Source organism: Ulvibacter sp. 2305UL32-6 (genome assembly GCF_058148545.1).
The window spans coordinates 519044-576032 of record NZ_JBYVKA010000001.1 but is presented as its reverse complement, the minus strand read 5'-3'; the positions used below and the strand labels follow the sequence as shown (position 1 = coordinate 576032).

The window sequence follows — 56989 nt, the reverse complement described above, 5'->3', positions numbered from 1 at the left end:
AAAATGATAAACAAAACCGGATTGCCCTTACCACCAAATATCCCTTTGAGCAAAGCACAAATTGCACTTCGGGTTTTTAAGAGATTACGTCGTGGAGCAGAAATAGCAATTAAGTCAAGTTCCATCGGAATATAAATTAATATGCAGATAGACAATCTTATAACAACACTTACAATTATTGGTTTGACCAGTACGGTTTTCTATGCGATGTTTCGTGTAAGCAGATATGCCTTTCTTTTGAATATCATAATGCTTTCATTTTTTGCATTCTATGTAGCTAAAGAAAATGAAGTGGTAACAATATTACTTTATTTAGTTTGTCCGCTAATGCTAATTAATATAGGGCTGTACGTTTTTCTGCATAAAACTGAAAATGCACAAAATGGAAATACGAAATATCTGGTCAATTTTGTTACGAATAAGGGAAACTTTAAATTAGATAATATTAAACGAGGCGTATCCGTCATCGGATCCGCCGGAAGCGGAAAAACCGAAAGTGTAGTTTATGGATTTCTAAAACATTTCCAGAAAGAGAGCTTTTGCGGAATTATTCACGACTACAAGGATTTTGAACTAACCGAAATGGCATATCCACTTTTTAAGGATAGCGATATTCCGTTTAAGGTTATATCCTTCGATAAAATTATCCATCGGGTAAATCCAATTGCACCACGTTATTTAGAAAACGAGGAAAGCGTAAACGAGGTGTCGAGGGTATTAATTGAAAACCTTTTGGAACAAAGGGAAAGTGGAACAACAGGAACAACAAAATTCTTTAACGATGCTGCTGAAGGTTTGATAGGGGGTTTGATATGGAAACTGAAAACAGATTATCCTAAATACTGCACGCTACCACATTTGATAGCGATTTATCAATTATTAGACACAGATAGCCTTATCCAGTTTTTGGAAACCAATACTACATCAAGAGCAATGGCAGATGCTTTTATTAGTGGTAAGGATTCGGATAGGCAGACAGCTGGTGTCAAAAGTACATTGGCAAATGCCCTGAAACGAATTAGCACACAGCGAATTTTTATGGCTTTATCCGCAGACGAAGTGCCTTTAAATATTAATAGCGAAGATAATCCTGCCATAATTTCCGTAGTAAACAATCCAAAATTTGAAACGTCGTATTCACCTGTAATAGCTACCATCATTCACACCATTACCAAGCAAATGAGTATACGGAATTCAAAACCCTCTTTTTTGTTGATGGAAGAAGCGCCAACCATCCGATTATTGAATATGCACCGCATTCCTGCAACTTTGCGTAGTTATGATATTGCGACCATTTACGTTATTCAAGACAAAATTCAGAACGATATGATGTATGGCGACAAGGCAAGCAAAGCCATTTTAAGCAATTTGTCCTACCAGTTTTTTGGTAAGGTAAATGACCCGGACACCGCCAAATATTACGAACGCTTTTTTGAAATTATTAAAGACCCGACCAAGAGTATAAGTCGTGGACATAACTTGGATTTTGATACACGCATCACAACAGGTGAAAAGGAAATTCCAAAAATAAGGGCAGACGTATTTTTTCGATTGAAACAAGGCGAATTTATCACGTATGCAGATGGAAAAGATAAAAAGGTGCAGTTTAAATTGTCTAATATCCAAAGAGCTTTGCCAAAGGAATTGAAACAGTTTTCTAAGGCAGATTTAGAAGAAAATTTTGAGCAAGTTTATAGAGAAGTTAAGTCGATATTCAAATAGCATATAAAGTTCTATTCTTTTTTTGTCGCTTATTTACATCAAAATATATATATTTGTCGTAAATAAACAACAAAATGAATTCTAAGAAAGCCATAGTTCTTCCCAAATATCTCAAGATTTTTGAGCAAATAGGGGAAAATGTAAAGCTTGCTCGTAAGAGAAGGAAGCTTACTGCCGAGCAAGTTTCTGAACGTGCTGGTATTCATAGAGCTACCCTTTATCGTATTGAAAAAGGAGACCCAGCTGTGGCTATTGGATTGTACTTTAATGTATTTAGGGTACTCAATCTTCAAGATGATTTTCTAAAGTTAGCAGTGGATGATGAATTTGGCCGAAAACTTCAAGACCTTGATTTACTATAAATAAGATGGCTGGAGGGAAATTTGACATATACGTATTTGCAGACTGGGACGGTTTAGAATCTTCTACTCTCGTTGGTGTTCTTTCTGCGCATTTTGCCAAGGGTAAAAAGGCGTTCAGTTTTGAATATAACAAAGATTGGTTGAAGACTGATGCACAACGATTGTTAGACCCGGATATAGAATTTTATTCAGGTCCACAATACCCTGCTAACAAAGAGAATTTTGGAATCTTTTTAGATAGTATGCCAGACACTTGGGGTAAGACTTTAATGAAACGTAGAGCTGCCCAAGATGCTAGGGCAAAGAATGAAAAGGCTCGCACACTCTATGAAATAGATTATCTGCTTGGGGTTTTTGATGAAAGTAGAATGGGTGCTTTGCGTTTTAAAACTGAATTGGAAGGTCCTTTTTTAGATAATGATGCGCATAGTCCAACACCGCCGTGGTCTTCGCTAGGCGATTTACAGGAAGCCGCTAAACAACTAGAAAGTGATGACCAAAGTGAAGCCGTAAGAAAATGGATTGCTGTATTGATAGCACCAGGTTCTTCTTTAGGAGGTGCGAGACCCAAGGCAAATATTTTTGACCCAAAGAAGAATCTTTGGATTGCAAAATTTCCATCAAAGACAGATACTATTGATAAAGCTGCTTGGGAATTTTTAGCCTATCAATTAGCTACTGCAGCAGGAATAGATATGGCAGATTCAAAAATAGAAAAGATTAGTGGTGAGTACCATACCTTCCTCACAAGACGATTTGATAGAGATAATGGAAAGCGCATTCACTTTGCCTCGGCTATGACGATGACTGGAAATACAGAAGACATTATAAAGGAATTTGAGCCCAGTTATCTTGAAATTGTAGAATTTATAGAGAATTATGGAGCAGATGTAGAAGCTAATTTACATCAACTTTGGCGACGTATCGTATTTAACATAGCGATTTCTAACACAGATGACCATTTACGAAATCACGGATTTATATTAACAGAAAAAGGTTGGATTTTATCGCCCGCCTATGATTTAAATCCCTCGATAGAAAAAGATGGTTTGTCTCTAAATATAGATATGGATGATAACGCCCTCGATTTTGATTTAGCTAAAAGTGTTGGCGAATATTTTAGGTTAAGCGAAAGTGAAATGGAAACTATACTTTCTGAAGTATTGGCTGTGGTCAAAAATTGGAAACATATAGCAGAAGAAATAGGAATAAAAAGAAGTGAAGCGGAATTGATGTCTAGTGCTTTTAGAACAGAATTAAAAAACAATAAGTATGATTAAAACCGGAAGTGTATTTTCAATGGGAAGTGGAGGAGCTACCTATGAACATAATGTACAAGCAGCTTATTTACTTGCTATGTTATTACAGATTGAGATACCTCTGGTTACTAAAGGCAAAATATCAGAAGTCGCTTTTCAGACAACTAGTAAAGGTTATGCAACAGATGATTTGTTGGTAGAGGTAGATTTAGGTTCTGGGGCAAAGAAGAAAATTTTAGGTCAAATCAAATATAATATAGCTCTTACAGAAGCTAATGAAACCTTTAACGAAGTAATAACAGCCTTTTGGAAAGATTTCAATAACACCAAATTTGATAAAAGTACCGATAGGCTTCTATTGATAAAATCTAATTTGACCAACAACGATAAAAAACACTTTAACGTACTTCTAGATTGGGCATCGACACATAATAATGAAGTTGACTTTTATAAAGAAGTGGAAAGAATCGCTATAAAGAAAAAGCATCTTAACATCTTTGAAAATTTACTCAAAAAGGCTAACGATGATAAGGATGTACCCAAAAAAGACATTTGGATGTTTCTCAGGTGTATGGCTCTTCTTGGATACGACTTTACAACCGAGACCAGTACTGCGTATAGTAATGTTTTAAATATTATTACATTAACTAAAGCTACAGATTGTGAACTAACAGGCAGTCAAATATGGAATAACTTATTGTCTTTAGCTGCTCATTATAATCTTAATGGAGGAACACTATCTTATGACGACTGCATCAAATTAGATATGTACAAATGCTTTAACCCATCTGTATTTGATAGTACTTTTACTTCTGTATCTAAACTTAAAGAAGATAGCAATATCATAATAGAGCCTTTCACTAGCTCTATTGAAGATTTCCACTTGGACCGTTCGGATACGTTAGAAGAGCTTTTGGAGGTATCAAAGAGACATCAATTTACAGTAGTAACAGGAAGTGCTGGTGCTGGTAAGTCTGCATTATTAAAAGACTTTATAGAAATATATCACAACAATACAAATGTTTTTGTTTTCAAGGCTGAACAATTTAATGAAAGTACACTATCACACGTATTTACTAAACTTGGTGTCACACATTCCATTAGTAATATTGTCAATTCCATAGGGTATCTAAAAGAAAAACTGATTGTAATTGATAGTTTGGAGAAATTGCTAGAAGCGAATGCTGAAAACGCCTTTCAACAATTTTTGGCTAAGATAAAATCCTTTAAAGATGTAAAAGTGATTTTTACTTCAAGAGCTTATGCTGTTAACCTAATTCTTCAAAAATATCACTTTACAGATGTAGAAGTTATAGAGGTAAAACTTATGTCGAATGATGAACTAGATTTAGCACAACAACATTTCCCCAGTTTAAAACCATATTTTGAAAACCCCGGAATAAAAGAAATATTACGAAGCCCTAAATATCTTCAGTTTGCCGTAAATACAATTGGAGTAAGCGGATTTCAAGTAGAGGATTTATCTCTAATCGATTTCAAAACAAAACTCTGGAATCATATAATTGAAAAATCAACCATTACTGGCAGTGGTATGGCTAGAAAGCGAGGAAAAGCATTTTCAAATATAGCCATTAAAAGAGCACAGTCTATGCGACTTTTTGTTGAACCAGACGAGGGAGTTGATGAAGCAACTGTAGAAGCTTTACTTGATGACCATATTTTGTACAAAAGTAGAAATGAATATCAATTTTCACCTTCACACGATATTCTTGAAGATTGGGCGCTTGTAAAGCACCTATCAAAACTAAAAGCCGACGCACCGACTGTAGAAAGCTTTTTTAATCAAATAGGCAACCAACCTGCTTTTAGAAGAGCCTTTAGGTTATGGGTAGAAGATTATCTGATTGAAGATACTGATGCTATTGTGCGAATAATCACAAGTACAATTAATAACGATACAATTGAGAAATACTGGATAGACGAGATTTTGATTGCCGTTTTTCGTTCTAAAGATGCGTCACCCTTTTTCGAGAGTTTTAAAGCTGATTTACTAGCTAATAATGCTTCTTTTTTAGCGCGTTGCATTATGTTGACCAGAACTGCTTGTAAAGAATATGGTTTTGGTTCTGAAAAGAATAAATCTATACTATTTCCTATTGGTAGTGTTTGGAGAGATTTACTTGTGTTTATAGCAGAAAATATAACGGCATTGTCAAGTTTACGTGAGTCAATTTTTATGTTATTATTAGATTGGGAGCTAAGATTTTTACTGGATTCTGATAATTCATCCTCTGAGGAAATTGAGGCTTGTAAAAGTATTGTTACCCAGTTTATTCAGCAGATTGAGTCTGAAGATGATTTCTGGTTAAATAAGCTTTCTCGTGAAAAATATACGATACAAGAGTTGGTATACCTATTCTTTGGTCTAGCACCTTTTGCTAAACCTGAACTTAAAGATTTTCTTAATAGAGCAAACTCTAAAGAAGGCGTGGCTTGGAGAGTACAACAATTCTATGAGATAGCTATTAAAATAGCACTTGGTGGTATACGAAACCAAAGCCTTATAAAAGAATTTCCAGAATTGCTTATTTCTTTAACTGATAAAAATTGGAAAGTACAACCAAAGGAAAAAGTCGAAGAAGTGAAAATCGATGGTCACAGAAGCATATCAAGTTTTTTGCCTAAACCAAGACCCGAAAAAGAAGAATCTTGGGGAATAGAAGATTCAAAGTTTGACTATTACCCTTCAGGAATTTATAAAACATTTGTGGCTGGTTTATTTTCAACCCATCCAGTTAAAGCGATTTCGTTTGTAAAGAACTTTGTTAACTATACTGTTGATTTCTTTGTACAGTCGGATTATGGAAAAGAACACCCTCTGGAAAAGTTGACATTGCAATTCCAAGATGGAAAGGAAAGAATCCAATATGGAGATTTAGATTTATGGATTGCTTACAGAGGTTCAGCAACTAGAGTGCACACACTGATTGAATCCTTATTGATGTCTTTAGAGCGTTATTTGCTTCAATTAGCAGCGATAGATAGTGATTCGGCTAAAAAGCTACTAGAAGAACATTGCAAGTATATACTTCAGTTTTCCAATAATGTGGCTTTAACTTCTGTTGTTGCGAGTGTTTTTATGGCAAACCCAAAAGCGTTTACAGAATCCATATTGCCAATTTTTAGTCTAAGACAATTCTATGATTGGGATTTGCAGAGGTCTATAAGTGAGTATCATAGTATGGCGCCAGAAGATAGACAAATATCATATGCACAAAAAGAGAGGATGGAGTCTAATGCTTTACCTCACCGCAGAAAATATCATCAAGGATTAAGAGCTTTTTTGATTCCTTACCAAATTAACTATGGTAAGCTTAACGAAGAACTTTTTAAGATTTTTGATAAATTTTACAATGACTTTACGGATGATCATTTATGGATAAAAACGGTTACAGAAATAGATGTCCGTAAACTAAAACCAGGGAAGGTAAATAAAGAAGCTGGCACAGTAGAATTAGTGCCATCTTATCCAGAAGAAATTTCTGAGACACTTACAGCTATTGAAGAAGATTTTAAGGATAATCACTTTGATGCTTCTTACAGTAATATGCTGCGTAAAGCGATAGAAAATGAAGTAGAAATAACTTTTGAGCAATGGCTAGAAATCTACAATTACTACACAGCAGCAGATTTTCAGCACGGTATATTTGATATGCCAGTATCATTGGCTAAGATTGGGCTTGATTCATTCTCTACTCAATTAAGTGAGCAGCAAACTTTTTGGTGTCTCGATACTATATCTAACGCCGTTGATGCACTGATAACCGACAAATATAAAAATGACTATAATCTAAGTATGAACTATAGTTTGCTGGAGAAAAAGACAATTCTTCACGCTATTCATTTACTACCCAAATATGCTGCTACAGATGAAACGAAAACGGATTATCGAGTGCTACTTGGAAGACTCATCTTATGTCCATTAGACGATTTCGATTTAAGACAATTCCTAATGTATTTTAGAGATGAATTTATTAAGAATTGCCCGGATACTGCCAAGGACTTAACCAAGATGGTTATATCCTTTGCAAAATTTGAGAAAGACAGTCCAAGGCCTTACTATAGAGCGACAAAAGAAGAGTTAGTGGCATATGAAAAGAGCTTTAAATATTTCATTAAAGCATCTATGGATGCCCCAAATGAAATTGACTCGGAAGTTATTGATTACCTCTCGCACGAAAAGCACTTTCTCATTAGAGCTATGTTAATGATATCCACTAAGGAGTGTAATCGAGTTGAAGCTGATTATGTCATTAAAGTTATGCAAGAATTTGTTAGCTTGTACACGGCAGTAGAAGGTGATACTTGGAAAAAAAGTAATCGCGAATTTGATTACACAATTCAAACGGATATGCAGTTATTTCTTGCAGAATTTTGTTTGTACAGTAGTGACATAGAGTTTGGAAAAAAAATATTAAATGCTTTAGTCTTACCATTTTTAGCCAATACTTTCGGTAGAGATACTGGTATTAATGATTTATATGAATTTGTTTCCTCAACGTTGAGTTTTTGCATTACCATAATGTATGATATTGTACGGGACAAAACCGAAGAAGAATTGCAGGTATATGGTACAAGATTCTGGCAGATATGGGACCATTTATTTAATAAGTTAAAGGAGAATGAGAGTTATTACTTTAGCGACAAATTATTGCTAGACAATAGGTTTTTGAAATCATTAGAAGATTGGAAAGGCTTTCTTGGTTACAAGGAATTATACCTAAATATGGTAGATTATTTTGGTACTAAGAAACTATCTTCTGTTATATCTGTTTTTTCAACATTTGGAGAAAAAGTGTTCTTGCCAGAAGGACTTTTGCTCTTAAAAAAAATGATTGATGAGCATCCCGGCAATACATCTGATTTAATGGAAAAAAATGGTAAAGCCTTGATTAAAAAACTATTTTTTAACCATATAAATATCATAAAGAATAGACAGGATTTAGTAAATGCATTTTTACATATTTTAGGTTTAATGATTGATTCAGGCTCTACTGAAGCTTATTTAATTCGCGAAAATGTTTTTGTGTATAAGGCTGAAGTTTAGTTTTTCTGCTACACAATTGTATTTTTTTATCATAAGCATACCTTATTTATTGACAATAAACTGCTGAGATAATTATATATTTATCCTCTGGATTTGCATTAACCAATACCAAAAAATCATTTGGAAAATAACACAGAATTATCAAGGGAAATATTAAACGAATTTCTTGACAGATGGGATATTCAAGCAATCAAGTCAATGAAATTGGAACAATATGTTTCGGTTGGAGACAAAGACACATTCTGTCAATGGTTGGAAACCAAAACAAGAGCTTTAGGAAGTATTAAAGGTATAAATTCTAGCAAGTTTGGAATTTATAAGCGTAGTGACCCAAATGCAAAACCAAAAAATTTAGTCAATGACAATATTTATTCTTGGCAGCGGTATTATGGAGAAAATAGAAAAGAAGCGTTTCAAAATGTAAAAACTGAAATTTTAAAAATTATAGATTATTCAGAAAAAGGAGATTTTGAAAAAATTGATGATTTGCACTTAACCCTTTTTGTAAAGTGGAAGATTGCTTATCTCTATTCAAATGAAAGATTGATTCCAATTTTTAAGAAAGCTGTACTACATAAGATTGCTGAGTATTATGGCTTGACTGTTACCAGAAAAACCAAAACTTCTGAAATTCAGAACTTAATTATTGCTAATAAACCATCTCATTTATCCATTTACCAATTTGCCGATTTATTATATGAGAAATTTGGTAGAGAAAACGGTAAAACGACTAATACTGGAAAAAAGAGAAAAACAAAAAGGAAAGGTACTAAGTCTCGAAATTCATCAAAACAAAACAGAAAAGGAAGCACAAGTTACATTGCTGAGCAAAAGCACAACAAGATACAAGAAGCACTTCAAAATAGGCTTGAAAAACAATATGGTAAAGTCAATGTAGTTCTTGAAGAAAACTATGTAGATATAAAAGTCAAGTTGGAAAAGGAAATTCATTTTTATGAAGTGAAATCCTCAGCTTTTGCCGCTGATTGTATTAGAGAAGGTTTAGGTCAAATTATATCCTATATGCAAAAAGACGATGATGACAGAAAAAAAGTATTATTTATTGCAGGACAGTATGCACCAAACCAAGATGAAGTTGATTATTTGAATTTTGTAAAGAAAAAATTAAAAATTGATTTTGATTATGTTAACGTTGAATTGAAAGATTAACTATCAAAATGACCCTTTTTCCCTCGGTCCTTTATTAGTTACTTTCCACTGATTATTCTCTTTGACCAATTTAAAGATACCCGTCTTTCCATCATAGGACGTTTTGTATCTTACCCAGGCAATTTCACCATCAATGGCTTCATCTAAGATTTCTACCTCGATTTCTTTATCGGAATCTGGAAGCATATTTTGAACCGTAATCAAACTGGCATATCCTTCAGATGTAGTATGCTTCTTTAGAGCTGATTCATCTTTTGAGAAAAAGCTTTTCGCAACAATTTCTGCGGTTTCTGTGTGGGACATATTCTTATTTCCTGAACAAGAAATGAATAAAAGTACGAGTGAGCAAATGACTAAATTTTTCATAATATTATTAATTTGGGTTATTGATATATCTATGTGATATTTTTAGTTCAATATTTCGTTCGCCATCTTTTTCATTCAATTCCAAAATTGCCCTACGGTCATTAGATAATGAGAATTTGGACAACACATAAACGAATCGTATCATCTTTCCCTCTGCAATTTTTGAAGGTAAATGGTGCTTGTAAATCGGTTCTTGATACAAACCCTGTAAAGATTTCTTTTTTCCTTTTTGTCGAGTCTCGATTGAAAGGTTCAAGAAATTCAAATCGTAATCCAAGGTGGAATTATTCCTAATTTGAATAACGAAATAGAGTTCTTCTTTATCAAAAACTATATTTTCAACACTCAAAATAACACCTTGTTTTCTCTTTGTAAAGTAACCAAAGTGTTGTTTTATGTCAAGAAGGTAAGAACAGAATTTTTGGTAATAATAAGTTCTGTTATCTATACTATCTTTAACAGTTACAGTCTGAATAGAATCACTTACTAATGGCTTTTCATTCCCTATACTATTTGATAATGGAATGAAATAATTGAGCTTTGACAGCTGCTTTTTATACCTTACAATATACGAAAAAATTGAACCATTTCTATTGACTACCAGCAGATTACTTTCATTCCCTGGCTTTGCCTGAAGCAATCCAAAATATTGTTCTTTTTCACGATTGTAGGTAAAGACAAAATTATCCGAACCAGTTATGCCTTGCCTTATAGGTTCTGGGAAAAATAGCGCAACATTTTTAGTGTCGTTTGCATAAATAGTGTCGAGGACTGTGTTTGTTTGTGTTGCAGCCTGTGCCCAACATAATCGAGGTGAGATAGCTGACATAATTATAAGAGCTGAAATAATGATATGCTTTTTCATAAGTGTGCGTTTTTAAATGCCCATTATGGGCTCATAATTTTGGTTTTAAAATTAATCTGTAATTATTAAGTACGGTTACTTTTATGTTTCGATTGTTACGCCTAAACACCTTTGTAATTCCACCTACTTGTGGAACAGTAGGAATATTGATGTCGCTGACTATATCGTCTATAACTTCGGTGGTAGCTTCTGCTCGAAAATTGTTTTGTACATAGATGCCCTCACTACCATCAGATAAATCGAAGGCTTTTAGTTTGGTAGGATGATGCTTTATATTTTCAATCTCAATTAAGGCACGATTGGGCTGAAAGCTTATAAATCCAAAAACTGGCGTGTTCTTTGGCATTAATTTATTATTAATTGTTGCAGCTTTAATAAGACGCATTCGTAATCGGGTATTTGCTTTCACAATTTGGTCGCCATCGACAACCACATAAATGGTTTCATCTGTATTACCAATAATCGAAACTTCATTTGGTTTTGGCGAAGCAGCAAAGAACAGTTGATGTTCCAAGCCCAATTCTTTAGCTTCTATTTTTTGTTCTCTTTTGATATCGGCAGAGTCAATTTGCTGTGTAGTATTTTGAGTAATTTTCTTTTGCCCAAAGCTCTGGTATCGCTTTTCGGAATATTGAATTTTGCCAGCCTCATAAATACTATCTACAATGCGTTCTTTTTCCTGTTCTGGTAAATCAGGATTGTAAAGACCTGTTGAATCCAAAAATTTTTCGTCGTAGATGCTAGGCGCATTATTTTCGCGCACTTCTTTTAAATCATTGATAGCATCCAGTTTAGAATCATACTCTTTTTGGTTTTCATCTAAATCTGGCACTAAAGTCTGTTCAAGATTTTTATTTTCACTTTTATCATCGCCCATAACCATCATAGAATAGGAAATTAGGAATATGAAAATCACAGCCAGTACAGCTGCAAAGACAATTTTATTTTTTTCTATTTTCATCTGTAGATATTTATTTGTTTTTATTTGTCAGATGTAATTCGCCATTTAACATTGAAAATAGTTTTCAAAATTGATGTGGCTCATTTCATAATCGTGGTTTTTTTAATTGCCGATTATCGGCTCAATTTTCATCGTTTAATTTTTTTAAGGTGTTCTCGAAATAGTTTGTAATCAATAATCCGTGTGGATTGTTTGGAAAATTTCTATCAACTGATATTAAGTTTCCACTAGAAATAAGTTCGTAGGTGTCTATTATTGAACCACGATTGATTTCAAAAATGGTAACCGTTCTAAAGACATACGTTCCATTTTGTTCTTCGATTTGCGAATCAATGCTCAGGACTTTTTGAACTAGTGAATATTGTAGTAATCGGTTATAGACACCATCGGCTTTTTTCTGACGATATAAATTATCCACAGAGCTGTTACCTAGCCATAGAGCCTTTTCAAGATTCCGCTCATAATTACTGGCATCAATGTTATAGAAATACTTGTGGAACAGCTCTAAATGTGCCAAAGCTTCAACCCTAAAGTTTTCTTTTTGGGTAACGAGTTTCAGCGGAATAATACTGCCATCCGTATTAATGGCAAAGGCACTATTGAGTGCATTTTGATTTGTGTTGAATGCCATCCAAAGTGAAAAGATGCTAGATAGCATTGCAAAAATGACAACTGCCAGTACGATAAATCGGTTCAGTTTTAAGATGGCATAGATATTTTTATAAGGTGTTTTCATTTTCATTGGAATTAGCTAGTAAACAATCTGAGCGTGAAAGATGTAGCGCGTTTATATAATTTGAATTTCAGGAAAACAATGAAACCAACTGACCCAAGCTGCACCACAGGTGCGAAAAAGCCTTGACCAACGTCTGTTCCAAAGAGGTTTGTCCAGAAATTAGTATTGATTTCAGTATAGAGGGCATTCACAAATACATTGACCAAAAAGAAGGCTGGCACCAACATATAGACCGCAGCGTACAATTTGAAAAATGTATAAGCAAGCGAACGGAATTTTTCAAAAACGGCTAGGCTTATGACCAAGGGAAAGAAGGCTTGCATTATGCCCAATAGAAAATAGCGTTCTGCAAGGAATAGCGGGTAGATGAACAAATCTAAAATCCAAAGAAAAATACTAATGATAAATGCAAATATTTTGAATCCGTATAGTGGTGTTACTAAGGCTTCGTATAAGAGCGTCATAGCAGCTTGCGCTACCTCTATGATACTAACATCTTCCTCTATGGGAATGTCCTGCATCTGTAAAGGCAATAACGCAGGTGCTGTACCACGATATTGCGCTTCTATTGAAACCAAGATGCTATCGAAGAAACCTAGTACCTGTGTCGAAAATATGACCAGAAGGACAACTGCAAAATTCTTCGTGAGTTCCCCAGGACTCAATCCCCAAGTGTAACCGTCTTTGTCCGCAATACCTTCGTTGTATTTTTTAAGGATGTTAATTAGAAAAAACAGAACGGCGAGCGTTTTCATTCCTGCAATAGTGTATTGCGAGAAGCTGCTGTTCTGTATCGTTTGAAACACCGCGTCGATGTATTCCAGTCCAATCCCTAAAATAATGGCTGCGGTCATCTTTAATATTCTGTTTCCCGGTTATTTACTTTATCCTGCATTTTTCTGAAGGAAATAATATCCCTGTAGCGTTTAGTTTTTGTGTTGATATTGGAAACCATTTGTTTAGATTCCAGTTCCTTTTGTTTTAGGACTTCAGCACGTTCGGCATCGGACATTTTTAGATTGTCGCTAGATAAGATTTCGCTCATAAAATCTACCGTGTCCAATGAGTTTTGCACAATAGCATCAAATGATTCCGCAACCCGTGTAACTTCCTCTGGTTTGATATAAGGCGAGTTTAAAATATCTTGCAAATCGTTTTGCATTACATTGATTAAGCGTTGATTGTTTTGTGCAATTTCCTGAACCGCTCTGAGTTGTTGTACCACACTTGATACTTTCTCGATACTTTCCTTAGCATCCTTCAAGAATTTTACAGACTTAATCATTTGAGCTGTTTGTTTACCAGATTCTACAAGTTGTTTTACCAAACTGATAAAATTGGTGTTGTCATAAGTGGGCATTCCCTGAGCTTTTATATTCAAGCTGAACAGTAATGCGATTGCGAGTACTAAGATTTTTGTTTTACTCATTGCTAAATATTTGTTTTGGTATTCGTGAATCTTCGATTTCATAATATTATGTTTTAGATGTGAATTGAATTATTGCTTTTTCCATATCGTTATGCTCATCGTAGAGCTTCATTATTTCTTCATTTTCCTGCCCATCGGTTAAGTATGCGGCATACACTTCCTTCGGAACTTCAAGACGAAAAATGTTGCTTTCCTTTCCAATTTTGATAAACATCTCGGTGTACTTGCGTGGTCCAGATAGATTATTTTTAATTGATTTTAATTGGTTCAGGTCGTGGCTGGATAAATTGAGTCGCTTGACCAATTCGTCATAACCCTTTTCATTATTCAAGCTATAAATGACTTGTGTGTTTTCCAATATACTTGCTGATGTTGAATTATTGGGTAACTGATTTATGGATTGCAGAATAATACCAATAGCACCGTTTTGTTTACGAATGGCTTGATAGTAGAATTCCACACTTTCCAGTACGTTGTCAAACTTCAATTGTTTGGCAAACTCATCGAATAGGATGATGCCCTTTTCGGCTCTGTTTTTCCATATGGTTCTTTGGATGGCAGACTTAATCAGTTTCAGCATTACGGATAAGATTTCCTTATTGTCCTTGACTTCATCCAGTTCAAAAACAATCAAGCGTTTATCCTCTATTTTATAAGTTTGGTCTTCGCTAACTTCAAATAAAAAACTGTATAGACCATCGCCGACATATTCGGACATTACGTGCAAGAAGCTGATAACATTGAAGTAGTCGGGATGGATTTTCAAGGTGTCCAGAAGGTCTTTCTGATTCCTTTCTATAAAACTATAAAAACCATCTAACGAGTGATTTTCTGGTATACTATCGTAATAATGCCGTAATATTTTTTTTACCGAAACCGACTGTGCTTTAGTTACTTTTAAATCTGAAGCGAACAATTCAAACAGAAAAACGGATAAATCTTCCAACCGTTCAGGTGTCAAATCTTTTACATCGCTGATGTAAAAAGGATTAATACCTAAGTTCTTACCGCTTTCATAACGAAGCACCGTATATTTCTCAGGATATAGTTTTGCGAATTTAGTGTAAGAACCACCCAAATCGATGATGACCAAGCGAACACCACTTTCAAAATATTGGCGTAGAATATTATTTGCTAAAAACGATTTACCTTCGCCAGTAGGTGCGAAAATGGCAAAGTTTCTTGCCTTGATACGTTTCTTACGTTCGTCCCAAACATCTTTTAAAACGGGAACATTATGTTCTCTATCATTAAAGATGATTCCGGTAGCATCTGAATTGTAATTGGTACTATTAATGAACAGGCATAAAGCGTGTTTTAAATCAGTTACATATAAATCGTTATTTGAGAAGTTTGAAGAAAAACAACAGTAACTGTTTAGTATATAATTTTTTCGTTCTTCGCCTCTAGGATAGTATGGGATGATATCCAATTCCTTAAACTCGGTTTTTATTTTTGAACCAATTCGACTTAAATTTTCTGGGTTTTTGTCCCAATAAACGATGTTTAAATGACCTCGAATAATCCGAGCATTATCATCGGCATTGATTTGGTCGAGAATGTGTTGAATTTTGCCAAGAACTACTTTGTTCTGTGAACCGAAATTTGAACTTTTGTTGAGTTCTTCGACTTTTTTATCAAGTAGTTTTCGCCACTTCTGTTTGTCATCTAAATACAAGATTTGATTAACAATATGATTTTCGTTTAGCGTAAGCCCTAAGCCATCAATAAACCCTTGATAAAACACAAAATCGTCAGAAGTGAATTTCTCATTGGTTTTGCTACTCTGTACACTTTCGCCAAAGCACAATTCGCTATTAATGGCTAGGACATCAAAATGGTTTTCGCCAATATTGACGCTTTTTTTGTCTAATATGATATCTGTGTCAAACCTATCATTGAAACCATTGAAATAACTAGATGTGATTTGCTGAATTTCTTTTGCTTTAAGCGAAACGAATTTCATTTTTCGGCTATTATTTATGAAAGAAACCGAATCACTAACCGAACCGATAAAACTATTTACGTTGTCATCGAGTTTCTGAACAATATCTTTGGAAATCTTTCTGAAGGGATTGACATATTTCGGATTGTTTAATGCTTTATTCTTGGTTAGAATAAAATATAGAAAGCAGCGATGTTCCATATACTCACGACCTTTAAAATGCTCGTGTGTGGCTTTCTCTAAAAATGTATTGTTTGCTAGTTTTTCTGAAGTATATGATTTTTTGAGGTACACATCTTGCTTATGCACTACTGTACCAATAGGCAAGGATTTTAAAGCCTGAAACCAAGCACCGTGTATATCCTCAAAATCCTTTTCGGACAGCGAATAAATTTCTGGTAGTGTCCCTTCATAGCATAAGACCACATTACCATTATTGGCAAAAATGATATTGTCTTGAATATCTGTGATAGGTCTATATTCTGAAAGGTTAATCTTATTCATAATTGAAGCCAGAGTTTCTTTTGTTACTTAATATTCTTGGAAATGCTTTTGCCATTTGGAACAGCTGTGGGTTGTGTGTAATTCTTGTCAAGGCAACATATAGAGCAGCGTTAAAAACCAGTATACCTATAATCATTATAAAGCTGAATGAGAATATAATGACCAATAGTGATGCAAGAATGGAAACCATCATTAGGGCAAACAGGGAAATAGGCAGCCCAAAAATGACCGCCCTTTTTCTTATGTTTTTATAGACCTCGAATTTCTTCATCGTTACACTACGATTCCGATTAAGTATGTGAAGATGCCGACTACTGCGCCAGCTATCAAAACAAATACAAGTACTCTAGTAATCCCTTTTTTAAGGTCTGCATTTTCCCCAAAGAAATGTCCTGCATTAAACAGGAAGCCAACTAGGAAAATGACACCTAATAAAATTGGAAAAATAGTTCTGATAGTGTCGCCAACATCATTAACTGAATCTTCAATACCACCAATTTGAGCAAAAAGAGAAGTGGATAAGAGCGAAAGAAATGATGCTAAATAGAGTGATTTTTTCATAATAAAACTGTTTAGATTTTTATGTTGTTTTCGTTAGTAGAAATTTACATATATTTGAATATAAAATACTGTAAATCAGTAATTTGTGAATAAAATATTATTTGAAATCAATTGAATTTAATTGCCATTATTTAGCATCAAATTCTATGAATTTTTGAAGGGAAGTTGTTGATAACCTGAAAATTGAAAATGAAAAAAGTGTTCAAAAACGTCAGTTTTGTCTTTCTACTTCTAAAAATGTGCGTCATTTTTGGACAAGAAATAAGTGCTCAAAAAAGAATAATTATAGACGTTGGACACGGTGGAAAAGATGCTGGCGCAATTGGTATAAATAAAATCCAAGAAAAGGACATCGTATTGGAAATTACGAATGCCATTTTAGACCTAAATAATGAATTAGAAAAACCTTTAGATATTTATTTAACCAGGTATAAGGACACACTTATTTCATTATCGGATAGAACGAAGCTGGCCAAAGTCTTAAAAGCTGATTTGTTTTTGTCCTTGCATTGCAATCATTCGGATAATCCGAATGCAAGAGGAATTGAAGTTTATGCTTCAAAAAAGCAAGCGGAATATTCTAAAGAATCTGTTTTTGTTGCCTATCAAATTGAAAGAACGCTTTGCAAAGAGATAGGATACGAGGGTAGAGGTGTAAAGTTTGCCAACTTTCAAGTACTTCGGGAAACAGTCGATTATTGTACTTCTGTGCTTTTGGAATTGGGGTTTTTGAGTAATAAAGATGAAGGAAGTTATATTTCAGATGCTGTAAATATCCAATTCATTGCCAGCACTATCTTATTATCCATACAAAATTGATATTATTATGAAAGACCTATTTATAGAATTAACAAAGAGTTTAAAAATGATTGTAGTACAATTTATTTCAGAAGTGGTTATACTATATAAGTCATTTCGAAGAAATTGAATTATATCCCATTATTGGACTGATAAATTCAGTCTAGATAATGTGGTAAGCGTTATTAAGTTTTGGCAAAAAACCAAATATTTGCCAAAGTTTAATACTGCTATTCACTTCCGCTTATCCCCAGCTTTCGTATCAAAAGCAATTAAATTAAACAGTTCTCGCATTCGGCTACGAACCCGATTGCCGTAGCGTTCTTCCAGTTCTTCAGCATTGAGATTTGTGGTAGCGTGTGTCTTGATTTTATGTTTGGTCTGAAGATAAAGTTCATATCGGGAAAGCAATACTTCGCCCATTACGTTCAAGTCTTTGCCATAGAATCTTCCCGCAGGTTCAATGCCTAAATCATCAAAGCAATAAAATCTGGTATTGCCATAGTCTTCAATAGTTTTAAAACCAAGGTGGTTAAAACTGAAGGCTACATTCCTGCACGGAATCATTTCATAAGGTCTTTGCATTGGTACGATATGACGCAGTAGTTTCATCAAGGTTGTTTTTCCGCATCCTACTGGGCCAGAAAGTAAAATACCTTTGTCGATATCAATTCCGTTCTTTTTACAATTTTCTTTGTCCTTGATGAAATAATGGCAGAGATTACGAATGATAACGGTGTCTTCATCATAGATTCTAAATTGCTGACCAAAGAGTTTCATTCCCTTTGCATTTAGATAAATCAAGATTTTGTCAAAATCGTAAAGAACGCTTTTGCCATCAAATTTTCCGAGCGAATATTCCACGCCACCTTCGGAAATTTTAGAGGGGTTGTCCATAATCTTTGTTTTTAGTGGTTCGCAAGTTGTCCTTGATTTGAGACGCTTGTTTTTTGTTTGTTTTGTTTTCTTCGTCAAATAATTCGGTTCTGTCCATCCAATTTTTGGCTATGGCTCGCCAATCTCGAATGTCTTTTCCATCGCTTGTTTGCCAATTACAAGTTTCATAATGCTCGTAGAATTTTTTTGCTTCATCAGCATCAAAACCTTTTTCTTCAAAAAAAATCAAAACGACCTGCCAGCCCTTTGGTTGTTTTATATTGTTTTCTTGTTTGTTATTGTTTATAGTAGATACCAATGCTTGTCCACCTATGGGACGGTGTTGGTACACTACTTGTCCGTTTGTGGGATGGTGCTGTCCCATAACTGGTTCACGTATGGGATGGTACTGTTCCGCAAGTTGTTCTAATATGGGATTGTACCGTCCCACAACTGGTTCATCACTTGTACCAATAATGGACATCTTGATTTTGCTGCCTTTATACGGATTGTTTGAAGGAAAATAACAGAGATAAAGCCACGAGTCTAAATCTGTGATGCATCTGTGGTACGTAGATTTTGAGCCTATTTTGGCACAACGCATTAAATCTCTACGGTTTACATAAAACTCATCTGCAAAGCGGCTGCTGTTCCATTCTTGGAACAAGGCCATATACAAACTAATATGGGTAGGATTTAGGCGGTCATCAAAATAGAACTTTTCAAAAGCTGCATTAAGTAGCTTAATATAGTTCATCATCTAAGATTTTAAACCGTGCTCTACACGGTTGGCGGTCATTATACTTTGTATTTCTTCGGCATCATAGTAGATGATACCACCTACTTTAGTATAGGGCAAAGTGCCATTAATGCGAAGATTTTGCAAAGTGCCTGGACTTACTTGTAGCAAGTTCATAACCTCTGAAGATTTGAGATATTTTTTAAGCTTTCCTTTGGATTGATTGGTAAGCAGTTTCTTGATGTCATCGAGCAATTCCATTTTGAAGTCTCGAAGGTCGTCTGTGGTAATAATACTTGCTGGCATAATAAAACGGTTTTTAAAGAATAGGACTATCAATATTTATTCTTTTTAATTTGATAGCCCTTAACCTGATTTGACTTTCGTTCTACAAATTTGAATAGCTTTATTGAATTTTATTCCCTATTACGACCGTACTATGGTCAAAATTTAACATTTTAAAACTTAGTGGGTTTTGAAGTGTTCTAAGTACGATTTCGTAAAAATGAAACACTAAAAAAGCATAAATTCTATGGAAAGTAGCTGCGAAATTAAATTACCGTAGGTCAATCGTACTACGGTCTTTTTTTAACATCTAAAAAAGGAAGATTGAATTAAAGAATTTAGGGTTTATTCCTCGCTTTTGTCCATTTCTATGAGTAGTGATGTAGAGAGTTCGTCAAGAAATAGCGTTCTACTATTTTTCCTGTTTTTAATGTCGTGATAGGTTTTATAGATGTCCTTTGGCGTGAAGTCAAATATTTGTTGAAGTTTTCTAGAAAGTTCTATTATGCTTTGGTTGTCTTGACTTCCTAAACCTTTTGCACAGAGTGCATATAGCATTTCTACATAATCCGTATTTGAAAATGGCCAATGAATCTTTTCAATTGGTTTAATGGTTTTCAAATTGAAATTTAAATCGTTACAGATTTTATACTTTTTCTCATCTAGATAAACTGCCAATGAATTATAAGCCCTGTATTTACCAAGAAGCATATCTCTAGGTGTACAAAATTCGGGGTCTTGAAAGTAAAATTTTGAAGTTGTAATGTGAAATGTTTCCAGATAATCTCTTGTGTAATATTCTTTATCAAAATGAGTAGCCCCAGAATTAACATATTGACCAAAATCCATATTGTACAGGAAAAACCTATTTAACTTACTGATTTTCTTTTTTATGGATTTCAACTGAGAATCTTTGTCGCCTTTTGGAAATTGAATTTCAAAAGAATGGATTTCTGAAAAGTAAATGAGTTTGATTAATGGAATCTGTTTAGTCTCTTTGAAGAATACTATTTCTTCTTTTATAGTATCGAATTTTTTAGTTAGAATTTCTTTTTTATAGATTGTTAGTAATTCACGACAAGCTCTTATTGAGCTGGCAGCCCAATTTAAAATATTTTCATTTTGAAATTTTATCTTATCCAGATCCTGTAATAATTTTGTTGATAGTATTTGAGGGTTCATAAGCAGGCATTTTGAATTTAGAAACCATAAAGAAGGGGTTTAGAAAATAGGGTTAAAATATTGTTTTTATAATCCGCAAAACTCACTAGATAATAGCCGTTAATTCATAAAATTTGAGGCTTTTTAGTTCATTTTGTAGAATTGAAGGGAAGTTAAATTTATCACATAATTTAACGAAGAAAATGTACCGTATATATTTACGGATTATACCGTATTTTTCTACGGAAGTACTTTAAAATATTGAAAACACTACCTTTTAGAAATCAAGGTAACTAGCTTTTTTTCTTTCGGAACCGCTTTAAAAATTCACGCCTATTCTTTACACCTGTTTTTTTAAAGATATTGGAAGCGTGTTTTGATACGGTACTTTCGGCAATGAATAAATCTTTTGCTATGTTTCGGTAGCTTAAATTACTTAAAATAGAAAGAGCAACCTCGATTTCCCTTCGGGTCAAATCCTCGTAAATGATTTTACGTTCTATGGATTCGTCTCGTTGTTTTTTCTTTAAAGCAAAAACCTCGTACATTCTGTTATTATTCTCTATGAAATATAAGTGCCTATCTACTTCAATCGTGGATATAGCATAGAAAGCCAAATTCATTACGGTAAAGGTTATCCATTGGTAATCCCCAATGACAGTACAAATTGGCAACAATGCTATACTTCCTACACTTACAATAGATAATCTATTCCGTCTTAGAATAAAAGCATTTGGATTACTTGGATTAGAAATTCGCCTGTAGAAAATGAATAGAAAAACAACTGCGGCTACTGATATTGGTATAGTAAAAAGTAGTCTGGCGTAGTTTAAAGATTCTGTAATAAAATATGGTAGTAAAAATAAAACGATATAATTAACGCTTGTGAATATGGCAAGATTTCGAATTGAAGAATTAAACTTCAGAACAACAATATCGTATTCTTTATATAGATAATAGACAATGAATACACAAAGTGCAATTGCCACGCTGTAAGTTATAATATATTGAAGTATTATTGGACCAGGGAAATTGTCAGTAGGAAGAAAACCACCAGTAACATTGTAAGCGATAAAAAGCAAACCTAAAATTAGAAAACGTTTAAAGCTACTTTGTGTTTTCTTTCCTGAAAAGTAGAGAGTAAATAATACAATGACCGTATCTAATAAAAGGTAGAAAAAAGTTGTCCAATGTATTGCTGTCCCAAACATTCTGCATAGTTAAATTTTGGTTTCTTCAAATCTGTTTTGAGTTTCATTTTTAATGGTATTTTCTGGATTAAAAATTTTGCCATTCATTGCAATGAAAACACCATTTTGAAGAGAAGAAAAAGCAAAGCCCAAATTAAAAGGTGCATCGGTGTGTTTCTCAGTACCCAACATAAAAGCACCAACCAATACCACAATTTTATCTAAGTTTAAATTGTTAAAAAATTGAGCGGTTTTAATCATTGTTAAAGTTCCGTGTGTTACAAGAACTTTATTAGCACTTGAGTTTCTGATTCTCGAAGCAATAATTTGTCGGTCTTCTTTAGTGATAAACCTGCTGTCCTTATGCATCAAATTGTCTATTTGATAATCAAACATCACATTCGCGTTTAATAAAAAATCTTCGATGGTTATAGTTGTTTGCTGCTTGTTGTTGGGTGTGGCATATTCCAATCCTTCAATAGTTCCGCCTGTCGTAATTATATGTACCATTATTTATCTTTTTACTACAAATAAAACCTCACAACAAAGTTGGGTCTTTATTGAATTTAAAGTCTAAATATGAGGTGTTTATGTGTTCAAGTATCTGAAATGTAAACTCATTCAAGAATAATGGAATGTATATAGTTACCAATTGAATTTGGAATCCAGTAAAATTTTGGGGATGAGATTTAAAGAAAACCTCGTAACTATTCTAATGTCTTAGACTTCAGTTTTTTTGTAGAAATATTCCATCACAAAACAAAAAACAATTATTCCTAGAGCAATGAAAACATCAAATTTACTGTCTGAATAGTGCTGAACTAATAATGCAATCATTGCAATGAAGCAGCTTATAGCACCAAAAAGTGGAATGATTTTATTTGCACTAGTTTCAGAAGATAATTTAAAACCAGCACAATTTACAACCGCAAATATTAATAAAAACCCAACACTTCCAGCAGTTGAAATACCCTCTAATTCCAAGGTGTTTACCAGTATAAGTGTAGCAATCGCAGTTATGAACAACCCAATAGGTTGATTCCATAATTTATGAGTAAATGTTGTGGGTAACTCATCATCTTCTGCAATTTCATAATTCACTCTACTACCACCATAAAGCGATGCATTTATTGCTGAAAATGTAGATATTAAAGCAGCAATGGTAATTATGGTAAATCCAACTTTACCTAACATTGGTTTAGCAGCTTCTGCCAAAACATAATCCTGTGCAGTTAAGATGGTACTAAACTCTAAAGAGCCAACAGTAATTATAGCGATAATGATATATAGAAATATTACAAAAATGACAGACGAGTAATAGGCACGAGGAATATTTTTTTCTGGATTTTCAATATCAGGTGCAGCATTTGCTATAAGCTCAAACCCCTCATAAGCCACAAAAATGACCATTCCAGCAGTCACAATTTTAAAAGAGGATTCCCAGTTTTCTGGCGATAATTGTTCTAAATGTGGATTTCCAACTAGACCATAAATACCAAACCCAACAAAAGATAATAGAATGATTAATTTAATGATTACAGCATAAGATTCTATTTTCCCAACAACAGAAATACTGTAGTAATTAATTGCAGTTGCTAGTATCACAATTGCAGAAGCATAAATATGAGAATCTATAGTTTTGTTATGGGTAAGTTTAACTAAATTTGGAGCATACGAGCCAAAAGCTGAGGCATACAACGCTAGCATAATGATGTAACTTACCCAAAGTAAATTATTTATGCCACCACTAAATATTCCATTCCCAAATCCTTGATTAACAAACTTTACAGTACCACCTCTATCTGGATATTTAAGCGATAATTTCACATAACTATAAGAGGTTATTAGTGCAATAAGTCCAGCAAATAAAAAAGAAATTGGAGTACCACCTTTTGCAAGCGCAATAGCTAGACCCAGTACAGCAAAAATTCCGCCACCAACCATACCGCCAATTCCAATGGATATGGCCTCTTTTAATCCTATTTTACCATTCAGTTTTCTGTTTTTTGTTTTTCTCAAAGCTATTCACAAAATTAATTTATAGTCACTAATTTCCTTTTTAAACATCCAACTTACATTTTCTTAGATGCTATTAGACACATTCGTATTAAACGTTACCCAATTGATGATATATCTGTAAAGTTAAAATTGTACTCGACTTTCTCGGTACTATTTGCTGATTTAATTAGTAAAGCCTAACAACTGTATTGTTTATAAAAGATATGGTACACTAAAATAAACTTACAGTACATTAAACACAGTAAATTATGTCATAAATAATTGGCTAAAATTCATTATTGTAATTTTGTACCACAAAACTTCATATATCGAAGCCTCAATTGCTATTTAAAAAATGGAATCAGATAATGTAAAAAAAATAGGACTCGTGTTGTCTGGAGGAGGGCAACGAGGTGTGGCACAAGCTGGAGCTATAAAAGCTTTGTGTGAAATGGGAGTTATACCCGACGAGGTTTCAGGCACAAGTGCGGGAGCTCTCGTGGGAGCAATGTATTCCGCAGGATATACACCTGAAGAGACACTTCAAATGTTTAAGGAGGTAAAACTGTTTGCCTTTTCAAATTTTGCCCGAAAAAAAGCAGGTTTCATTAATTCTGACCACTTTTATAATTTTCTATTGCAGTATTTTCCGAAGAACACATTTGAATCTTTACAGAAAAAACTATACATCACAACGACGGATATTATCAATGCTAAAACTAAGGTCTTTGAAAAAGGAGACTTGATTTCTGCAATTTTGGCTTCGGCAGCCGTTCCTGGTGTTTTTACACCTATTCAAATTGATGGGGTTTTATATTCAGACGGCGGTATTCTTAATAATTTTCCTGTTGAACCGCTTATTGAAAGTTGTTCAACAAGATATGGTGTATATGTTTGTGCTTTGCGAACGGTTTCAAAATCAGATTTTAAGCATTCGTACCAAGTAGCAAATAGAGCATTCCATATAAAAATGCACCAAACTTCGATTGAAAAATTTTCATTGTGCAATAGGGTCATTAATCCAGAACAGTTAGCATACTACAGCCTATTTGACGCTCAGCAAGCAGATCTTATTTTCAATATCGGGTTCGAGGAAACCGTAAAAATGTTTCAAAACCGATAATCCGCTTTCTTCTCACTTACCAATAGTTTTGAACTCTTTCCTTCTTTCTTTACCAAATTTGACCAATATGGTGCAAATATCTGAAATCTGAACCTCACAATGGCTGATTTTTTTTGAATGAACAATACGCTTATGGAACTTTGTTGAATAATTAAAGGAATCAAGAACAATAAATTTTTAAAAGATGAAAACTAAAAAATTATTATCAGCAAAAATGGCATTAGTAGGTTTACTAATGATTGGAAGTACAACACAAATATTCGCACAAGATGTGATATTTAAGGCAAAAATTTTAAAACAGGAAGTTCCTGTAGTGGTTATTGATGAAGTAATTGAGGACTTTCCAGATTATGAAATAGACGAGTTTTATGAAATACCTGTAAGCTTCATTGAAGAAGATATTATTATCGAGACTGATAAAATGGGTACGGGTAATTATGGAAGCTATGAAGTAAGAATGAAAAGAGGTAATGATGAATTAACAGCATACTACGATAAAGACGGAACGTTAATTTATTCTATGGAAAAAGGCGTTAACGTACCATTACCAGCAGCAGTTAGAAATGCAGTTGCAAAAGAATATCAAGGTTGGACGATTACAAAAGATGTGTATAAAATGAAACACAAATCAGGAGAAAAAGAAAACATCCGTTATAAACTATATCTAAAAAAAGATAGAAATAAAATTAAAATCTACACAGACGAAAACGGAAAGTTTTTATAAAAAGAACTAAAGTCTACAATTAATATAATTAAAACACAATAAGATGAAAACGCAATTAAAATTAGTAATACTATGTTTAGGTCTAGTATCCTTAGTTTCTTGTAACAACGAAAAAAAACCTAAAGACACAATAGTCGAAGAAGTAAATGAAATCGGATTACCAAACGAGTCAGACGTACATTTTGACCAAGCGATTACAGCACTAGAAAGTAACGACCATAATAATGCAGCGATGCACTTAAACAAGGGAATCGAATCCTTAAAAATGGAAGGTAAGGACTTAAAAGGAAGTTCAAAAAGTACTTTAGATAAGTCTATTTCTCAACTTAACAAGCTAGAAGAAGCACTAAAAGGTAACAAGAAAATTAATGTTACTGATCTTCAAGAAGCTATGGTTAATGCAGAATTAGCAGTTGGTCACGAATATCTTATTACAGATGATATATATCTCTTTACAGAGCCAGAAAAAGTCAATGACCATATCATTCAAAAGGAGTTTAGAAAAAACCTAAGAACTTTAGAGGCTACTTTAAAAAATGAAGTAGGTAATAAAGCAAAGGATAAAGATGGTTCTGGACAAAAACTATATGATGAAGGTAAAGATTTAGAAAAACAACTTTCTGAAATTATGGCAAAAATGAAAGACCACAACAAACGTGCAAATGAGCATATAAAAACGCATCATCCTAAACATCACGCACCAACCTATTATCCATTTGGAGAATAGTAATTAAAAAAGAGAAATTATGTCACATTTAAAATCATTCAATACACGCACACAATTAGAGCGACTTCACGATCGCCACAAGAGGTTTTCATTAGAGGTGTATGACCATCATACCAATAATGAACACGATAAATTAGCTGAAGCAAAGAAAAATCTAAAAACAACTGAAAAGGAACTGGAAGATTTAAAAAAAGAGCTTCATTCAAAAGAGTAGATTTTAAAGACCGAATGATATAACTATTGTTCGGTCTTTTCTAACCATTAAAAACCAAAATTATGTTATTCAATATTCAAAACTGGTCAAAAAATGCTGTTGCTCGGTTCTATGCCACAAGAATTGCAATTGGCATTGTATTATTCTCTGCTATTTTACACTTCTTCCATATTTATGAAGGCGCAGGATTTAGATTGGTTTTTGTGCCAATGCTATTAATAGGGTTTATGGTAATGATTTGGACGTATAGTAAAAAACATCCCAATACCACTTTTGTAGAAGCCTTTTTGCTTTGTGCTCGCACAGGCGTAAGATTAATCATAGTACTTGTCCCAATTATTTTAATATACCTTGCTATGAATCAAAGTGAGGTGTCAATTATACAAGCAAAAGAAACCTTTGGGAGTCCAGATACCCCTATGGAAATTGCGTTTTTTACAGCTATCGAGATTGTTGCAGGAACTGTAGTGTCTGGAATATGTGCATCATTTCTTGCAGGTATAAAAAAGAACTAAATAAATGCAAAACCTCAAAATTACTACCTTGCTATCATAATATTTAGTCATTAAATAATGAAAAAAAAGTTAAGCCAATTCCCAGCAACCGCCATTTGTGGTAACGATATTAGTTCTTCTTGCCTTTATGTATCTGCCTTAGCCATAGCTTATGCAGGTCAATATGCTTGGGTCTCTCTATTAATTGTGGCTGTTGTACTTTTTCTTTTTCGGAAAATTTACGGCGAAGTCGTCGGTGCAATGCCTTTAAATGGTGGTGCTTATAATGCCTTATTGAACACAACAAGCAAATCAACTGCATCTTTAGCAGCAACACTTACACTATTATCCTATATGGCAACCGCAGTAATCTCTGCAAGTGAAGGAATGCATTATGTACATAATTTATACGATGCGTGGCCAATTACTGTGGCGACCATATTATTATTAGCAATTTTTATGATATTGACCATTATTGGTATTGGAGAGTCTTCAAAAGTCGCATCTGCCATTTTTATATTTCATATGGTGTCATTAGTTGCATTGTCAGCATTCTGTGGGCATTATATTTATACAAATGGTCTGTCAATTCTAACCGAAAATTTTAATCGTCCTTTAGAAGGCGGACTCACAATGGCGCTCTTTTTTGGCTTTTGTGCTGCAATGTTAGGGATAAGTGGTTTCGAAAGTTCGGCGAATTTTGTGGAGGAACAGGAAAAAGGCGTGTTTAAAAAAACATTGCGCAATATGTGGATTGTTGTGAGTGTGTTTAATCCATTAATGGCATTTTTAGCCTTAGCATTAATACCTATTCCAGAAGTTGAAGGTCACAAAGAAACCTTGCTCTCTTATATGGGCGAGCTTTCTGGAGGTGGATGGTTATCTACTATCATTTCTATTGATGCAGCATTGGTGTTAAGTGGAGCAGTATTAACATCCTTTGTTGGTGTTACAGGATTAGTAGAGCGAATGACCTTAGATAGAATTTTACCACAATTTTTACTCAAAAAGAACAAAAGAGGCAATTCGTATAGAATTCCCATTATGTTTTTTCTGTTATGTATTTCTATTTTATTAATTACCAAAGGAGAGTTAGGAGCTTTAGCAGGTGTCTATACTATTGCTTTTTTATCTGTAATGACTCTATTTGGATTAGGTAATTTCCTTTTAAAAATCCGTCGGAAAAATTTACCAAGACCAGAAAAATCATCTTGGCTATCACTTTTTCTCGCGGTAGGTGCTGTTATTGCTGCTTTAGTAGGAAATGTAATAATGAATCCCTCGTATCTTCAAGTGTTTTTGGAGTACTTAATACCTACTATTCTTGTTGTGATTTTTATGCTGAACCGCACCGTAATCTTAAAATTTTTATTACGAGCCATCAAATATATATTCAGTCCTATTGAACATTTTGTCCAGCAATCTAATAAGAAAATAATGGCTACTATTGACGATATAAATTCACAGGAATTTGTCTTTTTTACACACGAAGATGATGTTGAGACATTAAATAAAGTGATGCTCTACATTACTAAAAATGAACATACAAAAAAGTTAAAAGTGGTTACGGTTTTAAAAGAAGGAGAACATCCACCAAAACGTTTAGAAAGTGACCTTGAAGTTTTGGACAGAGAATACCCAAAAATCAAAATTGAATACATTAAAATGGATGGAGAATTTGGTCCTAATATCATCCATAAACTTTCCAAAGATTGGGACATTCCAATTAATTTTATGTTTATAGGCTCGCCAGATAATGAGTTCCCGTATGAAGTTTCAGAGCTTGGTGGTGTACGTTTGATTATATAAGTCGTCCTAAATTTTAAGTCCATATTTCAGAATTCTGAACTTAAACAACTATCAATTCCGATTGTTTTTATTAGATTCTTCAGAAATTTGTAGTACAATAAATTGTTTAACAAATTTAAAATATACATCTATGAAAACTAAATTCGGTTTAATCAAAATAGAACAAAGTCAAGCTTCAATATTCACTTTAGGTGGTGTTGATGAAAAGCGAGAAACAGATATACAGCTCGATAATGGTAACACCATTCATTATTATAAGGACATCATAAAACAAATTTCAAAATATAAAGGCATTGTACTCGCAGGTCACGGAAAAGGAAATGCAAATGAAGCTTCAAATTTTTCAAAGTATCTGGAAACACATAACAAATCGTGTTACAATAAAATTGAAGGTATTCTTAAAACCGATAATCACGAAACTGAAAAACAACTGCTTGCAAAAGCAGATGATTTAGTGGGAGTTAAACATATTGGAAACCACAATAGGTAACAAAACCAATAGACTGACAAATTGTTAGATACAAAATATTTGGTATCTTTTTTGAAAAAAAACACAAGAGTTAAAGTTTAATTTAAATTGTTTAAAAATGAAAAAATTAGCAATCCTTTCATTGGTAGCAATTTTAGCTACCAGTTGCAATGCACAAGACGATAGTAAAAAAGACATTGCACAAAATGATACAGAAAAATCGACTATTGAGGTTCCAAAAGGGAATTGGACGGTAAATAAAGAGGTCGATGAAAATGGAAATATCATTAAATATGATTCTATTTATTCTTGGTCCTCTTCAGATAATATAAAAGGTTTTGACAAAAAGCAAGCCGACAGTATTATGAAAGCGTTTCAATCAACATTTAGTCAGCATTTTTCAAGCGGAATATCAAAAGATATGTCAAAATTTTTTGATGATGATTTCTTCGGAAATAAACTAGGAAACTCTAATGAGATGGTACAAGAAATGCGTAAACGTATGGAAGCAATGCAACAGCAATTTATGCAACAAAATACGCAACCACTTATTCCGGCAGTACCATAGAAAACCGAAGAAAATTAGCAACAAAGAGCCATCTCAAAGGTGGCTCTTACAAATTAAGTAATTATGAAAAAGTCAATTTTGTTTATGTTTTTATTGCTTGCAATAATCAAACAAGGAACAGCACAAACGCCTTTTGAGGTCGTAGAAGAAAAATTACCATATAACCATTTGGCAACAAGTTTTACTGCTGATATCATTGGATTAAGCGAAGATTTTGTATTATACAATTGGGAAAAATTTATAGAAGAGCATAATGGAAAAACCTATTTAGTGTCTTCTGAAAAGGGAAACATTGAAATGCGTTCAGAGCAAGTAAAGTTTCCATTGCTTAATAATGAGAAAGTAACAATCCATACCAGAGTTACCCCAAATAGTACCGAAACAGGTGTGCTATTAACTATTTGGATTCAGACAAAAGATGGAAAATATTTGTCTTCGCAATCGCACCCTAAAGAGGCAAAAAAGATTAAGGATTGGCTATTTAAGTTTAATCAATATTTAGAAAAACTTAATAGTAAAATTATACACGGATAAAACGGTAAGTTATGAGGTGCAGAAACACACTATTTTTTAGCACCCTATTTATGTGCACCCTGCTTTTTGTAAGTTGTTCCAGTAGCAAATCAACACACGAATGGCGACGTCCAGATTCTCAAGACAACCAAATAAGTCGTGTGTTGGTTATTGGTCTCACACAATATCCCGATGTCCGAAAATCTTTTGAAACCGAAGTTGTAGCAGCAATGGAGGCAAAAGGCATTGACGCATCTAGGAGTTTTGATGTTTTAGAAGGCTCTTACACTACATTGCCAAAAACTGTTTCTGAATTAGAAAATTTGGAAAGAGAGCTCATAAGAGAAGATTATGATGGTGTTCTCATTACGAAAGTAGTGGGTAAAGATGAAACAATAACAACCAGAGAGACCATAAAAAATTTGACCAAAATGTATCAAACATTTAGTGATAATATCACGGAGTTTCAAATTGATATGCAAAACAATAATTACGAAGAACCAGAAAGAGAAGACTTAGAATATGACATTTACCACGTAGCTTCTTATCTTTACTGCTTCTGTTTAGAAACAGATGAAGGCAATATGCTTTGGAGGTCAAATATAGACTTAATAGAGCCCAATAAATCTATTGATGAAATAGCAGAAAAAGGGATTAAAAAATACACCAGAAAACTCGTAAGAAGTTTAACCAAAGAAAAACTAATCGGCACAAATAATCAATGAATTTTATAGATTACTACAAAATATTAGGTGTTTCAAAAGACGCTATAGAAAAGGATATAAAAAAAGCCTACAGAAAGCTTGCACGAAAATACCATCCAGACGTTAACCCAAATGATAAAGCAGCCGAAACCAAATTTAAGGAAATAAATGAGGCAAATGAAGTGTTGAGTCATCCAGAAAATCGTAAAAAATACGACGAATATGGTAAAGACTGGAAACACGCCGAAGAATTTGAAAAGGCAAAACAATCGCAAGGACAACGACAATACGCAGGTGGACAACAATATCAAGGTGGTGGTTTTACACAAGAAGATTTTGAAGGCGGGGATTTTTCAGATTTCTTTAGTTCTATGTTTGGTGGTCAAGCTGGTGGACAGCGCTCACGACAAACTAAATTTAGAGGACAAGATTTTAATGCAGAGTTGCATCTGGACTTAAAAGAGGTTTACGAATCACACAAGAAAACCTTAACTGTAAACGGAAAAAATATTCGCATCACTATTCCTGCTGGTGTAGAAAATGGGCAAACCATCAAAATAAAAGGGCACGGTGGTCCGGGAGTAAATAATGGTCCTAAAGGCGATTTACTTATCACGTTTGTGATTAATAACAGTACAGCCTTTAAGCGCGACCAATCTAATTTATACAAAAACGTCACAATAGATTTATATACTGCTATTCTTGGTGGCGAAGTAACTGTGGCCACTTTTAACGGTAAAGTAAAACTGAACGTAAAGCCCGAAACCCAAAATGGCACAAAAGTGAAGTTAAAAGGCAAAGGATTTCCTGTATATAAAAAACAAGATTCTTTTGGAGATTTATATATCACTTACACCATAGAAATGCCAAAAAATCTTAGCAAAGAACAGAAAGAATTATTCGAAAAACTTAAAGCACTTAATTCATAATTATGGCAACACTACAATATATTTCCATTGAAGAATTTTGTGATAGTCACGGTGTAGAAACAACCTATATCACAACCTTAGAAAGTTTCGGATTTATTAAAATTTCCGAAGAAAAATTTATTGAAGAAACTACCTTGCCTAAACTCGAAAAAATTATGCGTTTCCATCGCGAAATGGATATTAATTTGGAAGGCATTGAGGTTATTTTAAATCTGTTAGACCGTGTTGAGAAAATGAATGTAGAGATGAATCAACTACGCAATCGCTTAACCATTTATGAAGAGTAACATATTTATGATAGAAAATTGTAATACTAAATCCTTGACTTTTTTAACTAATGCATAAAACAGATAAACCCATTGGTTTCTGGGCTGCAACTTCTATGGGAATTGGTGCGATGGTTGGCGCTGGAATATTTGCGTTGCTAGGAGAAGCAAGTGCCATAGCAGGAAGTGCGGTGTATATTTCGTTTATTATTGGTGGTATAGTTGCTTTAGCAAGTGCCTACTCTTTTGGTAAATTAGGGGCTAGATTTCCCTCTTCGGGCGGAATTATTGAATATTTAACCCAATCGTATGGTATTGGCTATTTTACGGGAACCATTAGTATTCTATTATATCTTACGGCTATTTTATCGATTGCATTGATTGCAAAAGCGTTTTCAAATTATGCTATTGCATTGTTCGGGGTTGAAGGCACTAGTTGGCTAAGACCATTGTTTACGGTTGGTATTGTTACGCTATTTGTTTTAATTAATCTAAAAGGGGCTAAAGATGTCGCTAAATGGGAAAAATTAACTGTCGCGATTAAGTTTATCGTTTTGTGCGGTTTTTCAATCGCAGGTGTTTATTACTTAAAGGCCGATTTGCTTGCACCAGAAAATTATCCACCTACCAGTAATATATTTTACTGTCTAGCCATCACATTTTTTGCTTTTGAAGGATTTAGAGTAATAACCAATACTGCCGAGGATATGCCCAATCCATCCAAAACATTACCCAAGGCAATGGTAGCTTCGGTTTTTATAGTAATGTTGCTTTATGTTGCCATTTCGTTTGCAGTATTTGGCAACCTATCAGTTGATAAAGTGATTGAAGCCAAAGATTTTGCATTGGCACAAGCAGCGTTTCCCGTTTTTGGGCAAATTGGGTTTACCATAATTACCATTACAGCTTTGATAGCCACATCTTCAGCCATCAATGCAAACTTATATGCGGTTACTAATGTGACGTATCAATTGGTTAAAAATGGCGATTTGCCAGAAGCTTTTGGAAAACCTATTAAACACAGTAGAGAAGGCTTATTGATAAGCGGTATCTTAATCGTTATTCTTGCGTTATCCTTCGATTTAGGCGAGATTGCCACAATTGGTTCAATTTCTATATTATTTGTTCACGCCATTACTCATATAGGACATCTTAAGATTATTTCTAAAACTGGCGCATCTGTTATTCTAGTGGTATCAGCTGTTATTCTCTGTTTTGCTTCTATTGTATTAGCATTAATTTATGTGAGCAAAAACTCTGATAACGTTGCGATTATTTTGGTTGCATTTGTTGTGGTTGCATTTCTATTAGAAGTCTTTTTTCAGAAAATACATAAGAGAAAGATTATACCTAGATTATAGTGCTTAGTTAATCAAATCGTTTTAATGTATCATTTTAAAAAGACCTTCGGAAAATCTTACGAAAAAGACAGTATTTATAGTGAAATCAATGACATTGAGTGTCGCTATAATTTGTGTGCTTATTGGTATTATTATCCTTTTTGATAGTCTATTTGCTGGTTTAGCGTTTCAATTTTTATTTATTGCTCTAGTATTGACTATCATTTTCATAGCTACAGGAATTTGTTTTTATTTATTAGGAAAGCACTATTTAAAATCTACGAAAAACTAAATGCTGCTAAAATCTTTAATCAAATACCGTCACTTTCTAAAGATTTTAAATGGCTAAATGGTATTGCAATGATGCTGCTTTTCTTTTTGATAATTGCGTTATTGGGTCTACTCTATGGATTAATAGGTAGAATACAGCAAGGCTTCCCGTTATTAGGGTAAAACTTCAAATGAAACATTACAGCTTTATCTTTTTTGTTAACCTTTAAATGAACGTGAAGTATTAATTCATCTTAAAAACAATATCTTCCAGAGCGTAATTAGCATTAACAATAGTGTGATTGATGTCTTTTAATTGAAACAAAATTTCTTTGTGTTCTAATATTTTTCGTTGGTCAGACCCTTTAAATAAGTCATTCATTAATTGAGCATAATTTTTGGAAAAGTCGTTAGATACTTGAATCAACGTGTCGGTGTTTTGATGAATTTCTACATAGTTTTTGGTAGTTAGTAATTTCAATCCATTGTCTAATAATGTAGCTTCCTTTTGCAAAAGCTGCAATAGAGATTCGTAGCTTTTTAACGAGTAAATTTCATAGATTTCAACTTCGGTAAGTAGGTGTTTAATTTTTCGTACGATTCTATTCAATTGAAAATAGACTCGACTTATAGCCTCTTTATCTACAGGTGTGATAAAGGTTTTATTGAGGTCTATTAATGCAGTCTGTCTATTGGTTTCCGCTTTCGCGAAAGCGTTATTAAAATCTTCCGGAAGGGTTGTTTTATCATTCTTATAAAAGTCGCAAACACGCTGCACAAGGTTCAAACAATGTTGCGATTGTAATTCCATTTTTGTGAAAAAATCTATTTTTTCTGGTAGAATATATTTTTGAAATTTTTTTAAAAGATTCATTTTTTTTAGTTTTAATTAAACAGGTTAAATAAATAACAAATACCATAACCCAAACCAATACACGTAGGGATATTTAATAACCAACCTGTAAATATATTTTTAGTTACATTCCATCGTACGTGTTTAGGACGTTCGCCAGCACCTACACCCATTAAGGTTGTAGTAACCACTTGCGTTGTAGAAGTTGGTGCACCAATAAGTGAAGAACCAAATATAATAAGCGATGCACCCAATTGGTCTGCCATACTATGCACTAATTTTACTTTGTAAATACCAAAACCTACTGTTTTTATAATAGTCCAACCGCCAAACATTGTCCCAATAGTAATTGCCGAAGCACAGATTAAAATAACCCAGATTGGAACTGTAAATTCTGTATGTGTACCACTTGCTACTAATAACATTGCAATAACACCCATTCCCTTTTGGGCATCGTTAGTACCGTGACTAAATGCCAATAACGACACCGAAACATATTGGCTATATTTCAACAATGGTTTAGATTTCATTGTGAGTCGAGAAAATAGCTTCAATAATAATTTTACCACGATAAAACCGACAATAAAACCAGCTAATGGCGAGATAATAATTCCCGCTACAATTTTCATAAAACCTACTAATTCGCCTTGCATTAATTCTGAAATTCCCCAATGAATACTATTGCCACTTAACGCAAATAATCCTGCACCTACCAAACCACTCGTTAACGAGTTGGAAGAGGATGTGGGCAAGCCTAATTTCCAAGTTAAAATATTATAAAGTATAGCTGCACATACCGCAGAAAGAGCCACACTTTGTGCCACAAAAGTGTTTGCTTCAGTAATATTAACAAATTCGCCAATGGTATTTGCAACTGCCACACCACCAACAAAAGGTCCAATAAATGTAAAAATGGTTACAATAAGAATTGCGATTCCAGGCGACATACTTCGTGAAGCAATAGCGGTTGCCACCATATCGGCTGCATCATGAAAACCGTTGGTAAAATCGTAAATGAGTACGAGAATAATCCCTAGAATTAGTAGTGTCATTTAGTTGATATATTATTAATGATGCATTGTCATCCCTTTGCTATTTTTCTTACCTAACCAAAAATAACCAATTGTTATCGGTATAAAAATGAGGTTAAGTATGGTCTTGTAATTCCATTGAAATGGATTTTTTTCAAGCTGAAGTGCTTCTTTTGGACTTTCAGGAATCCAACCCAAAAAATCAAAAGAATAATCTAAAAACGAGGCTGTTAATACAATTCCAATAAACAAAAACAGGAATAGATAAAGCATTGGTTTCCACCCAAAATATTTACGATACACTTGAAGCATAGGCAATGTAATTAAGTCTGAAAGTACAAACGCAATAACGCCACCAAACGAAATGCCACCATACCATAAAACGGAAGCTAGAACTATATTTCCAACAGAGCACACAAAACTTAATACCGCGATTGAAGCACCTATAACTGCATTCCAAAGTAAGATGGTGAATTCTGGATAATCAGCATTGTTTTGAAGAAATAATGCTTCCCAAAATTCTTTGGGTACTAACACCATTAAAAAAGCAGAAATAACAACACCTATGAGTATATCTTTTCCCACCATAGTAACATCCACTACAAAGTGTTGGCTTCCTATAATAATTTTATCCTTAAAACTCGTGTCTTTTTTAGTCATTGGCATATCGTGACAATGGTCGTGGGAAGACATATCCATTTCAGAATGCGTATGTTCCATTGTTGTGCTATGGGTATCAGAAGCAGTTAAATGATTCCGAGCCTCATTAATAACTTTCTTCGGAAATAGTTTGGCGATTAATAAAGCAGTAACCAATATAAAAAACAGGCCACCTATTAATTCGCCCATAAAAAAAGCCCAACCTAACAAACTCAATATGATGATGAATATTTCAAACACCAAGTTTGTGCTTGAGATTAAAAAAGCAACTGCATTAGGTAAGCTCGCACCTTTAATCATAAGTGTTCTTGACATACTAGCTGCTGCATAAGAACAAGAGGAAGATATTGCCCCAAAGAATGTTGAAATTCCAATGGATTTTGGTGTGGTTTTACCTATTGAGTTGCTAATGGTTTCGGTTGAAACGAAAGCACGTATTAATGAGGATAGCATAAAACCCAAAGAGAGACCCCAAAAAAGTTCCCAAATCATACCAAATAGCGAGCTAAATAAATTCTGTATTATGTCCATTACATACCTATAGATTATTAGATGATAAAGTTAAAATAATAATACCGTTGTTAAATATACAGGTACTACAATGAGTTTTAATATCCGCATTTTGAACTAATTTGATATTCGCATAAGTGCTCAAACGCACCCAGTTTTTGTATTTTTAGCCCTATGATATTAAATATTATTTTTGGATTATTAATCCTTTTCATTATTTACGCACTCTATAAAAATAGCCGAAAAAAGGCAAAATTATTTCCTGAAAATTGGCACCCACTATTACTTAAAAATGTCCATTTTTATAAAGAATTATCTTATGAGAGGCAACTCATATTTCAAAAGAGAACGATGCAATTTTTAAGTGAAGTTTATATAGATAGTGTAGATTTAGAAATACAAGATTTGGATGAACTATTAATTGCTGCAAGTGCAGTTATTCCTGTATTTGGCTTTGAAGAATGGCATTATACCAATTTAAGTGGGATAATACTGTATCCAGACCACTTTAATGAAGATTTAGATTTTGAAAAAGGTGCAAAATCACGAGTCATTGCAGGTTTAGTCGGTACTGGAAGATATGAGAAACATATGATTTTATCTAAAAAAGCATTATATCAAGGGTTTCAGAATAATACAGATAAAAATAATACAGCAATTCACGAGTTTGTGCATCTTATAGACAAAATAGATGGTGTAACCGATGGTGTTCCTGAAAGATTAATACAACATCAATATGCTATTCCTTGGTTAAAATTGATTCATAGTGAAATGGAAGCGATAAATGATAATCATTCAGATATAAGACATTATGGTGGTACCAATGAAGCTGAATTTTTTGCTGTAGCATCTGAATACTTTTTTGAACGCCCAGATTTACTTCAAAAGAAACATCCCGAACTTTATAAAATGTTAGCGGATTGCTTTCATCAACATCCTAAATGAGACTAAGACACGATATATGAAAAATACATTCATCCTTATAATATTATTAAGTGCATACTTCTGTTATTCGCAAGAGTCAATTTTTAATATAAGTACAAAAAAAAGAGACTTAGGGAAATTGACGGTTTCAAAAATTCAGGAAAAAGATGAAACAACGATTAAAGTAACAAGCAATGCTACTTTTAAGGCAATTATAAAAGTAAATTTCAGTTACACTATTAATAGTACTTTTAAAAACGATACGTTAGTTAGCAGTACTGCAATTACCTATGTTAATGATAAAGTCCACTCACATAATGCGGTTAGCGAAACACCTGATGGTTATAAACTTGCATTGAATGGAAACAAGTTACAGCATAAAGAACCGATTTTATTTACCGGGACAATGTTATACTACAATGAACCAAAGGAAGGAACTATTGTGTTTTCTGAAGCTGATGGCGTTGAAAAAACAATTAGAAAAACAGGAAAACATACGTATAAACTATTAGGTGCTAATGGCGAAAAGGAAGCAGAATACACCTATAAAAATGGTGCGTTGAATAGTGCAATATTGCACCTCTCTATAACAACGTGCTATCTAACTAAACTGTAATGACCAATAGATAAAATCGTGTGAATTTCAGAAATGTGAACACCATTATTTTCTTTTAAGAGAGATAAGGACGTATTTTTTTTAACTTTGTCAGAGATATAAAATAAAAAATCAAAATATATAATGAGCTTACTAACAGAAAATGTAATACCAGGAAATCACGGAAGAATATTTGGAACTAACGCAAGTTCTGACGAACAAATGGGTAAAATTAAATTAGCAATTGAAAACGTAGATGGCGTCAATGATGTAGTTTTAATAAAAGAAGTATATCCTAAAGAATTTATTGTACACACTTCAAAATTAGTATCTGTAAAAAATGTTGAAGATGCAGTTAATCACATAGGATTACATTGCATCCCAAAAGGTATATTCCCAACTTTAGAGAAATAAGAAAAATTACTATAATGGATTAGAGCGATATCAGTAATGGTGTCGCTTTGGTTTTTGTAAATAATATCTTTAAAAACTATACTTCATCCGTAAAAAACCCAAACTGGTTATAAACTGGTAGCTATTTGAAGTATCTTTTACCAAAAATTGCCCAATAATATCCACATCTACATTTTGTGAAATAGAGTACGAGAGGTTCGGATTTAAAAAGAGTGGCTGCCCATCAACAGGCGAATAAATAACATTTAAATTTCCTGTAAGTAGAGGTGTAAATGGATGCGAAATAGTTACCGCACTTGCCCATTGATACGGATATAAATTTCGTGCTTCCAGTTTAAAATCAAACAAATTGGCATTGTCATTATCGGTGGCATTATATAACGCATTTACGTTTAAATATGTGCCATTTTTAAAACCATAATCGACACCAATGGTTCCTGTAAATGTATCTTCTTTCTCATTTATAGTCGCTTTAAAATAACTCATTTCGCCTTTAAAACCGATGTCTTTAATAGCACCAACCCAACCGATGCCCATTACAACATCGCGTTTTGCATAACCACCCAAAAACTGAAAATCGTAATTCCATTTGTTTACTTTATAGACCAAACCTGCTATTAAATCGTCGGGATTATCGTAAGCTTTTATAGCAAATTCAATTCCGCCTGAATAACCAATGTATTTTTTAATTCTAATAGCATCCACACCAGGGCGTTCTTCATAATCAAAATCTGTAAACGAAAAAGCATTAAATATATCGTGCGGATTCCAGATGGTGCTAATGCCCCAATTAATGCGTTGTCGTCCTACCGAAACTTCCCAGTCCTCTTTTGAGTATTCTACATACAAACGGTCAAAAACGCTATGCAACACGGTTTGGTTTCCGGTGGAAACGATTTGCAGATTCAAATAATCGTTGCTATCATTTTTTAATTGTTGCTTAAAATTTGGCGAAAACGCACTTTGATGAAATTGACCAAAGAAAAGTCGTGTTCTTAATTCGACTTTTACCGTTAAATTTTCCGTAAGAAACCATTTAAAATTTAAGCGATTGTGTAAAAAAATATCGGTTAAAACCGTATCTTTTTGTGTTAATGGATTTTCAAAAGAAATTAAGCCTTGTAATGATTTTTGATAGCCAGAAAGTTCCCAGTTTTTTGGCTTTTCTTTTTGTCCCCAAACCACAGAAGTACATAAAAAAAATGTCAAGAATACGATGTGAAATTTACTGTAGTTCATCCTTGGTAATTTGTCCATCTACAAGGGTTATCACACGTTTTGCTCTATCGATAACACGTTGGTCGTGGGTAGAAAAGATAAAGGTTGTGCCTTCTTCTTTGTTGAGTTTTGCCATTTCGTCCAACAACTCGTTCGTGGCAATAGAATCTAAATTTGCGGTAGGTTCATCGGCCAAAATAAAGGAAGGTTTAGATGCCAAGGCTCGTGCTACTGCAACACGCTGTTGTTGTCCGCCAGACATTTCTGAAGGAAACTTATCAATCTCGTCGCCAATGCCAATTTTTTCTAACAAATCTTGTACTCTCGCACGTCGTTCTTCTTTGCTTTTATGTTGTAAAAGCATAATAAATTCTACATTTTCGGCTGCGGTAAGCACCGGAATCAAATTATAGGATTGAAACACAAAACCAATATTTTCTTTTCTGAATTGAATCATCTTTGCATCAGACAATTCCGTAATATTTGTACCATCAATAATGACTTCGCCAGAAGTGGGTTTGTCCAATCCGCCAATAGCGTTGAGCAAGGTGGTTTTTCCACATCCCGAAGGGCCAATAATGGCGGTAAACTCGCCTTTTTCAACTTTTAAATCCACACCTCGTAAGGCGTACACAGGCACTTTGTCGGCATTGTACGTTCTTGTGATTCCCTTTGTTTCTATAATTGGCATAATCTTGTTTTATTTTTTTCTGATAGCTTCTAATGGTTGTAATCGCACCGCTTTTAAGGCAGGATAAATGGCTGCAACAATGGCGGTAAGAAAAACGGCAATGGTCAATTGCACAATGACGTTAAATTCCAGTTGCGGATAAATAACCGTGTCCATCCCAAATTGTTCGGCACCTTTTGAAAAACTTGCCAAATCAATACCTTTCGTTTTTGAATACGTAACCGAAAGCCATCCCAAAAGCATTCCAATAGGTGCACCGATTACACTTAAAAAGAGGGTTTCCAAAACAATCATCCAGAAAATTTTTGCACGTGCCATCCCAATCGCCATTAACATACCGAGTTCGTGGGTACGCTCTAAAATTGCCATTAGCATTGTATTTACAATTCCGAAGACCAAGGCCAACATAAAAATGAACAGCATCACGATAGATACCATATAAATTTGCGATTCAAAAAGATTGACGTCTGGTGCGATTTCGGTATAATTCTGAACCGATAAATCAGGATATTTTGCAGTCAATTCCTGTTGTACTTTTGGGATTTCGTCTTTGTTTTGCAATAAAATCGATATTTCGTGTGCAGCGTTAGGATTGCCCAAATAGGTGTTCAATACGCTGCGTTTTACATAGACATTGGCTTCATCGTATTGTTTGTTACTGGTTTTGTAAATTCCGCTAATTCTAAAAGAGCCTGTAACCACTTCGCCATTGAGGTCTTGAAAATACAGCACGATTTTTTTCCGAAGTTTTACCTCTAATTTTTTAGTCAATTCTTGACTAATTATTATTTCGTGTTTCTTGTCTTCGGAAAAATAATTGCCTTCCACAATTTTTTCGTCAATAGGGCTGATGCTTAATTCTTTTTGAGGCGAAATCCCTTTAATAGTAATGCCTCGTGTGGCACGACTGGAACGAATCATCCCGTTAGCAAGCGAATGCACACTACTTTCTTTGACTTCGGGAAGCTGTTCCACATCATTAGTAATAGATGGGTCGAGTGTGAACTTTACGTCTTTATCGTCCACAAATTTAGGGTTGTGTATTTGAAGATGCGACGTCTGAAAACGTACCGCAGTATCCACATAACCCTCAGACATAGACCGCACAAAAGCCATCATATAAATAAATGCCCAAACGCCAGCCACAACAGACCCAATCACAATTAGTGAGCGAGAACGTGACCGCCAAATATTTTTCCAAGCTATTTTAGGAATCATTTGTTATACTATTAATTTTTAAATTATTCTCGCATTGCTTCCACAGGCTTCAGTTTGAAGAGTGTTAACAATGGATAAATACTTATGATGACTGTGATGATAAAAATGACCATACTTTGGTTGATATAAATATCTGGTGTTATGGAAAACCCAAAAACAGGTGCAACACCAAACTTTTCGAAAGCACCAGCTGCGTCTTTTGCAATCACTTCTATATTAACAGGGTGTGTATGAAAATAGTAGGATACTGGCAACACCGCAGCAATTCCTATGAGTATTCCGATGACAGATTGTAAAAATATTTCAATCGCTATGGTAGCAAAAAGTTTCCAACGTTGCATCCCAATGGCGAGTAAAACCCCAAATTCGTATGCCCTTTTTTTTGTCATCATCAATATGGTGCCAAAAATGGTAAACGCAATGAGAATGTACAACACCGCAATAATAAGATAGGCACCCATTTCGTCCAAACGTCTGGCTTGCAACAAATCTGGCATTAGTTCTTTATAATCTAATACTTCGTACTGTTCGGTGTCTAAAAGAGTACTAACTTGTTGTTTGGTTTTGGCAACCACACTTTCTTTAGGTAGTAAAAATGCCAATGAAGTCGCTCGATTGGTAGCCCCTAAAAATTCCTGTTCCGCAGATAAAGACAAAAACACCATACTTTTATTAAGTTCTGGCAACGGAAATTTTACAATACCACGAACGGGATACTTTCCTGCTGCATTGACACCGTGATAGCCTTGCGAAATCAATACAAGCGTATCATTAACCGTTAGTTTTAGTTTTTCGGAAAGCCCTTCAGCTAATAAGATACCTTTGTCATTGGGCGTTAGATATGTTCCAGAAATTACTTTTTTAGAAAGTTGGGTAAGTTCGTCCTCTTTTTTAGGGTCAATGCCCAAAGTCATAATGCCACTTGTCGTGTTTTTGGCAGAAGCTAAGGCGAAAGACTCTAATCTTGGAATGATATTTTTTACTTCGGAAATGTGCTGTAATTTGACATTAAGCTCTGGATTTAACTCAAAAGAATTATCGATAGTTTGGTCATCATCATAGCCTTTTTTATGCACTTGAAGATATCCATAATACATATTTACCGAACTATCTACCACATTATCCCAAGCCCCTTTTTGAAACGAACGCAGAAAGCACGCCAAAAACACCGCAAAAGCCACCGCAAGAATGGTTAGTAAACTTTGTCGTTTGTTACGCCAAATATTTCTAAAAGCCAGTTTTAAAAGCATTGGGTTTTGTTTATTTAATTCGTTTCATATTTTGTATTGAAAAGAAACCATCTTTAATAGGTTCATCAAATTTTAGCGAGAGATATTCAAGTCTTGTTAGTTGACCTTCTTCTTCGGCAGGTACTATTTCTAAGGTGTTTGGTAGCATTTTGCCACCTATTTTTTTAATATTCTTACCTGTCATTGTGTTGATGAGATAGTTGTCTTCATCATAATATTCAGCTTTCATTTGTATAAAATCTTTCTGGTCTATCCACATCATAATTTTGCCCCAAACTACCGCAGCATTTTCTTTCGGTGTCAGTTCTATTTTCCAGCAGGTTCTGTCTTTAATGGTTTCTTCGCTTACAATTTTATGGGTGTAATCTATCACTATGGAAGATTGTTTGGCGAGGTCATCATTGGTAAAATCAGATCCCATCCAACTCTGTGACATCATTGAAGGTGGCATTTTTATAACACGGTCTATTTTGGGTTGCCAATTCCACATTTCTGTATCACGCTTTAAAAAGGCGGTGCCTTTATCTCTGGCAGGACCTGTAACCAGTATCAAGGTGTTTTCTGTTCCTATAGACCACATTTTTAACTGCATTTCACGTTGCCAATCTGGACGTACGATGGTCATTTTCATTTCGCCTTGGCTGTAATCGCCTTGACGATGGTCTTCAGATTTTTGTACAATTTGTGTAGCAGTAAGGTTTTGTGCTTTACTTTGGGTAAAGCACATCACAATGAATAGAATATATAATAGGTGTTTCATTTTAAAAATATTAAGTGACAGGTTGTTTACATTCTGAAAGATAAAAAATCTATTTTTTTACCCATTCCCAAGCATCATCAATTTCACTAATATCAAAGTAGTGTTCTTTCCAAGGCATAAAGAAATTATCTATTTTAGTACCTATATTATAAACTTCCTTTTCTGAAATTATCGCCACTTTTTTAATATCTTTCCTGTTTTTAACTAGCATTTTTAAGCTTTCTACACATGCTTTAAAGGTTACAGATTCTAATTGTGTTATTAGAATGAGAACATTAGCATAAGTATAGTCTGTTTTTACAATACGTATCAGTTCTTCTAATTCTTCAACGTCATCTTTATTGATGACACGATGTGTAAACTCAATGGCGATAACATTTCCGTGTTCGATAATTGCTTTCATCTTATTTGATTATTAAAATAGGACATTTGTTATTTTTAGTGATTACTTTTTCTACAGTACTACCCATAATACTATCAAATTTACTGTGGCTTTGCGTACCCATTAGGACAAAATCAACATCGTTTTCTTCAATATATTTGAGAATATAATGACTTGGCTTGCTATTAGTTTCTTCTAAAAGTACAGGCTTGATGTTACTCTTTTCTGTTTGGTTCTTCTCAATAAATTTGTGGAATGCTTCATTAACACGCTCTTTGGTTTCCCTACGCACTTGGTCATCTGTACGTAACGTTTTATAGGCAGGAAGCATTGAATCTTCATAAGCGTGCAGACAGGTTATAAAAACCACTTCAGATGAATTTTCTTGTAGTGCAATCGCATTTGTTAAAAGCTTTGAAGAATGTGCAGATAAATCTACAGGCACTAAAATATTTACAAACGTATGTTCAGAATTTTCTGGAACGATGAGCGTGTTACAGTCTAATTTTCTAACAATATTTTTTGCTAGTGCGCTAGAGCCATTTTGCTTTTTCCCTACAGCTACAATATCTGATTTTTCTTCGTTCAGCACTTCTTCTAGTTTCGATAAAACTTTGCCAGAGTTTACAATCGCTTTAAGGTTATTTACATTTGTGTAGGTTTCTAGTAACGGATTTATACCTTCATCCTTAATCACTTTTTCCATCGAAGAAAAAGCATCGTTGAATAAATTATTACTACCACCTTCATCATATAACTTCTTAATAACGTGTAAATGGGTTACTTTTTCCACAGGTAATTTACCTGCTAAAAAATTGAGATAAGATGCTAGTTTTTTGTCATTTGGGTTTCCTGTGGAACCTGCTAAAATTTTTAATAATGAAGCCATAATTTTTTGATTTAATTAATATTGAATTTATATTCTTTCGGTACTATTAGTAACGGTATTTTAATGTGTTTAACCAAATGATGTTCGGTATGATGCCCAAACATTTTCTGAAAGAAATCGTGTGTATGATGCCCAATGATTAAAAGATTGGGCTTCCATAATTCGATTGTATTTTTAATTTCGGTTTCAGGTCTTCCAATCGGGTCAAACTTTTTGATAGTTACATTTGGATGAATGCTATTAATTTCATTAAGCAAAACATCGTGTTTTTGTTGAATTGCTTTTTCTGCATCTACTGGTAAAATACCTGCATCAATGTTACCTATATTAAAATGGGTTACATAAATAATCCCAACCTCTGCTTTTAATGCTTTGGCTAATGTTACGCCATAGTTTGAAGCGTGCATTGCAGAAGGTGTATCATCTATGGCTATCAAAATTTTTTTAATCATTGTTTGTGTAGTTTGAAACTTCTAATAAATTTCCATCTGGGTCATAGAAATAGATAGATTTAATACTACCATTAGCACCAGTTCGTTTCACAATATCTGAGATTATAATAACATTGTTTTTCACGAGTTCCTGTCGTACTTCCTCAATAGGTGTTTTAGTAATTAAACAGATATCGGCACTTCCAGGATGTGGGTTTCTCGCCTTTGGTTCACTTTCATTACCTAACTGATGTAAATTTATTTTGTGCTGACCAAATTTTAAGGCTTTGCGATTATCGCCAAATGTAATCACGTCCATACCCAAATTTTCGCTGTAAAATTTACAAGCTCTTTTTATGGAAGCGACTGTTAAAACTAGATGGTCTATATGTTCTACAGAAATCATAACAACTTATTTTACAGGCAACACCAAAAATGGAATTTTAAGGTGCATACCAATTACCGAGATATTTTGTTTGAATAGCAAACGCTCTAAGAACGAATGCTTTCTTCGTGTCATTGCTAATAAGTCAATGTTATTATCGTTGATATATTGTGAGATTGCATCTGGTACATCTGCATCTGCTACTTCTTTAAAGTCGTGCTTGATGGTTTTGAAATAATCATCAATAGCATCTCTATTTTTCTGCTGTTCTGATGAAAGTTCTACTTCATTTGAAATATGTAATGCGTGAACCGTTCCTTCATTTAAATCAGCCATTTCTATAACTGTTGCAAGGTTTTCTTTTGTATAATGATGTTTATAATCACTAGGAAAAAGAATGTCGTCTATATACTTAAAGTGAAACCTATTTGGAATTGCCAACACCGGACAATTGGCTTTTTTAAGCACATAAACGGTATTAGTTCCAAATAGCACTTCTTTAGCACCCGTTGCACCTTGCGTGCCCATTATTACCAAATCTATGTTTCGTTCTTCGACTACATCATTAATTTCATCTGTAAGAATATTGTATGCTGAAATAACATCGTAATCGTGGTTGTTATTAGGATAGTGTTTGGCAATTTTTTCTAAAGTCTCACGCAATCCATCTTGTGAGGCTTGATACACCAAATCGTATTCGGTTTTTAATGAGGCTACACTTGTGTAACCCAAGCCTGCATTCATATTATAGGCATAAGCAGTTGGTGTGTATGTGTGTAAAAAATGAAACGTACAAGTTTCTTGTTCGTACAAATGGATGGCATATTTTATGGCGTTCCAAGCGTTGTCTGAAAAGTCTGTGGGTATAAGAATGTTTTTCATAATATGATAGTTTTAGTTAAGTAATTTTTTAATTGTGATACTTATAAAAATATAACCTAGTCCCATAAAAATTAAAAGACCACCTAACAAGTTAGAGAGTAGAAGGCTGGCGTATAATGGGTGTAAGATGATAGTCCATCCAAAAATTAAAATAATTATACCAAACAGAAATTTTGGCCAAGATTCTTTTAAAGGTTGGATTGTGGCAATTGAAGACTCTATTAACCCAGCCATTATTGCCCAAAAACCGATAATGAATGGTAAAATTTCTAAAGTTATTGATGGATGTAACCAGACAATTAAGCAAAATATGATATCTAGAATACCATTAAGTATAACCCAAGTTTTTAGGTTTTGATGTCGCTTTAACCGAAATCCTGAGAACAGTAAATAAAATCCTCTAAAACCTATGGCAATTGCAAAATATAGGGTTAGAAGTTCTAAGGTTTCAGTCGGTTTTACAACCGTTAAAATGCCTAATGCGATAAATACTAAACCTTTTAGTATGGGATATATGATGTTAGATTTTGTTTTCATTTTACTATGATTTTAATTTATTAGAGTACGCTTCCGCGAAAGCGTATATGGCACTATTTTATCTTAAAAGTAACGATGGGTGTTTTAGAATGATTAACAACATCTTCAGCCAAACTGTGGTTAAAAAAATGTGCTAGTCCTTTTCGACCGTGTGTTGGAATGCCTATTAAGTCTGCATTCACTTTTTCCCCGAAGTTTAAAATACCTTGCTCAATACTTATGTCATTATAGACCGAAGTATTTATGGTTTCTATGTCTAATCCTGACTTTTTAAGCAAAGTGTCGAACTTATCATCAATTTGCTTGGTGGTTAAAAATTCACTTCCAGCAGTATTAATATAGACAACGTGAAATTTTGAATTGAGCTGTTGCGAAAGTTTGTAAGCATCTATTAAAGAGGCTGTATTTTCTTCATCTAAATTTGAAGCAAAAGCAAAGTTATCAACTTTAAAATTGGTGTCTTTGTCTTTAATAACCAAAACAGGCACATCTGCGGTTCTAACTACTTTTTCTGTATGCGAACCGACAAAGGCATCCTTAAAGCCAGTTGCACCGTGCGAACCCATTACAATTAAATCTGCATTGTGCTTGTGTGCGGAATCTATGATGCCTTTAAAATTCAAATGATTTTGCACCGCTTCTTCGTAATTGACACCTTCTAAAAAGGGTTGTGCTTTGACTTCTTCAAAACGCTTGTGTGCTAATTTCATATAAAAAATTGCCTCAGGAATATCGTCTTGATGTGTATTATGCGTTTCGTGAACATCGTTCGTTCCCTTTACGCTTGGCATAATATGCTCTGGAATTTCCAGCATATGCAACATAATGAGTTTGCTGTTGTTTTTTTTAGCCAATTGTGCTGCAACTTCTAATGCGTAATTTGCTGTTTCCGAAAAATCTGTGGGTACTAGTATCGTGTTCATAGTATATTATTTGTGTATTTAATTTTGAAAAAAAAGCCCTAATATTCAATTATCTGAAAAACAGAAAACCATTAATCAATTAACTAATAAATGATAATTGAATGTTTGAGTAGGGCTTTTTACTAACCAACCATTATGAAAAAAACTAAATTCTGAGTGACTAAATGTTAACCAAGAATTACTTGTTTTTTGCCTATACAAATTTCCGAAGTATTAGTCGTAAAATCAAGAATTTAGACCGTCCACAGGTGCAGATATCCGAAATTTGAACTAAGAAAGTTTAAAAACCGAGTTTATGACGATTTATATTGAGCAGGTGTCATTCCTTCTATCTTTTTAAAGTAACTGTAAAAGGTTGTTTTAGAATGAAAACCGCACTCAAGACCAATACCTTCAATAGATAGACTGTCTGACAAATCACTTTTTAAAAGTGTTTTAGAATATGCCACGCGATAACTATTGATATAGTGATTGAAGTTTATTTTTTTGATTGAATTAATAGCGTGTGATATTCTCTTCGGATGAATATTTGTTGCTTCAGCAATATCAATTATGGTAAGTTTATCATTAATGTAGCATTCAGAACTTATCATATAATCGTTTACCGTTTCAAGAATATCACTTGCTTCTTCAACCGTTAATAAGCTATTATTTGAATTAGAGGTTATATTAAGTTGTTCTTTGAGTTTTTGCTTAAAAGGAGTATGTACACCTTCATCATTTATATTTGAAGGTGGCGAGGCCCAAATAAGAGCAATAACATTCTGTTGAGCAATACCTTTGAAAGAAACCCAATAAATTAAAATCACATTTATTATGGAAACAAATACATATAAAGAAAAACTGTCAATAAAAAAACTTGATAATAAGAGAAGGTGAAAAATGATGCTTATATAAATGAACCATCTTGACCATTCTAACGTCTTATGATTTGTCGAACTGTATTGCTCTGCGACTTCTTTAACGTGTAAGCGAATCCATTTTAAAATTAAAAAGCAAATGTATAAGGTGTAGCACAAGCCGACAACAAAATAAAGCGTGGCAAAAGAGGACTCTTTTATTTGAAGCTTGGTCGAAACAGGTAAAAAGAATACCACAAAGGCAGCAATAACTTCTATTGCACCAGGGATAAGTGTCCAGTAACTACTTTTTTCAGTTTTAAATATTGAGATTTTCTGAATATAAATGTAAAACAGCGGATATGCTAAAAAGTGAAAATTCACAGGAAATAATTCCCAAAATGGTTTTTGGCTTAAAATCCCTAAGTCTTCTAAAATATTAGGGATAGGTTCTAACGCAAAGAGGATAATAAACAGTCCTAAAAAGAGCGTAGGCTTGTTACTTTTAGAGTGCAATAAAATAAGCATTAACCCGAATAAAAGTCCTTGTACAACACCCAATGTATCTACTAAACTTAAAAAATTATACGATACATCCATTTGTTAGTTAATAGTTTTTATTGGGGTTAGTTTGTTCTCAAAGGTAATTTTATATTTTAACATTTAAAGAATCCTACTAAGTTTAGACATTCTTCAATCATTCAATTTGAGTTTTTCTGAAATAGCACAGAAAATGAGTTTTACCGATTCTAGTCATTTTACGAAGACCTTTAAAAAGCATAAAGGTGTTACACCGAAAATGTTTAGGGCTGCTAAAAGTTAAAAGTTTATAACACTATCCAAAGCATCATCGGCATCTTTGTGGATGAAGTTAGCTTGATATCGAATTGTGGTAGTAACCGACGAATGGCGATATAATTTTTGAAGCATTTGAATTGGGATTTTATCCCCTGAAATATTTCCAAAACTATGCCTAGCAATGTGCATACTTATATTTTTCTTAATTCCTAGTTGCTTGGCAGCAATTTTTAATCTTCTGTTCAAATTCCGTGTTATAGACTGTGTTCTTTTTGAGACCTCTTCTGTATCACTAAGATTTACATCTTTTAATTGCGGAAATACAAGTTCGTCATTAGCCAATTGTTCTTTATAATACTTAAATATTTCAATTGCTTTTTCTGGGATTTTAAGTGAAACAAGTTTACTGTTTTTATTCATTCGATAAAGCAATCGACCATCATTAAAGTCCGACCATTTTAATTTTAGAACATCACCTACACGAATACCAGCAAAATAAAAACTGATTAGCCAAATATGAATAGCCTTTTGCTGAGATTCAGTTATACCTTTAGCATTTTCCAATATTTGAATTTCGTCTGTGGTAAAACCTATTTTTTGAGATTCAGGGATTCTAATTGTTATTTTACCTTTTCCAAATGGGTATAATCCTCTATCTGTAATAGATTCAGATATAGCCAAATTAAAAATGGTTCTTATAAGTATTAAATAGTTAACAACGGTTCTGGGGGAGAGATTTTTATTGTGCAATAGGTACGTTTCGAATTTTTTCAGCAAAGCAACATCAAGTTGATTGAAAGGAAGAACATCTTTATCAAGAAATTCTTTAAACTTTTTCAATCTTCCAAACTCAGTATCGTATTGATGATGCTTATTTCTGTTTTTTAGATTTTGAAGATGCATATTGGCAACGTCAAAAAAGTCAAGTTTTTTTGAAACTACAATTTTATCCTTTATTTCAGAAACAGTTTCATATTCTGTTTTCATTTCAGATTTAAGAAGCTTATCATTCGCTTCCGCAACTTTGGTTATGATGAAATTATTTAGGACTTTAGAATTAGGGTGAGATTTTCGTACGTTACGATTTCTTTCATCCCAAAACTTTTCATCAATGTATTGTCCGATATTTAAGTAAGAACTTTTACGGTCTTTTGTAATACGCACAGCAATAGGATATAATCCTGCCTTATTCTTTTTCTTTCTTAAAACTACTCTAACTGTTGCCATATCATTACCTTTGGACTACAAAGATAACATTTTTAGGTACAACATAGGTACAACAAATAGTGGTATTGATTGATATTAGATGATATCAAAATTAATTAACGAGGCTTTAAAGTATTGTTTTTAAAGGTGTTTGAGTGTTTTTAATATAGCAGTATCAAAAACTCATAACCCGAAGGTCACTGGTTCGAGTCCAGTTCCCGCTACAACGAAAACCAGCTGCTTTAGTAGCTGGTTTTTTGCGTTTTGGAATAGGCAAACATAATTAGGCTATAAAAAATGCCAAAAACAAGTTATGCCTGCACAGCAGATTTTCGTTTCAAAGTTTTCCCCTCAGACCATTCCATTTTGGGAACGGAGTGAATCTAGTTTCAGCTGCAAATAAAACCTCTTGAGAAATAAAGAGGTGTTTATGCCCAAAAATAGGAAGCCTAATTCTCTGTGTAGAGCGCAGGATAAAGTGTTTCTAGCCCTTTCTATATATTATTTAGTGCTATTTAGCTTTTTTGTAACCTAGCATTTTGCTTTCTAAGAGCTTCCAGCTTTTGTTCCAAATCAACAATTAAGTCATCGGCTTTGAGGCTCGCTTTTGTGATGACTACATCCATCTTTTTTTCAAATTCTAATTTTTTACTATGAGCTGCAGTTGCGAGATCTTCCTTTGCATGTCTGAGTTTTTCAGCAATTTCATGTGAAGTTTCTAAAGTTTTTGACTTGATATTTTGCCGTGTTTTTAAACCGCTATCCGGCGCATATAGAATACCTAATATTCCGCCTATGGCTGTCCCTGCTACTAATGCTAAAAGCACATTTTTTTTATTTGAGTCCATAATAAATGTTTTTAATCGTTCATATTTATTTAATAATAAAATTATGATGATTTTCAGTCCTATAAAATGATATACGTCAGTTAAAACGCTAATAACGATTAATTTGCAACATGATATTGATCATTTCAGTAGTGGTAGTAAGACAGTAATTTGTTCCTTATTAATGTAAACTTTTAAAAGATGAAAAAGATATTATTGATTTCTCTCGCCATATTGCTTTCAAGTTGTGGATCTATGCGTGTGGTAGATAGTTGGAAAAACAGTGAGGTGCTATTTTTTAAACCGCAAAAGTTATTAATTGTTGGGGTTACAGATAACTTAACTGCACGAAAAATTTTTGAGTCTAAACTTAAAACTGAATTTGAAAACCGAAATATTAATGCGGTTGAAAGTGCAGAGGTTTTCGATGCTACATTTACAGATTCTCAACAAACTGAATCTAAAATTCAGGAAATGATCGATGGACTTTCAGAAAAAGGTTTTGACGCAGTCATAATTTCGGTTGTAAAAGGTGTAGATGATAAACGTAATTATACGCAGGGCTATTATACTGTAGGGTATAATTGGACGCGTTTTGGGCGCTATTACTATAGAAATCAAGATATTTATTATACGCCAGGTTATTACAGCGCATACAGTGTGTATCATGTAGAAACCTCTCTCTACAACATCAACGAAAAAAGTGATAAATCACTTCTATGGGTAGGTGCCATCGATCTGTATAATCCAGAATCTATTAGTCGCACCGTAAACGAATATGTAAGTGTTTTAATGAAGCAATTAGAAAAAGAAAATGTCATTACAAATCGCTAAATAATGATTAGTTTTATATGTTCACATTTAAAAATTTTAACATTGCAGATTGGTTTTCTTTTTATAGGATATTAGCTGCTCCGTTTTTATTATTTTTTATTTGGCTAGATGTAAGAACACTTTTTACATGGTTTTTATTGTTTAGTTTTTTAACCGATGCTATTGATGGTTTTTTAGCTAGAAAATTAAAGATCACCAGTGCGCGAGGCTCTCAATTAGATTCCTTAGGGGATCAAATTACCTTTGTCATTGGTATAATTGGATTGTATTTCTTTGAAAATGACTTTATCGTTAAGAATTTTAAATTAATACTTCTTGTTCTCATCCCATATGGTATACAAATGATCATCGCTTTTTTAAAATATGGAAAGGCAACAGCGTTTCATACGTATTTGGCAAAAACATCAGCTCTTATTCAAGGCGTATTTATATTGTGGGTTCTCTTTTTTGACCCTGTCTATTGGCTGTTCTATTTTATGATCGGAATAGGTGTCTTGGAAACCATAGAAGAAATAATCTTGATATTTTTATATGATAAATGGGTAGAAGGAGTAAAAGGAATCTATTGGGCATTGCGGGATAAAAGAAGATTGAACTAACTGTAAAAACAAACATTATTTAATGCGCTCATACTCCATTTTTGCAGTTTTTCTTTTGTGTTTGGCCATAGTAGGGATAGATGCTCTTGCTTTCTACTGGTTACAATCGCTTATTCAATTTCTAGATTCTCAAGAATTGAGATTGGTTATCAATATTCTATTTTGGACATTTACAATTGGTCTCGTTACAGCAATATTGACGCTTAAATTAAAAATGGATTCCATTCCCGTAGAACGGAAGCAGTTACTTATATCTTCCTTATACGGACTCACAATATCTTCTTTTATCCCAAAGATCATTTTCGTTATAATTATTAGCATTCTTTATTTTAGTAATTATTATTTCTCTAAAACGGAATCCCTTGTTATTGTTCCAATCTTTGGTCTAGTAGCAGGATTCCTTCCCTTCTTTACAATTTTATATGCCATTTTTGGCGCGCGATATCGCTTTAAGGTTCATCGGATTAAAGTTAAATGCGAAAGGCTTCCCGAAAGTTTTAACGGCTTACAAGTAGTTCATATTTCAGATCTTCATTTGGGGAGTTTCGGGTTTCGATATCATATTTTTAAGAAGGCGGTTGATATGATCAATGATCTAGATCCTGATCTTATCTTCTTTACAGGAGATCTGGTCAATAATTATGCATGGGAATTGAGGGGTTGGGAACCTGTCCTTAAAAAAATGAAAGCCAAAAGAGGTAAATTTTCTATTTTGGGAAATCATGATTACGGGGATTATTCAGAGTGGGAGACCGAAACAGAAAAGCAAGAAAATTTTGAGAGTATCAAAAAATTTCACAAAAATGTTGGGTTTAAGTTGTTATTAAATGAGTCTGCTAAATTTACTATTGGAGACCAAACTATCGCCATAGTAGGTGTTGAGAATTGGGGAAAGCCACCTTTTAAACAGTATGGAAATCTAGACAAAGCAATGCAGCATGTGGAGAAGATTCCCTTTAAGATCTTACTTACCCATGACCCCTCGCATTGGGACGCAGATGTGGTTGGCAAGACTGATATTGCCCTAACACTTTCTGGTCATACACATGGGATGCAAGCTGCCGTAGCGATAGGAAATAAGCAATGGAGCCCTATTCAATTGAAATACAAACAGTGGTCTGGATTGTATAAAAAGAATCTACAGCAGTTATACGTCAATCGAGGTCTTGGATGGATGGGTTTCCCAGGTCGCATAGGAATGCGACCGGAGATTACATTAATCGAGTTAGTAAGATAGTTCTGCTATGCTGCGGAATTACAAGTCCATTAGAAAATCTGGGCAGTAAATTGGAAGAATTAAAAAAACAAAGATCAAAAATAGGATGGCCCAGAGTATCCACATAAAAAGTGGAAAAGCTATTAATTCTCCCTTCGATTTTGGAACTGCTGAATGTGCAATCAATCCTTGAATACCAAAGCTAAAAAGCAAAAAATTTAGACTTGATAGAATGACTAATAAACTCTTCGAGAAAGATTCTTTTGAAAAGAAAAGAATAAATCCGATCGCAATGGCTACTGTAATGACTATTCTAAATATTCTTCTGGACATTATCTAAAGGTTTAAATTGTTCGATTATTATAAATGAAATATGCCATAATTTTTAGCATTAAAACTTAATAAGGGGATCTTGCCATATGACTCCATCTTTTTTACCTGGTCTCTATGAAATACCAGGGATATTAAACTTTTATCATTTCTTTCAAGCATTGCAATTAGGTCGGCATTTGCTTTTCCTAAGTATATTTTTAGATCCGTAAAGACATCATCAGAATACAGAATATCTATCTCTACATGAGGGTAATCAATATATTTGTTGATTTTGTTGACTATAATTTTCATAGGCTCTTTTCCTACAGTTTCTTTTAAGGGTGAGACGTGAATAATCTTTATCTTGGCATTTAGTGGTTCGGCAATTTCTATTAGTTTGTTGATAGCACCTAGGTCTTCCTCCTCAAAGTCGGTAGCATATACAATGGTTTTAATTTGGGTATGACTTAAGTTTTTGGGGATTGAAAGTACTGGGCATGGTGAATTTTCAATAAGATGTTTTGCCGTACTACCAATGATGATCTCTCGAAGAGCACTACCTCCTCGCATCCCAGAAATAATTAAAAAAGCATCAATTTCTTTAGCCTTAGAAACGATTCCATTAACCGCCGACTTGTTTTCAATGGCTTCTACTGTGATAGTTGTCTTGTCTATAGCTGTTCCTAAATGCTCTTGACAAAAAGCAGTAAGTTTTGATATATGCTTTTTATAAGCATCGCCTTCAATATCTGGAAATGCTTCTTCAGCTTTTAAACTTAGATTATCCAGCATCGTTGGTAAGTCAAAAACATGAATCACTTTTAATGAAGCTTGCATAGCGCTGCTTAATGAGTAGGCATATTTTAATGCAGGAACTGAATTTTCAGAATAGTCGGTTGCGTATAGAATGGTTTTCATTTCGTCCTAAATTATTTCTTGTGAACCGCTAAATTATGTTCTATTTAATTAGAAATAAATGACTTCTATCAGTTTGTGTTGTTTAAGTGCTGACTTATGTCATTTCTTTCAACGGCACACATTATTACTTTTATGCCTTAATTCTTCTATCTATAAGAATTTTGAAAATCAATGGTATGAGCGATTTCAGAAAAAGACCGAAAGACAATTATATTTTTAAAGCCGATTGGCAAAAGTTATTTAGATGAAAACCCCATTGTATTAAGACGAGATACTACTATCTTAGTTGAAACTCCTTCAGATATAATTTAAATATAGTGCGTAAGAATATGACGAATAAACCAATTAACAAGGCCATATACATTACTACCATAGAATCTAACAGCGGCAAGTCTATTGTCTCCTTGGGTTTGATGCAATCTTTGCTAGGTAAAACGGCTAAAGTGGGCTATTTTAGACCTATTATTGACGACTTTCTTCCTGGAGAAGTCGATAACCATATCAATACCATTTCCTCTTATTTTAAGCTTGATTTAAAGTTTGAAGATGCCTATGCTTTTAGTAGAAGTGAGGTAATTCGTATGAAAAATGAAAACAAAGAGGACGAGATCATTGGCAGGATCATTACTAAGTACAAGGCAATTGAGGAGAGCCATGATTATGTATTAATAGAAGGTACTAGTTTTGCTGGTGAAGGTTCCCTGATCGAGTTTGACATCAATGTACTCATTGCAAAAAACTT

The 56989-nt window shown here is 33.8% G+C and carries 63 protein-coding genes (2 of these 63 cut by a window edge); 28 read left to right on the top strand and 35 right to left on the bottom strand.

The features are described from left to right. The 6 genes from mobB to ACY2RU_RS02735 all read left to right on the top strand — a co-directional run. On the top strand, positions 1–135 hold the 3' portion of the coding sequence (mobB, locus tag ACY2RU_RS02760) for a MobB family relaxase (RefSeq protein ID WP_490136872.1). It extends 897 nt beyond the left edge of the window; the window shows 135 of its 1032 coding nt (coding positions 898–1032); the start codon falls outside the window, past its left edge; it ends in the stop codon at positions 133–135. 6 nt (positions 136–141) lie between these two features. Then, positions 142–1722 carry a type IV secretory system conjugative DNA transfer family protein gene (locus ACY2RU_RS02755; protein WP_490136871.1) on the top strand — a complete coding sequence of 527 codons (1581 nt, stop codon included), beginning with the start codon at positions 142–144 and terminating at the stop codon, positions 1720–1722. A 74-nt stretch (positions 1723–1796) separates the two neighbouring features. Next, positions 1797–2084 (top strand): helix-turn-helix domain-containing protein, encoded by a 288-nt coding sequence (locus ACY2RU_RS02750; RefSeq protein WP_490136870.1) that lies wholly within the window; start codon positions 1797–1799, stop codon positions 2082–2084. Positions 2085–2089: 5 nt separating this feature from the next. Next, positions 2090–3364, top strand: coding sequence for a type II toxin-antitoxin system HipA family toxin (locus tag ACY2RU_RS02745; RefSeq protein WP_490136869.1), 1275 nt, complete (start codon positions 2090–2092; stop codon positions 3362–3364). Then, positions 3357–8411, top strand: a complete 5055-nt coding sequence (locus tag ACY2RU_RS02740) for an nSTAND1 domain-containing NTPase (protein WP_490136868.1) — start codon at positions 3357–3359, stop codon at positions 8409–8411. The genes ACY2RU_RS02745 and ACY2RU_RS02740 overlap by 8 nt, the downstream gene beginning before the upstream one ends. A gap of 120 nt (positions 8412–8531) precedes the next feature. Then, positions 8532–9581 carry a hypothetical protein gene (locus ACY2RU_RS02735; RefSeq protein WP_490136867.1) on the top strand — a complete coding sequence of 350 codons (1050 nt, stop codon included), beginning with the start codon at positions 8532–8534 and terminating at the stop codon, positions 9579–9581. Between the two features lie 3 nt (positions 9582–9584). Here ACY2RU_RS02735 and ACY2RU_RS02730 read toward each other — a convergent pair whose 3' ends face one another. The 8 genes from ACY2RU_RS02730 to ACY2RU_RS02695 form a co-directional block, all read right to left on the bottom strand. Further along, positions 9585–9884 carry a hypothetical protein gene (locus ACY2RU_RS02730; protein WP_490136866.1) on the bottom strand — a complete coding sequence of 100 codons (300 nt, stop codon included), beginning with the start codon at positions 9882–9884 and terminating at the stop codon, positions 9585–9587. 70 nt (positions 9885–9954) lie between these two features. Next, complete coding sequence (locus tag ACY2RU_RS02725; RefSeq protein WP_490136865.1) at positions 9955–10812, bottom strand: DUF4138 domain-containing protein; 858 nt, start codon at positions 10810–10812, stop codon at positions 9955–9957. A 31-nt stretch (positions 10813–10843) separates the two neighbouring features. Next, on the bottom strand, positions 10844–11773 hold the full coding sequence (gene traM / locus ACY2RU_RS02720) for a conjugative transposon protein TraM (protein ID WP_490136864.1): 930 nt from the start codon (positions 11771–11773) through the stop codon (positions 10844–10846). 121 nt (positions 11774–11894) lie between these two features. Further along, positions 11895–12509: a conjugal transfer protein TraK gene (locus ACY2RU_RS02715; RefSeq protein ID WP_490136863.1), complete on the bottom strand. Its 615-nt coding sequence runs from the start codon at positions 12507–12509 to the stop codon at positions 11895–11897. Positions 12510–12520: 11 nt separating this feature from the next. Continuing rightward, the gene (locus tag ACY2RU_RS02710) at positions 12521–13363 is read right to left on the bottom strand and encodes a hypothetical protein (RefSeq protein ID WP_490136862.1); all 843 of its coding nucleotides are present in this window, start codon (positions 13361–13363) and stop codon (positions 12521–12523) included. Positions 13364–13365: 2 nt separating this feature from the next. Beyond that, positions 13366–13980, bottom strand: coding sequence for a conjugal transfer protein (locus tag ACY2RU_RS02705; protein ID WP_490136861.1), 615 nt, complete (start codon positions 13978–13980; stop codon positions 13366–13368). 4 nt (positions 13981–13984) lie between these two features. Next, positions 13985–16387 (bottom strand): TraG family conjugative transposon ATPase, encoded by a 2403-nt coding sequence (locus ACY2RU_RS02700; RefSeq protein ID WP_490136860.1) that lies wholly within the window; start codon positions 16385–16387, stop codon positions 13985–13987. A 273-nt stretch (positions 16388–16660) separates the two neighbouring features. Beyond that, positions 16661–16948: a hypothetical protein gene (locus ACY2RU_RS02695; protein ID WP_026813281.1), complete on the bottom strand. Its 288-nt coding sequence runs from the start codon at positions 16946–16948 to the stop codon at positions 16661–16663. 189 nt (positions 16949–17137) lie between these two features. On the opposite strand from ACY2RU_RS02695, the gene ACY2RU_RS02690 reads away from it, so the two are divergent. After that, on the top strand, positions 17138–17767 hold the full coding sequence (locus tag ACY2RU_RS02690) for an N-acetylmuramoyl-L-alanine amidase family protein (protein WP_490136859.1): 630 nt from the start codon (positions 17138–17140) through the stop codon (positions 17765–17767). A gap of 213 nt (positions 17768–17980) precedes the next feature. Here ACY2RU_RS02690 and ACY2RU_RS02685 read toward each other — a convergent pair whose 3' ends face one another. From ACY2RU_RS02685 to ACY2RU_RS02655, 7 genes are all read right to left on the bottom strand, one after another. Beyond that, complete coding sequence (locus ACY2RU_RS02685) at positions 17981–18643, bottom strand: P-loop NTPase family protein (protein ID WP_490136858.1); 663 nt, start codon at positions 18641–18643, stop codon at positions 17981–17983. After that, entirely contained in the window at positions 18627–19379 is a 753-nt protein-coding gene (locus ACY2RU_RS02680) for a hypothetical protein (protein WP_490136857.1), read from the bottom strand. The genes ACY2RU_RS02685 and ACY2RU_RS02680 overlap by 17 nt, the downstream gene beginning before the upstream one ends. A gap of 3 nt (positions 19380–19382) precedes the next feature. Next, entirely contained in the window at positions 19383–19667 is a 285-nt protein-coding gene (locus tag ACY2RU_RS02675) for a helix-turn-helix domain-containing protein (RefSeq protein ID WP_490136856.1), read from the bottom strand. A 324-nt stretch (positions 19668–19991) separates the two neighbouring features. After that, positions 19992–20828, bottom strand: coding sequence for an RteC domain-containing protein (locus ACY2RU_RS02670; protein ID WP_490136855.1), 837 nt, complete (start codon positions 20826–20828; stop codon positions 19992–19994). Between the two features lie 272 nt (positions 20829–21100). After that, positions 21101–22018, bottom strand: a complete 918-nt coding sequence (locus tag ACY2RU_RS02665) for a LuxR C-terminal-related transcriptional regulator (RefSeq protein WP_490136854.1) — start codon at positions 22016–22018, stop codon at positions 21101–21103. A 9-nt stretch (positions 22019–22027) separates the two neighbouring features. Further along, positions 22028–22507 carry an asparaginase domain-containing protein gene (locus ACY2RU_RS02660; protein ID WP_490136853.1) on the bottom strand — a complete coding sequence of 160 codons (480 nt, stop codon included), beginning with the start codon at positions 22505–22507 and terminating at the stop codon, positions 22028–22030. Positions 22508–22717: 210 nt separating this feature from the next. Then, positions 22718–23992 carry an APC family permease gene (locus tag ACY2RU_RS02655; RefSeq protein WP_490137467.1) on the bottom strand — a complete coding sequence of 425 codons (1275 nt, stop codon included), beginning with the start codon at positions 23990–23992 and terminating at the stop codon, positions 22718–22720. A 358-nt stretch (positions 23993–24350) separates the two neighbouring features. On the opposite strand from ACY2RU_RS02655, the gene ACY2RU_RS02650 reads away from it, so the two are divergent. The 13 genes from ACY2RU_RS02650 (at position 24351) to ACY2RU_RS02590 (ending at position 33896) form a co-directional block, all read left to right on the top strand. Next, positions 24351–25118 (top strand): patatin-like phospholipase family protein, encoded by a 768-nt coding sequence (locus ACY2RU_RS02650; protein WP_490136852.1) that lies wholly within the window; start codon positions 24351–24353, stop codon positions 25116–25118. A 184-nt stretch (positions 25119–25302) separates the two neighbouring features. After that, complete coding sequence (locus ACY2RU_RS02645; RefSeq protein WP_490136851.1) at positions 25303–25842, top strand: hypothetical protein; 540 nt, start codon at positions 25303–25305, stop codon at positions 25840–25842. A gap of 43 nt (positions 25843–25885) precedes the next feature. After that, positions 25886–26569 (top strand): hypothetical protein, encoded by a 684-nt coding sequence (locus ACY2RU_RS02640; protein WP_490136850.1) that lies wholly within the window; start codon positions 25886–25888, stop codon positions 26567–26569. A 19-nt stretch (positions 26570–26588) separates the two neighbouring features. Further along, positions 26589–26783, top strand: a complete 195-nt coding sequence (locus ACY2RU_RS02635; protein ID WP_490136849.1) for a hypothetical protein — start codon at positions 26589–26591, stop codon at positions 26781–26783. A 62-nt stretch (positions 26784–26845) separates the two neighbouring features. Then, on the top strand, positions 26846–27298 hold the full coding sequence (locus ACY2RU_RS02630; RefSeq protein WP_490136848.1) for a hypothetical protein: 453 nt from the start codon (positions 26846–26848) through the stop codon (positions 27296–27298). A 57-nt stretch (positions 27299–27355) separates the two neighbouring features. After that, a complete protein-coding gene (locus ACY2RU_RS02625) occupies positions 27356–29086 on the top strand; it encodes an APC family permease (protein WP_490136847.1) in 1731 nt (576 codons plus the stop codon). A 130-nt stretch (positions 29087–29216) separates the two neighbouring features. Then, positions 29217–29576 (top strand): hypothetical protein, encoded by a 360-nt coding sequence (locus tag ACY2RU_RS02620; protein ID WP_490136846.1) that lies wholly within the window; start codon positions 29217–29219, stop codon positions 29574–29576. 97 nt (positions 29577–29673) lie between these two features. Continuing rightward, positions 29674–30123: a hypothetical protein gene (locus tag ACY2RU_RS02615; protein ID WP_490136845.1), complete on the top strand. Its 450-nt coding sequence runs from the start codon at positions 29674–29676 to the stop codon at positions 30121–30123. A gap of 63 nt (positions 30124–30186) precedes the next feature. Beyond that, on the top strand, positions 30187–30657 hold the full coding sequence (locus ACY2RU_RS02610; protein ID WP_490136844.1) for a hypothetical protein: 471 nt from the start codon (positions 30187–30189) through the stop codon (positions 30655–30657). Positions 30658–30668: 11 nt separating this feature from the next. After that, positions 30669–31361: a hypothetical protein gene (locus ACY2RU_RS02605; RefSeq protein ID WP_490136843.1), complete on the top strand. Its 693-nt coding sequence runs from the start codon at positions 30669–30671 to the stop codon at positions 31359–31361. Continuing rightward, positions 31358–32269, top strand: a complete 912-nt coding sequence (locus ACY2RU_RS02600) for a DnaJ C-terminal domain-containing protein (RefSeq protein ID WP_490136842.1) — start codon at positions 31358–31360, stop codon at positions 32267–32269. Before ACY2RU_RS02605 ends, ACY2RU_RS02600 begins: the two co-directional genes overlap by 4 nt. Positions 32270–32271: 2 nt before the next feature. Next, on the top strand, positions 32272–32556 hold the full coding sequence (locus ACY2RU_RS02595; RefSeq protein ID WP_490136841.1) for a chaperone modulator CbpM: 285 nt from the start codon (positions 32272–32274) through the stop codon (positions 32554–32556). Positions 32557–32606: 50 nt separating this feature from the next. Continuing rightward, a complete protein-coding gene (locus ACY2RU_RS02590) occupies positions 32607–33896 on the top strand; it encodes an APC family permease (protein WP_490136840.1) in 1290 nt (429 codons plus the stop codon). 493 nt (positions 33897–34389) lie between these two features. Here ACY2RU_RS02590 and ACY2RU_RS02585 read toward each other — a convergent pair whose 3' ends face one another. Genes ACY2RU_RS02585 through ACY2RU_RS02575 form a run of 3 tightly spaced genes read right to left on the bottom strand, consistent with a single transcriptional unit; the run spans position 34390 to position 37220 of the window. Then, positions 34390–35019 (bottom strand): hypothetical protein, encoded by a 630-nt coding sequence (locus ACY2RU_RS02585; protein ID WP_490136839.1) that lies wholly within the window; start codon positions 35017–35019, stop codon positions 34390–34392. Positions 35020–35030: 11 nt separating this feature from the next. After that, positions 35031–36050, bottom strand: a complete 1020-nt coding sequence (locus ACY2RU_RS02580) for an inorganic phosphate transporter (protein WP_490136838.1) — start codon at positions 36048–36050, stop codon at positions 35031–35033. A gap of 15 nt (positions 36051–36065) precedes the next feature. Further along, the gene (locus tag ACY2RU_RS02575; RefSeq protein ID WP_490136837.1) at positions 36066–37220 is read right to left on the bottom strand and encodes a permease; all 1155 of its coding nucleotides are present in this window, start codon (positions 37218–37220) and stop codon (positions 36066–36068) included. 153 nt (positions 37221–37373) lie between these two features. Here ACY2RU_RS02575 and ACY2RU_RS02570 point away from each other — a divergent pair, with 153 nt between their 5' ends. From ACY2RU_RS02570 to ACY2RU_RS02560, 3 genes are all read left to right on the top strand, one after another. After that, entirely contained in the window at positions 37374–38144 is a 771-nt protein-coding gene (locus tag ACY2RU_RS02570) for a M90 family metallopeptidase (protein ID WP_490136836.1), read from the top strand. 16 nt (positions 38145–38160) lie between these two features. Then, positions 38161–38739, top strand: a complete 579-nt coding sequence (locus ACY2RU_RS02565; protein WP_490136835.1) for a DUF6134 family protein — start codon at positions 38161–38163, stop codon at positions 38737–38739. A 123-nt stretch (positions 38740–38862) separates the two neighbouring features. Then, positions 38863–39132 carry a heavy-metal-associated domain-containing protein gene (locus ACY2RU_RS02560; RefSeq protein ID WP_490136834.1) on the top strand — a complete coding sequence of 90 codons (270 nt, stop codon included), beginning with the start codon at positions 38863–38865 and terminating at the stop codon, positions 39130–39132. A 69-nt stretch (positions 39133–39201) separates the two neighbouring features. On the opposite strand, the gene ACY2RU_RS02555 is transcribed toward ACY2RU_RS02560, so the two are convergent. The 13 genes from ACY2RU_RS02555 to ACY2RU_RS02495 all read right to left on the bottom strand — a co-directional run bounded on the left by ACY2RU_RS02555 (position 39202) and on the right by ACY2RU_RS02495 (position 50137). Further along, positions 39202–40371: a hypothetical protein gene (locus ACY2RU_RS02555; protein WP_490136833.1), complete on the bottom strand. Its 1170-nt coding sequence runs from the start codon at positions 40369–40371 to the stop codon at positions 39202–39204. Beyond that, positions 40358–41041 (bottom strand): ABC transporter ATP-binding protein, encoded by a 684-nt coding sequence (locus ACY2RU_RS02550; RefSeq protein WP_490136832.1) that lies wholly within the window; start codon positions 41039–41041, stop codon positions 40358–40360. Before ACY2RU_RS02550 ends, ACY2RU_RS02555 begins: the two co-directional genes overlap by 14 nt. A 9-nt stretch (positions 41042–41050) precedes the next feature. Next, the gene (locus tag ACY2RU_RS02545; protein ID WP_490136831.1) at positions 41051–42259 is read right to left on the bottom strand and encodes an ABC transporter permease; all 1209 of its coding nucleotides are present in this window, start codon (positions 42257–42259) and stop codon (positions 41051–41053) included. A gap of 23 nt (positions 42260–42282) precedes the next feature. Next, the gene (locus ACY2RU_RS02540) at positions 42283–43509 is read right to left on the bottom strand and encodes an ABC transporter permease (RefSeq protein WP_490136830.1); all 1227 of its coding nucleotides are present in this window, start codon (positions 43507–43509) and stop codon (positions 42283–42285) included. A gap of 10 nt (positions 43510–43519) precedes the next feature. After that, positions 43520–44269, bottom strand: a complete 750-nt coding sequence (locus tag ACY2RU_RS02535) for an outer membrane lipoprotein-sorting protein (protein ID WP_490136829.1) — start codon at positions 44267–44269, stop codon at positions 43520–43522. A 49-nt stretch (positions 44270–44318) separates the two neighbouring features. Further along, positions 44319–44672 carry a SpoIIAA family protein gene (locus tag ACY2RU_RS02530; protein WP_490136828.1) on the bottom strand — a complete coding sequence of 118 codons (354 nt, stop codon included), beginning with the start codon at positions 44670–44672 and terminating at the stop codon, positions 44319–44321. A gap of 1 nt (position 44673) precedes the next feature. Further along, the gene (locus ACY2RU_RS02525) at positions 44674–45540 is read right to left on the bottom strand and encodes a universal stress protein (RefSeq protein ID WP_490136827.1); all 867 of its coding nucleotides are present in this window, start codon (positions 45538–45540) and stop codon (positions 44674–44676) included. A gap of 11 nt (positions 45541–45551) precedes the next feature. Beyond that, positions 45552–45992: a universal stress protein gene (locus tag ACY2RU_RS02520; protein ID WP_490136826.1), complete on the bottom strand. Its 441-nt coding sequence runs from the start codon at positions 45990–45992 to the stop codon at positions 45552–45554. Further along, complete coding sequence (locus ACY2RU_RS02515; protein ID WP_490136825.1) at positions 45985–46377, bottom strand: VOC family protein; 393 nt, start codon at positions 46375–46377, stop codon at positions 45985–45987. The genes ACY2RU_RS02520 and ACY2RU_RS02515 overlap by 8 nt, the downstream gene beginning before the upstream one ends. Positions 46378–46383: 6 nt before the next feature. Next, entirely contained in the window at positions 46384–47238 is an 855-nt protein-coding gene (locus ACY2RU_RS02510) for a universal stress protein (protein WP_490136824.1), read from the bottom strand. A 12-nt stretch (positions 47239–47250) separates the two neighbouring features. Continuing rightward, positions 47251–47775, bottom strand: coding sequence for an HdeD family acid-resistance protein (locus ACY2RU_RS02505; RefSeq protein WP_490136823.1), 525 nt, complete (start codon positions 47773–47775; stop codon positions 47251–47253). Between the two features lie 53 nt (positions 47776–47828). Next, the gene (locus tag ACY2RU_RS02500; protein ID WP_490136822.1) at positions 47829–48698 is read right to left on the bottom strand and encodes a universal stress protein; all 870 of its coding nucleotides are present in this window, start codon (positions 48696–48698) and stop codon (positions 47829–47831) included. Between the two features lie 293 nt (positions 48699–48991). After that, a complete protein-coding gene (locus ACY2RU_RS02495) occupies positions 48992–50137 on the bottom strand; it encodes a helix-turn-helix domain-containing protein (RefSeq protein WP_490136821.1) in 1146 nt (381 codons plus the stop codon). A gap of 70 nt (positions 50138–50207) precedes the next feature. Between ACY2RU_RS02495 and ACY2RU_RS02490 the strand changes: the two genes are divergently transcribed. Then, positions 50208–50360 carry an AraC family transcriptional regulator gene (locus tag ACY2RU_RS02490; protein WP_490137466.1) on the top strand — a complete coding sequence of 51 codons (153 nt, stop codon included), beginning with the start codon at positions 50208–50210 and terminating at the stop codon, positions 50358–50360. Here ACY2RU_RS02490 and ACY2RU_RS02485 read toward each other — a convergent pair. Both ACY2RU_RS02485 and ACY2RU_RS02480 read right to left on the bottom strand, forming a co-directional pair. Next, the gene (locus ACY2RU_RS02485) at positions 50357–51562 is read right to left on the bottom strand and encodes a phage integrase SAM-like domain-containing protein (RefSeq protein ID WP_490136820.1); all 1206 of its coding nucleotides are present in this window, start codon (positions 51560–51562) and stop codon (positions 50357–50359) included. The two genes, ACY2RU_RS02490 and ACY2RU_RS02485, sit on opposite strands and share 4 nt — an antisense overlap. Before the next feature lie 494 nt (positions 51563–52056). After that, positions 52057–52389, bottom strand: a complete 333-nt coding sequence (locus ACY2RU_RS02480) for a YtxH domain-containing protein (protein ID WP_490136819.1) — start codon at positions 52387–52389, stop codon at positions 52057–52059. 180 nt (positions 52390–52569) lie between these two features. On the opposite strand from ACY2RU_RS02480, the gene ACY2RU_RS02475 reads away from it, so the two are divergent. Genes ACY2RU_RS02475 through ACY2RU_RS02465 form a run of 3 tightly spaced genes read left to right on the top strand, consistent with a single transcriptional unit; the run spans position 52570 to position 55038 of the window. Continuing rightward, complete coding sequence (locus ACY2RU_RS02475; RefSeq protein ID WP_490136818.1) at positions 52570–53202, top strand: hypothetical protein; 633 nt, start codon at positions 52570–52572, stop codon at positions 53200–53202. A 17-nt stretch (positions 53203–53219) separates the two neighbouring features. Further along, entirely contained in the window at positions 53220–53801 is a 582-nt protein-coding gene (locus ACY2RU_RS02470) for a CDP-alcohol phosphatidyltransferase family protein (protein WP_490136817.1), read from the top strand. Between the two features lie 22 nt (positions 53802–53823). Then, a complete protein-coding gene (locus ACY2RU_RS02465; RefSeq protein WP_490136816.1) occupies positions 53824–55038 on the top strand; it encodes a metallophosphoesterase in 1215 nt (404 codons plus the stop codon). A gap of 18 nt (positions 55039–55056) precedes the next feature. Here the strand turns inward: ACY2RU_RS02465 and ACY2RU_RS02460 are convergent, their stop codons facing one another. Together ACY2RU_RS02460 and ACY2RU_RS02455 are read right to left on the bottom strand one after the other, a co-directional pair. Continuing rightward, positions 55057–55350, bottom strand: coding sequence for a hypothetical protein (locus tag ACY2RU_RS02460; protein ID WP_490136815.1), 294 nt, complete (start codon positions 55348–55350; stop codon positions 55057–55059). Positions 55351–55377: 27 nt separating this feature from the next. Beyond that, positions 55378–56247 carry a universal stress protein gene (locus ACY2RU_RS02455; protein ID WP_490136814.1) on the bottom strand — a complete coding sequence of 290 codons (870 nt, stop codon included), beginning with the start codon at positions 56245–56247 and terminating at the stop codon, positions 55378–55380. A 344-nt stretch (positions 56248–56591) separates the two neighbouring features. Between ACY2RU_RS02455 and pta the strand changes: the two genes are divergently transcribed. Next, positions 56592–56989 carry the start of a phosphate acetyltransferase gene (gene pta, locus ACY2RU_RS02450; protein WP_490137465.1) on the top strand. 1696 nt of this gene lie beyond the right edge of the window, so 398 of the gene's 2094 nt are visible here — the first part of the coding sequence; the start codon lies at positions 56592–56594; its stop codon lies beyond the right edge, outside the window.

What these genes read in the sequence shown, in the direction of transcription:
- ACY2RU_RS02755 (WP_490136871.1), top strand. Translation starts at nt 142, where the DNA reads ATGCAGATAGACAATCTTATAACAACACTTACAATTATTGGTTTGACC.
- ACY2RU_RS02750 (WP_490136870.1), top strand. Translation starts at nt 1,797, where the DNA reads ATGAATTCTAAGAAAGCCATAGTTCTTCCCAAATATCTCAAGATTTTT.
- ACY2RU_RS02745 (WP_490136869.1), top strand. Translation starts at nt 2,090, where the DNA reads ATGGCTGGAGGGAAATTTGACATATACGTATTTGCAGACTGGGACGGT.
- ACY2RU_RS02740 (WP_490136868.1), top strand. Translation starts at nt 3,357, where the DNA reads ATGATTAAAACCGGAAGTGTATTTTCAATGGGAAGTGGAGGAGCTACC.
- ACY2RU_RS02730 (WP_490136866.1), bottom strand. Translation starts at nt 9,884, where the DNA reads ATGTCCCACACAGAAACCGCAGAAATTGTTGCGAAAAGCTTTTTCTCA.
- ACY2RU_RS02725 (WP_490136865.1), bottom strand. Translation starts at nt 10,812, where the DNA reads ATGAAAAAGCATATCATTATTTCAGCTCTTATAATTATGTCAGCTATC.
- traM (WP_490136864.1), bottom strand. Translation starts at nt 11,773, where the DNA reads ATGAAAATAGAAAAAAATAAAATTGTCTTTGCAGCTGTACTGGCTGTG.
- ACY2RU_RS02715 (WP_490136863.1), bottom strand. Translation starts at nt 12,509, where the DNA reads ATGAAAACACCTTATAAAAATATCTATGCCATCTTAAAACTGAACCGA.
- ACY2RU_RS02710 (WP_490136862.1), bottom strand. Translation starts at nt 13,363, where the DNA reads ATGACCGCAGCCATTATTTTAGGGATTGGACTGGAATACATCGACGCG.
- ACY2RU_RS02705 (WP_490136861.1), bottom strand. Translation starts at nt 13,980, where the DNA reads ATGAAATCGAAGATTCACGAATACCAAAACAAATATTTAGCAATGAGT.
- ACY2RU_RS02700 (WP_490136860.1), bottom strand. Translation starts at nt 16,387, where the DNA reads ATGAATAAGATTAACCTTTCAGAATATAGACCTATCACAGATATTCAA.
- ACY2RU_RS02695 (WP_026813281.1), bottom strand. Translation starts at nt 16,948, where the DNA reads ATGAAAAAATCACTCTATTTAGCATCATTTCTTTCGCTCTTATCCACT.
- ACY2RU_RS02690 (WP_490136859.1), top strand. Translation starts at nt 17,138, where the DNA reads ATGAAAAAAGTGTTCAAAAACGTCAGTTTTGTCTTTCTACTTCTAAAA.
- ACY2RU_RS02685 (WP_490136858.1), bottom strand. Translation starts at nt 18,643, where the DNA reads ATGGACAACCCCTCTAAAATTTCCGAAGGTGGCGTGGAATATTCGCTC.
- ACY2RU_RS02680 (WP_490136857.1), bottom strand. Translation starts at nt 19,379, where the DNA reads ATGAACTATATTAAGCTACTTAATGCAGCTTTTGAAAAGTTCTATTTT.
- ACY2RU_RS02675 (WP_490136856.1), bottom strand. Translation starts at nt 19,667, where the DNA reads ATGCCAGCAAGTATTATTACCACAGACGACCTTCGAGACTTCAAAATG.
- ACY2RU_RS02670 (WP_490136855.1), bottom strand. Translation starts at nt 20,828, where the DNA reads ATGAACCCTCAAATACTATCAACAAAATTATTACAGGATCTGGATAAG.
- ACY2RU_RS02665 (WP_490136854.1), bottom strand. Translation starts at nt 22,018, where the DNA reads ATGTTTGGGACAGCAATACATTGGACAACTTTTTTCTACCTTTTATTA.
- ACY2RU_RS02660 (WP_490136853.1), bottom strand. Translation starts at nt 22,507, where the DNA reads ATGGTACATATAATTACGACAGGCGGAACTATTGAAGGATTGGAATAT.
- ACY2RU_RS02650 (WP_490136852.1), top strand. Translation starts at nt 24,351, where the DNA reads ATGGAATCAGATAATGTAAAAAAAATAGGACTCGTGTTGTCTGGAGGA.
- ACY2RU_RS02645 (WP_490136851.1), top strand. Translation starts at nt 25,303, where the DNA reads ATGAAAACTAAAAAATTATTATCAGCAAAAATGGCATTAGTAGGTTTA.
- ACY2RU_RS02640 (WP_490136850.1), top strand. Translation starts at nt 25,886, where the DNA reads ATGAAAACGCAATTAAAATTAGTAATACTATGTTTAGGTCTAGTATCC.
- ACY2RU_RS02635 (WP_490136849.1), top strand. Translation starts at nt 26,589, where the DNA reads ATGTCACATTTAAAATCATTCAATACACGCACACAATTAGAGCGACTT.
- ACY2RU_RS02630 (WP_490136848.1), top strand. Translation starts at nt 26,846, where the DNA reads ATGTTATTCAATATTCAAAACTGGTCAAAAAATGCTGTTGCTCGGTTC.
- ACY2RU_RS02625 (WP_490136847.1), top strand. Translation starts at nt 27,356, where the DNA reads ATGAAAAAAAAGTTAAGCCAATTCCCAGCAACCGCCATTTGTGGTAAC.
- ACY2RU_RS02620 (WP_490136846.1), top strand. Translation starts at nt 29,217, where the DNA reads ATGAAAACTAAATTCGGTTTAATCAAAATAGAACAAAGTCAAGCTTCA.
- ACY2RU_RS02615 (WP_490136845.1), top strand. Translation starts at nt 29,674, where the DNA reads ATGAAAAAATTAGCAATCCTTTCATTGGTAGCAATTTTAGCTACCAGT.
- ACY2RU_RS02610 (WP_490136844.1), top strand. Translation starts at nt 30,187, where the DNA reads ATGAAAAAGTCAATTTTGTTTATGTTTTTATTGCTTGCAATAATCAAA.
- ACY2RU_RS02605 (WP_490136843.1), top strand. Translation starts at nt 30,669, where the DNA reads ATGAGGTGCAGAAACACACTATTTTTTAGCACCCTATTTATGTGCACC.
- ACY2RU_RS02600 (WP_490136842.1), top strand. Translation starts at nt 31,358, where the DNA reads ATGAATTTTATAGATTACTACAAAATATTAGGTGTTTCAAAAGACGCT.
- ACY2RU_RS02595 (WP_490136841.1), top strand. Translation starts at nt 32,272, where the DNA reads ATGGCAACACTACAATATATTTCCATTGAAGAATTTTGTGATAGTCAC.
- ACY2RU_RS02590 (WP_490136840.1), top strand. Translation starts at nt 32,607, where the DNA reads ATGCATAAAACAGATAAACCCATTGGTTTCTGGGCTGCAACTTCTATG.
- ACY2RU_RS02585 (WP_490136839.1), bottom strand. Translation starts at nt 35,019, where the DNA reads ATGAATCTTTTAAAAAAATTTCAAAAATATATTCTACCAGAAAAAATA.
- ACY2RU_RS02580 (WP_490136838.1), bottom strand. Translation starts at nt 36,050, where the DNA reads ATGACACTACTAATTCTAGGGATTATTCTCGTACTCATTTACGATTTT.
- ACY2RU_RS02575 (WP_490136837.1), bottom strand. Translation starts at nt 37,220, where the DNA reads ATGGACATAATACAGAATTTATTTAGCTCGCTATTTGGTATGATTTGG.
- ACY2RU_RS02570 (WP_490136836.1), top strand. Translation starts at nt 37,374, where the DNA reads ATGATATTAAATATTATTTTTGGATTATTAATCCTTTTCATTATTTAC.
- ACY2RU_RS02565 (WP_490136835.1), top strand. Translation starts at nt 38,161, where the DNA reads ATGAAAAATACATTCATCCTTATAATATTATTAAGTGCATACTTCTGT.
- ACY2RU_RS02560 (WP_490136834.1), top strand. Translation starts at nt 38,863, where the DNA reads ATGAGCTTACTAACAGAAAATGTAATACCAGGAAATCACGGAAGAATA.
- ACY2RU_RS02555 (WP_490136833.1), bottom strand. Translation starts at nt 40,371, where the DNA reads ATGAACTACAGTAAATTTCACATCGTATTCTTGACATTTTTTTTATGT.
- ACY2RU_RS02550 (WP_490136832.1), bottom strand. Translation starts at nt 41,041, where the DNA reads ATGCCAATTATAGAAACAAAGGGAATCACAAGAACGTACAATGCCGAC.
- ACY2RU_RS02545 (WP_490136831.1), bottom strand. Translation starts at nt 42,259, where the DNA reads ATGATTCCTAAAATAGCTTGGAAAAATATTTGGCGGTCACGTTCTCGC.
- ACY2RU_RS02540 (WP_490136830.1), bottom strand. Translation starts at nt 43,509, where the DNA reads ATGCTTTTAAAACTGGCTTTTAGAAATATTTGGCGTAACAAACGACAA.
- ACY2RU_RS02535 (WP_490136829.1), bottom strand. Translation starts at nt 44,269, where the DNA reads ATGAAACACCTATTATATATTCTATTCATTGTGATGTGCTTTACCCAA.
- ACY2RU_RS02530 (WP_490136828.1), bottom strand. Translation starts at nt 44,672, where the DNA reads ATGAAAGCAATTATCGAACACGGAAATGTTATCGCCATTGAGTTTACA.
- ACY2RU_RS02525 (WP_490136827.1), bottom strand. Translation starts at nt 45,540, where the DNA reads ATGGCTTCATTATTAAAAATTTTAGCAGGTTCCACAGGAAACCCAAAT.
- ACY2RU_RS02520 (WP_490136826.1), bottom strand. Translation starts at nt 45,992, where the DNA reads ATGATTAAAAAAATTTTGATAGCCATAGATGATACACCTTCTGCAATG.
- ACY2RU_RS02515 (WP_490136825.1), bottom strand. Translation starts at nt 46,377, where the DNA reads ATGATTTCTGTAGAACATATAGACCATCTAGTTTTAACAGTCGCTTCC.
- ACY2RU_RS02510 (WP_490136824.1), bottom strand. Translation starts at nt 47,238, where the DNA reads ATGAAAAACATTCTTATACCCACAGACTTTTCAGACAACGCTTGGAAC.
- ACY2RU_RS02505 (WP_490136823.1), bottom strand. Translation starts at nt 47,775, where the DNA reads ATGAAAACAAAATCTAACATCATATATCCCATACTAAAAGGTTTAGTA.
- ACY2RU_RS02500 (WP_490136822.1), bottom strand. Translation starts at nt 48,698, where the DNA reads ATGAACACGATACTAGTACCCACAGATTTTTCGGAAACAGCAAATTAC.
- ACY2RU_RS02495 (WP_490136821.1), bottom strand. Translation starts at nt 50,137, where the DNA reads ATGGATGTATCGTATAATTTTTTAAGTTTAGTAGATACATTGGGTGTT.
- ACY2RU_RS02485 (WP_490136820.1), bottom strand. Translation starts at nt 51,562, where the DNA reads ATGGCAACAGTTAGAGTAGTTTTAAGAAAGAAAAAGAATAAGGCAGGA.
- ACY2RU_RS02480 (WP_490136819.1), bottom strand. Translation starts at nt 52,389, where the DNA reads ATGGACTCAAATAAAAAAAATGTGCTTTTAGCATTAGTAGCAGGGACA.
- ACY2RU_RS02475 (WP_490136818.1), top strand. Translation starts at nt 52,570, where the DNA reads ATGAAAAAGATATTATTGATTTCTCTCGCCATATTGCTTTCAAGTTGT.
- ACY2RU_RS02470 (WP_490136817.1), top strand. Translation starts at nt 53,220, where the DNA reads ATGTTCACATTTAAAAATTTTAACATTGCAGATTGGTTTTCTTTTTAT.
- ACY2RU_RS02465 (WP_490136816.1), top strand. Translation starts at nt 53,824, where the DNA reads ATGCGCTCATACTCCATTTTTGCAGTTTTTCTTTTGTGTTTGGCCATA.
- ACY2RU_RS02460 (WP_490136815.1), bottom strand. Translation starts at nt 55,350, where the DNA reads ATGTCCAGAAGAATATTTAGAATAGTCATTACAGTAGCCATTGCGATC.
- ACY2RU_RS02455 (WP_490136814.1), bottom strand. Translation starts at nt 56,247, where the DNA reads ATGAAAACCATTCTATACGCAACCGACTATTCTGAAAATTCAGTTCCT.